Source organism: Streptomyces sp. NPDC051738 (assembly GCF_044453205.1).
Lineage (GTDB): Bacteria > Actinomycetota > Actinomycetes > Streptomycetales > Streptomycetaceae > Streptomyces.
The window spans coordinates 1-57,671 of record NZ_JBITCM010000008.1 but is presented as its reverse complement, the minus strand read 5'-3'; the positions used below and the strand labels follow the sequence as shown (position 1 = coordinate 57,671).

Here is a 57,671-nt window from a genome sequence, read left to right as displayed (position 1 = left end):
GTGTCGCGGGGGATGTCGCGGGAGGGCATCCTGCCCGGCGGCCTCAAGGTCCGCCGCCGTGCCGCGGTCTCCGCCCGCCAACTCCGCGCGGAGGGCGACCCGTTGGCCCACGCGATGGAGTGGATCACGCTCTACGCGATGGCCGTGAACGAGGAGAACGCCGCCGGCGGTCGGGTCGTCACCGCCCCCACGAACGGCGCGGCGGGCATCATCCCCGCCGTCCTGCACTACTACATCAACTTCGTGCCGGGCGCCGACGAGGACGGCGTGGTCCGCTTCCTGCTCGCCGCCGGCGCCATCGGCATGCTCTTCAAGGAGAACGCCTCCATCTCCGGCGCCGAGGTCGGCTGCCAGGGCGAGGTCGGCTCCGCCTGCTCCATGGCCGCCGGCGCGCTGGCCGAGGTCCTCGGCGGCAGTCCCGAACAGGTCGAGAACGCCGCCGAGATCGGCATGGAACACAACCTCGGCCTCACCTGCGACCCGGTCGGCGGCCTGGTCCAGATCCCCTGCATCGAGCGCAACGGCATGGCCGCGGTGAAGGCGGTCACGGCGGCGAAGATGGCGATGCGCGGGGACGGTTCGCACAAGGTGTCCCTGGACAAGGTCATCAAGACCATGAAGGACACGGGCGCGGACATGAGCGTGAAGTACAAGGAGACGGCGCGGGGCGGGCTGGCGGTCAACATCATCGAGTGCTGAGCGGCACACCGTCCGAGCTGGACGGTCCGGTTCCGTCAGTAGAAGGAGTAGGCGAGCCAGTCCTCCTCCAGCGGTTCCTCGTCGAGGGACTCCAGGAAGCACACGACCGTACGGTCTCCCGATTCCCAGCTTTCGGGATCGGGCACGACCTTGTCCCACATGAGGGCGTCCTCCTCCTCGACCGTCCAGTTCTCCGCGACGTCCGAGTAGGCCTCGTAGCACAGCGTCTCGGCTTCCTCATCGACCCAGTCTCCGCCCGGGTACTCGTAGCTGTCCTCAAGTTCCGTGACGGCCAAGGTCTGCATGTCGTGTTGGCCATCACAAGGAACGATCAGCACAAAGGCGTTGCTCTCCGTCGCGTCGACACAGTCTCCGACGGATAGGTCGTCGACGTATGTCTCCTCGGGCTCGGTCTCTGGCTCGGTCTCAGGTTCAGGCTCGGGCTCGCTCGGACTGGTGTCGTCCGGAGGGGTCGGCTCGTCGACCGTCGTCTCGATGCCAATCCCGCTGACGTCGCCGGTGGGCCCGTCGTCGTCGCTCTGGGTGAACAGCGCGGCGCCCGTCGAGATGCCCGCCACGGCGACCAGCAGGGCAGCGGCCCGTAGCCACGCATGTCTGCGCCGGGGCGGTTGGACGGGCTCCGAGAAGTCGCCGGGCGAGGCGGTGGACGGTGTGTACGGCAGCTGTTCGCCGGGCCAGGGCCGGTAGGGCGGCTCCGGATCCGGCGGTTCCCCCTGACCGGGGACGTCGGGCGATCCCATGCAGCCATCGTGCACAGCGGGCGGGTCCCGTCCACCTCAAATGCCCAATAAATCATGACTAATTATTTAGTACTCCCCTATCAAGATTCTTTTTCTATATGCCTTTCTTCAGGTATTCCGCACCCCTACGGTGGTGCCGCATCCGCTCGGGGGCGGAACGTACACCGGCCGTGTCGACGACCGGTGCGGGCCGGGAGGTGAGCTGTGTCTTTGGGGGAATTGGCGCGCTGCGCAGCGGACGCGTCGGATTTGACGGCGCTGCTGACACGGCATCAGCCCGACGGGCCGGAAGCCGAACCCGCCGTCCGCGAAGCGCACCGCCGCGCGCTGGAGGCGCTGCGCAGGGCCGAGGAGAGCGCCCGGGCACCGTTCAGCATCGGCCTGGTCGGTGAGATGAGTGCCGGCAAGTCCCTGCTCCTCGGGCTGCTGTTGGGGCTGCCCGAACTCCTCCCGGTGGGCGAGGAGGCGGTGACCGGGAACGTCACCCTGATCCACGCCAGGGCGGCGTCCTCGGAGACGGGCGAGTCGTACGAGTCCGCCGTCCGCGTGGAGTACTTCAGCCAGGCGCAGACGCTCGACTACCTGCGCCACCTCAGGAACGAGCTGGCGGACCAGGCCCAGAGCGGTCTGCCCGCACAAGTCGTGGACCAGTTACGGCAGTTGCCGATCCGCGAGCCCGACTGCGGTGAGCTGCTGCGCTTCCGGGACACGTATCTGACCGGCACTCTGGCCCAGTCGCTAGCGGGAGTGCTCCAGGAACTCGCCTCCCTGGACCAGGCGTTGAGGCGGATGCACGAATCCGGTCTCCCGCTGCTGGGGCAGAGCGCGGAACTCGACGAGGAGCTCGCGCGCGCCGCAGTCGTCCTGCCGGGAGCGGACACGGAGCGCGGGGCCGATCCCCGCGGCCGGCACCGTCCGCGGGACGGCGCACCCGCAGGCCCCGGCCTCGGAGCGTCGCTCACCACGGGCCTGCTGCGCGCCACGCTCCCCCTGATCCGCAGGGTCGTCCGGGAGGTACGGGTGGCCCCGTCCGTCTGGGACCTCGGTGAGTTTCCCGGAGCGGAGCTGCGTTTCCTCGACTTTCCGGGGCTCAACAGCGACTTCAGTGCCGTGCGGGACCAGTACGTGTGCGGTGCGGAACTGCACTCGGTCCACAGCCTGCTGATGCTGCTCAACGCCGGCGGCGGCGCCAAGGACACACCGCAGCGCATCTTCCGGATGTGGCGTGCGGCGCAGCGAGCGGACTCCATGGAGGACACCGTCATCGCGCTGATCAGCCGGTTCCACGATCTGCGCGTCGCCGATCCGGTGCTCGAGTCCTACGCGCGTGACACCCAACCGCTCACCAGGGAGGAGCTGCTGCGCGGCATGCCGGTCCTGCGGGACCTGCTCGCGAGCGCCGAGCGCCTGGTGACCCCACCTCATCCGACTCCGACTTCCATGGGGCCGGCCGACCGTGTCCTGCTCACCTCGGCCATGCGGGCGCTGAGCGCCGACGGCCGGCACGAACGGGTGAGCAAGGTGTTCCGCGACAAGTGCGATCTCGACTTCCAGCTGCCGAAAGCAGACGTACGCGCGGCGATCTGGCGCGAGATCGGGCGGCGGCTCAGCACCGACGCCCTGAGCGGCGGCCTGGACCGGATGCTCGCGGACTTCGCGGACGACGGGGGCCTGGCCCGGCTGCGCCGGCGTCTGGGCGACCATGTGGCCCGGCACGGTGCCGCACTGCGCCTGGACCAGTTCACCGAACGCCGCGAGGACGTCGTCGAGGCGCTGCGTGAGCTGCAGACGGCCCTGGAGGCGTCGGGCGGCCGCAGTCGGGTGGACCACCGCTCCGACACGGCGGTGAGCCAGCGCCTCACCGTGCTGTCGGCCGTGTGGACGGACGTGCGGGACCGCTCCGCCGTCGAACTCCTCGACGCCCACCGGTTGTACTCGCGGCGGACCAGGGGCGGTCCCGGTCCGAGTCTCTTCACGGAGCTGGAGCGGGACACCGCCGAGCGTGTCTACACCTGGCCGTCCTGGAACCGGCTGTTGGACACGGTGCATGAGGAGCGGGTGGACGCGCGTCGGCTCCGGGGCGACCACCGGGTGCCCGTGCGGACGGACGAGTTCTTCCCGGAGTTCCGGGACGCGTGCCGCGAGGTCGAGGCGGCCGGTTCGGCACGGCTGCTGGCGGCGGTGGAGACCTGGCTGCTCGGGTATCAGCAGCGGGTCGTGGAAGCCGCGCGCGAACTGGCGACGGTGGTCACGCCCGACGCCTACGAGCTGCTGCGCTCCTCGGCCGAGGGTGAGCGGCTCGCCGCCCGTCTCCCCCGCGCCGCGTCCCTGCAATGGCTGCGCGACGAGGCGGAGAAGGCGCTGCGCGACACGGACCCGGGGGAACCGCAGGTGGACGACGATCAGGTGCGCCAGCGCTTCCCGCTGCGTACCGGGCACATCCTGCCCTGGCATCCGGACAACCTCGCCGGTTCCGGCGCGGACGCCTCTTCGGGGCACCAGACCACCATCGCGCGCCACCGGCGGGAGATGACGGCGATGGTTCTCCATCAGGCCCTGGCGGGGCTCGCCCGTCGACAGCGGCTGGTGGCCGCCCATCTGTGGAGCCAGGCCGACGCCTTCATCCACGACCTGCGCGCGCCCGCGCTGACCGGTGCGCTGGTCACCGCTGTCGCCGGGGGCAAGGAGAGCGAACGCGGACTCGCGGGCCTCGCCGAGCAACTGAGCCTGCGCGCCGCGAACTCGGCCTACTCCTGGAAGCCCGCCGACTGGGATACGGCGGCCAACCCCTGGGATTCCGGCGGGCCGTTCGGTGGACAGCCCTTCGGCCAAGGGCCCTATGACGGGGGAACCGCGCCATGAGCCTGCAGACGCTGCTTCTGGGTACGGACCGGGCCGGCGCCGTCGAGCTGCGTCCCGACGCGCAGGGTTGGTACACGCTGCCCACGGTCCGGCTGGTGCCCATGGATGCGGGCACCGGTCCCGTGTGGGTGGAGTACTTCACCTGCCGGGCCGAGGGGCTGCCGCCGTCCGCGCGGGACTGGGCCGCGCGCATGGCCGACGCCTGGCAGGGCGCCGATCCACGCGGCCGCCGTATCGAGGGGACGTACGACATACGGCCGGCCCCCGTCCCGCATCCGGGCTTCGTGGACGCGCACGGGAACACGACGCTGCGGCTGGTGGTCGACGTGGAGTACTTCCACATCGATCCGCTGACCGGCCGCGAGGTACGCGGCATCCCCTTCCGCAGCGGCGCCCACTGCGCCGTGTCCTTCCTCTCCCCCGCCGCGCCGCCGCCCGACGTGCCGACGGCCGCGCAGCCGACGCCGACCCTCGCCACGGCCGTCCCCGGGGCCCCGCTCCCCGCCGCCGGGCCGGCCGCCGCGGCCGTACGGTCGCGAAGCCGCGTTCCCGACAGGGACGACGAGTACCTGGGGCACGCGGCGATCGACTACGGCACCTGCAACTCCACGGTGACCTTGTACGACGGTCAGTTCAAGGTGCGCGAGCCGTTCTCCCCGGCCCGGGTGGCGCGGCTGCGCGCGGGAGTCCTGAAGCATGTGCTGGGCGAGCCGTATCCGGACCTCGTCAGGGGCGAGTGGGAGTCCGTGCTGGCCCTGGCCCAGGCCGGCATGAGCGACGGCGGGACGGCCGACCCCCGGTCCCCGGCCGAGCTCGTCGGGGCGGAGGCCGGGACCGCAGGGCTGTTCCGGCTGTGCCTGCTCCTGGAGCAGCGGCTCCCGGACTGCTCCCAACTGCTGCGCGCCGAGCTCGCGACGCGCCTGCACCGCTGCTACGACGCCGCGTTCGACGTACCGCCCCTGGAACAGATGCGGCTGTTCCCGGTGGAGCTGGGCGACGGTACGGCGGAGGTGTCCAGCCGGCTGGAGGTGCTGTCCACCGACCCGCTCACCGTGCGCCTCGGAGAGCCCGAGCGGTTGCCCGCCGCCATGACGCCGGCGGGCGGCGTCGCACAGGAGCCGCCGGCCTTCGTGCGCGGACTCAAGCTGCAGCTCGGCAGGGAACGCGTCCTGGACGAAGTGCCCGGGCGTCCGCCGCCCACCTCGGACATGCTCATCCGGTCCGCGTTGGAATACCTGGTCGACCGCGCCGACCGCTACATCTCCCGGCAGGACCCCGGCCGCCTCGGCTCGGGCCGGCTCAACGACCTGGTCGTGACCTACCCGACGGTCGCGACCCCGGACGTGCGGCGCGCCCTGAAGTCGCTGGTGTCGGAGGGGCTCGGGGTCAGCCGGGTGTCGATGCACTTCGACGAGGCCGTGGCCGCCGTCATGTTCTTCGTGATGCGGGACTTCGGCGGCGATCCGGGCCTCGGTGTGGAAGCGTTCCGGGCCCGCTCGCGCCGACTGGGGTCGGGGAGCGCCTGGACGCAGAACATCCTCGCCATCGACATCGGCGGCGGGACCCTGGACATCGCCCTGCTGACGCTCACCCTGCGGGACACGACGCCCGTCGAGGTGCTGAGGCACCCCGACGCGGACCGGCTCGGCCGGCACTACACGCTGACGCCGACCGTGCAGGGGTCGAGCGGCCACACCCGGCTCGGCGGCGAGCTGCTGACCCTCTCGGTGTTCCACTGGCTCAAGTCGGAGCTGGCGGACCGGCTGATCGCCGCGCACCCGGAGCGGTTCCGGTCGGATCTCCAGGAGGCCAAGTCCGTCTATCTCGACGATGCCGGTCACTATCTTCCGGGGAGCCTGGCCCGGGACACCCACTCGGCACAGTCCGAACGGCGTTCCCAGGCCCGCAGGCTTGCCGAGGCCGTGGTGCCGACCTGCTGGCGGACGGCACCCGCCAGCGAACTCCGCAGGATGCGCTGGACCTTCGAGCAGCTGTGGAGCCTGTCCGAACAGGCGAAGATCCATCTGGGCGGCTCCGAGTCCACCTCGGCGAGCGGTCCGTCGCCGTACCGCTTCGGCGAACAGGAGCTCTCCGGTCTGCTGGACAGTCTCGGCCGGGGCGGCGACCCGCGCACCGGCGTCGAGTTCGAACTGGACGCCGCCGGGTTCCGGCGCCTCGTCGAGGACCATATGGAAGGCGTCGCCGCCCTCGCCGACGGCCTGCTCGGCGAGCGGCTGCTCAAGGACGAGCCGCTCGACCGCGTGATCCTGACCGGCAAGTCCAGCGCCATGCCGCTGGTGCGCGAGGTGCTGATACGGCGGCTCGGGAAGGGCCGCGAGCTGGACTGGGACCCGGCGAACATCGAGGTGGAGCGGGAGTACGCCAAGACGGCGACCTCGATCGGTGCCGCCTGGGCCGAGCAGGTGCGCCAGACCTCCTTCACCTCTCAGGGGGCCGTGGACGCCCTGGAGGACGGACGCACCATCGTCCAGATCGACGTCGACAACCTGCACTTCTCGCTCCCGTGCCGCTTCGAGCTGTCCCTGCTGGAAGGGGTCGGGGACCGAACCCTGTTCGGGGCCAACACGATGCTGCACCACCGGGTCCACAGCGCGGGCGAGCCCCCGGTGCTGGCGGTGCGCAGCGCGAAGGCGCAGCCCATCCAGGACGTCATCCGGGTCGTCAGGGTGCGCCAGGGCGCGAACGACATCACCTGGGGGCAGTTCAAGTGCCCCGAGCCCGGTCCGCCGAGGGCCGGTGACCCGGCCGGTGGGTTCCCGGCCCGGATCTGGCCGGACAGGATCAGGGCGCGGTACGAGATCACCGTCGACCTGGACGTGTACGCGTACTTCTCCCAGGGAGCCCCGCACTACACGGTCGACCCCCGGGTGCCGTCGATCGACGTGTGGAAGAGGCTGGCCAAGGCCGGGCTGTTGAAACGCGGTGACCGGCCGGAAACGGTGCCGATGGCGATCAGCGTCAACTACACGATCGCCGGTTCCGCCCAAGCGGGCCGAGGGCAGCCGGTGTTCGCCGCCGACAGCGCGTTCACCGAGGTGTTCCACGACTCCGACGCGCCGGCCGCGCCCGCCCGGCGGGGGCTGCTGGGAGTGGGACCGCTGCCCGAGTCGCCGGCCTCCGGGGAGTGGGAGTTCGGTGTCACGATCCAGGAGAAGGACTCCGTACGCACGATGACCCTCGGACGGCTGCCCCGGCCCGAGACCGAGGCCAAGTCCCGCGCGCTGTTCGTCGCCTCGCTGGACGAACACGGAGCCCTGCGGGTGCACCTGGGCGGCGTGCCGTTCTGGAAGGCCCGGGACCGGGAGCACGTGGAGAACGAACCCGGGCGGGTGCTACGGCATCTGATGACCGTCCCGGACAAGGGCCGGGCCGATCAGGACGATCCCTTCGGAGGCCTGCAGTGACAGCGCGACCGCAACCGGAGTCCGAGGTACGGCTTCCGGTTCCGTGGGAGGACCTGCTGCGCACCGAGGACTCCCTGCTCGCCTCCGTCGCGGCCGCGGGCCTCGACGGCCTGCGCGGCACCCTGCACGCGGCACTCACCGCCGCGCCGACGGACCGGGGGGCGGGCGCCTGCACGACACTCCTGGAGGCACTGGACCGCCTGCTCGCCGAGACCGGGCACGCGGAGTCCGTCCATGCGGGATTCAGTGAGGCCGGGACGCCAGGGGTCGGGGGCTCGCGGTATGGGGCCCCGAGGGGGGAGGGGCCGGCATACGGGGCCCGGCAGGCCGAGATCCCACATCTCGGGTCCCCTGCCGGGACGCCGCATGGCGAGGTCCCGCAGCACGGGGCCCCGCAGACAGTGGCGCCGCTATTCGGGACCCCTCCGGCAGGCATCCCACCAGCCGGATCCCCCGCCGGGACGCCACAGGCAGCGGTCCCGCAGTACGGAACCCCGCAGACAGAAGCCCCGCCATACGGAACCCCAAAGCCAGAGGCCCCACGGTACGACTCCCCGCACGCAGGGATCCCACAAGCCGGCTCCCCTCCAGCCGAGTACCCACCGGCCGGATCACCACAGACCCCGTCACCACAGACCGGCGGCGACCCGACCCGCCCGACCGCCCCGCACGTTCCGCCCCGCCCGGCCGCTCCCCCACGGGCCGCGGCCCCGGCGATCCTGGCGCTGGCGGCCGAGTTGGCCGGGTCTCCGGAGGTCGACGACTTCGCACCCGGTGCGGTGCCGCCCGCGCCGGGTGGGCCGGGTGGCACGGACGGGGTCCGCCGTTGGTATCACCTCACGTTGCTCAGGCTGCCCGACCGGCACGCCGACGTCTGGCGCACCCGCGCGGCGGAGGCCGACCCGGTGGCGCGGGAGTCGTGGGAGACCCTGCGCGGATGGGCCGACGAGGTCCTGCTGCCCCCGTCCGGAGACGGACGGCCCGGTCTGCGTACCGAGCGCGACAAGGTGACCGAGCCGTCCGACCTCGCCAAGCTCGTCCTCGCGCTGCACCGGCACGACGAGGCCCTGTGCCTTCTCCTCGACCGGCTGTGGACCGGCGGTTCCACACGGTTGGCGGACCCTCACGTGTCCCAGGCCTACCGGACCGAGCTGGCCAAGCGCCTGCAGGCGCTGGAGCGCAGCACACGGGACAGCACCGAGCAGCTGCGGGCGTCGGTCGCCGTGGACGAGGCGCTGTGCTCGGTCACCCATCTGCCACCGAGCGCTCCGGGCAGCTGGTGGAACCGGCTGGCCGAGGAATCGCACACGGCGGCGCTCGATCTGTGCCGTCACCTGCTCGCGGCGGGCCGGAACGTGGAGGCCGTGCTGCCGGCCCGGCCGTACCGCCAGGCCCGCCACCACACCCGGGCCACCGACGACATACGGCTCGGCGTCGGCGGACGCCCGGGCGACACGCTCGCCTGTCTGCGGCTCTGGCTGCGGGTCGACGACCAGGTGTTCCCGGGCCGGGTCGTCCACCGGGGCCAGGAATGACGTCCCCCGCCCCGTGGCCGGCCAAGCCCCAGTACGCGTCGGCGGTGCGCAGGCCCACCGAGGTCTTCAGCGACCCGCGGCTCTCCGGCTGCGAGATCCTGTTCGGGGCCACCGGAATGCCGCTCGCGTCCACCGGGCGCAACGCCATCGTCTTCGCGGCCCGGACGCGACAGGACGAACGCGTGGCCATCCGGTGCATGTCCCGTGAACCGGCCTCGGGCGGCGAGCGGTACCGCGCGCTGACCGCCCACCGGCACGCCCAGCCCGTCGATCACGGCACCCCCCTGGTGGAGGCCGAGTGGATCGAGCAGGGGATCAGGCTGTCGGGGCGGTGGTGGCCGCTGGTCCTGATGCCCTGGATCGAGGGCAAGTTGCTGGACGAGGCGGTGTCGGACCTGTGCGGCGATCGCACGGCACTGCACCATCTCATCGGCAACTGGCGGGTGGTCATGGGCCAGTTGGCCTCGTCGCGGATCTGCCACGGCGATCTGCAGCACGGCAACATCATCGTGGGCGACGATCTGCGCCTGGTCCTGGTCGACCTGGACGCCGTCTGGGTGCCGTTCGCCGCACAGCTCACCCCCGGTGAGTTCGGGCACCGCAACTACCAGCACCCGCACCGGGACATCAGTCACTGGGGTCCCGGCGCCGACGCCTTTCCGGCCCTTGTCATCCTGCTGTCGCTGCGGGCCGTCGCCGCGGACCCCTCGTTGTGGGAGACCCGGCAGGACGGGGAGCATCTACTGTTCAGCCGCGACGATCTGCTGGCACCCGGGCGCACGAAGATCTGGAAGAGCCTGGCGCGTTCCCCCGACGCCGCGGTGCGGGGGCTGGCCGAGCGGCTCGCCGGGTTCTGCGCCGGTCCGCCGCAAGCGGTGCCGCCGCTGGAGGACGTGCTGCGCGCGTGCGCGGCGGGCGGCCCTCCGCACCCGTCGTACGCCACGTCATGACACCGCGACCGGGGCACCGGCGACGGCCCGGGCGGTGGCGACCGCACGGCACCGGACGAGGGAGACATCGTCTTCCTTCATGGCCCGCGAGGCGCGCAACTCCTTCACCCTGACGCCGAATTCGTCCTGCGGCGCATGTTCGAGGAACGTCCAGACCGTGGCGCCGTGTTCGGCGGCCGCCTCCAGCGCCCACTGGGCGAGCGCGTCGGTCATCAGCAGCAGCACGTCGTCCGGCCCGCAGGCGCCCTCGGTGCACCGCAGCACCGGAGCCAGCGACTCCAGCGCCTCGGCCCGGGTCGGCACGAGATCCGGATGGGTGTCGAACTGGTCGGGCCGGTCCAGCGGGAACAGGACGGTCGGGCGCCCGTCGCGCAGGTGGAACAGGCACGAGTCGCCCACGGCGAACGCCCGGTACTCCAGCAGGGGCCGGGCTCCCGCATGGGACGGGCTCACGTCCCGGGTGTCCACGCCGAGAAAGGTCGCCGCCGAGCCGCGCGCCAGGGCGCCGCGGATATAGACGGGGACCTCGGCGGCCTGCGCGGTCTGCTCCGCCCACAGCCCGCGCGATTCCCGCAGCCAGCCGTCGAGCAGCCGCGGCTCGCTCCCCCACGGACCGTCGAGCGCGGTGACGAGGAAGGCGCGGGCCAGCAGCGCCGCCCAGCGCCCCGAAGCGAAGGCTCGGGACGCACCGTCGCAGACCACGGCCCGGTGCGCGTTCCACGCGTGGGCGTCCTCGCACTCCGCGGCGCTCCCCTTGGGCACGACGAGGGCCTCGCAGCGCAGCACGGCACGCCCCGGAGACGGGCCCATCTCACTCAATGCTCGCCGATCAGAGAGGTGGTGCTGGTCCCGATGCGCAGGAAGTCCATCAGGGCGGTCGCACCCCCGTTGAACACGAACCCCCGCGCTCCGGGTGCGATGCGGCCCTCGTACCCCGATGCCTGGACGAGCGTGCCGGGCAGGGCGCTCGACATCTCGAAGAGAAGTTCCGCCTGTGGCACGCCCGTCGGCGCGAGCACCGGGAAGGACATGGGTGTGCCCTGCGCCTCCGACAGGTGCAGATTAAACAGAAGGGTGCGGCCGTCGCCGGTCTCCAGCCGGGTGACGCGGCGCGCCGGACCGCGCGGGTCGCCGTCCGTGGCCTGGCCGTCCGTGATGTTGAGGACGATCGGCGGGAAGGAGGAGCGGTGCTCCTTCACCCAGCCGCGCAGCACCTTGTACGCCATGCCCAGCGCCTCGCACATCGGAGTCCAGCCGAAGTTGAGGGGCTGGATCCACTCCGGGACCGTGGTCTGCTCGTGCTCCACACTCCCGTCAGCGCGGCGCATCGTCCGGGAGTGCTCGACGGGACGTCCGGTGCCCGCGTAGGCGTGGACGGGGACTAGGGCGCGGCGGCGTGAGGTGCCGGGCAGCAGGGGCCGAACTCCGTTGCCGGAGTAGCCGATCACCCCGACGTCGAAGTAGTGCCGGGGCAGTTCCTGGAAGTCCTTGGTGCACTCCAGTACGACGGCGTAGAGCAGTTCGTTGATCATCGCGGCCAGGGCGGCGGCCTTCGGCGCGGGGCTGCCGGATATCGGGGCGCCCATCGAATAGGACTGGTCGAGAAGGAACAGGAAGCAGCCCGGACTGCTTCTGCTGATCTCTTGTTCGTACACCGTGGCCTCCCCCTGCGGTGACGGTCGCCGGCTTTCCCTCTGCTTTCCCTCTGTTCCTCGTCACTGCGGCGGGCGGCCGAAGAAGCCGCGGGTGCTGCCACCCGCGGCACCGCCCAGGCGCCCCAGCAGGGTGCCGGCGGTTCCCTCGGCCGAGTCGCGGGACGTCCGTCCGCGCCCGACTCCGCCGATGCCCTCGGCGAGATGGGCCTTCACGGACGCCGACTCACCGCGCAGCGGGTAGTCGCCCTCGTGGACGATCCGGCCGTAGGCGCCATCTCGCACCCAGCGGTCGAGTTCCGCGGCCCGGACCACCAGCAAGGGGTGATCGGAGGAGGGCATCATCCACTTGACGATGCGGTTGCGCAGCCCCGTGGCGTCCTGGAACTCGGCGGCCTGTTCCAGGAAGGCGCTGGGGTTCATCTCCTCGGTCTGCCTGCCGCCCGCGAGCTTCATCAGCGTGCGAATGGCGACCTCCAGATCCTGTCCCACCAGCAGGCCGGCCCGGTCCCCGGACAGCTCGGACTTGCGTCCCCAGTCCTGCAGACCCAGTTCGATCCCCTTCAGCACCAGGGGTCCACCGGGAACACCGTGCAGGCCACCCGCGCCGATCGCGGCCAGGAACCAGGCCACGCTCTCGTAAAGGGCGTGCCCGGAGATCGCGTGTCCCAGCTCGTGCCCGACGACGAAGCGGATCTCGTCGTCGTTCATCGAGTCGATCAGGTCGGCGCCGAGCACGATGAACGGCTTGTCGAAGCCGATGGTCACGGCGTTGAAGCCAATGCTCCGGTTGACGTAGAGGCTCGGTGGTTCGACGACGTCCAGGATGTGCGCGGCCTCGCCCATCACCTCGTTCAGCCGGCGGAACTGGGTGTCGCCGACCTTCACCGCGCACGCGAGGTGGTGCATCCGCATCGCGGCCTCGCCCGGGGCGCCCATCACCTTCCTGAGTACGAGGTCGAAGCCCTTGGCCTTGCGCACCGTGGACAACGCCGCCTGCGCGAAGGGGTGTTCGTAGGCTTCGGAGGATATTCCCGGGAAGCGCACCCGGTGCGGGGATGTGGTCACGGTTCCTGGCTTCCTGACAGCGGCAGCAGTACGCAGATCCCGCCGCTGTGCGGTTGATCGCATTCGGGACAGGGCACCGGCAGTTGCGCGACCGCCATGGTGGTGCCCGCTGCCGTACGCCAGACAGGCTTCAGCAGGAGGTTCCATTCACCGACCGGCGCCGACCGGTCGTCGGACGACGCAGCGGGTACGGGGTCCAGGTTCAGCAGGGCGAGCCGCGGGGTCCGGTCCAGGCCCGGTCCACGTCCCAGGAGCCCGCCCCTCGTGGCCCGCAGCACGCCGCGCCACAGGCGTCCGGTGAGCCGGTGCCTCGGCGGTTCGACCCAGAGGCTTCCGGCCGCCCGGCCGTGCCGGGTGAGCAGCGCCTCCCGGGTGCCGTCGGCGTCCGGGGCACTCCAGGTCACGTGCAGGTCGAGGTGGCTGAAGGCGTCGGGAGCCCGGCCGTCTTTCCCGGCGTCCGGTGCGGCGGAGCAGACGGGCGAGAACATGACCAGTGAGGAGGCGGACGTCGGCCGAGGTACATCGGTTCGCTCTCCCTCTGACGGTGTCCCCCGCTGGTTCACCTCTCGTGGGGCGTGCGTCCGCGTCGGCGTCGGCCGCACCGGACCAGGACGACCACCGCCCCCGCCCCCAGGGCTGCCCACACCAGCCGACTGTCCACCCGGGCGGCCGGTGACCGCCCTGAGGCTTTTCCCCGGATGGCCACCGGCGTACTGCCGAACCTCTCCTCGGGAGCGTCGGCGAGCACCACGAGGTGTTCGTCAGCGGCGGGTTTCGGCAACGCCTCGGGATCGTCCAGGCTGTTGAGGAGCAGTGCACGTCCGATGACCGTCCCGGCCAGCAGGGCATCCGTGTGGGCGACGAACGCGTCCCGTGCCTCCGCCCCGCCGAGCCCCGCCACCCACGAGCCGGTGGGCGCGGAGGGTGCCGGGGTGCTCGGGCGGGCGGGACGCGGCGGGCTCTCGACGGTGTCCGCATGGCCGCGTACGGCGGTGTCGACGAGGTCCTCAACTCCCCTCCCCGGACCAGCCGTTCCGGCGAACAGGGCGGCCACCGCGGACTCGTCCAAGACCCGATCGAGCGCACCCAGGATGCCCTTCTCGGCGGGCGCGGCGGTCTCACCACCCCGGCCCTGACCATGGACGTGCTCCGCGACGAGCCGGGTCGCCCAGTCCGTCTCCCGCCCCGGGCCGCAGTCGCCGTCCAGGGCGAGGGAGAGCCGGATCGGGGTACCGGTGACGTCCTCGCGTGAGGTGGCCATGCCGCCGAGGTACGCGCGCCAGGACACCCCGTCGGCCTCCACGAACAGCAGCGGATAGTCGAAGTCGGCGTACTCGCCGTACCCCTCCCACCAGCGGCCTTCCGGAAGCCGGGGGAAGTAGGTGTAGTCGTCCTGCCGCCGCCACCCCCGTGTCAGTACATGTGCGCGCACCGTCGTTTCCTCTCACGCCCGGCGGATGATGATCGGTGGGGGGCGGGTTCACAGCTCGCGAATCCGGGGGCCCATGGGGCGCAACGCCAGGTCGGCGAGGAGCTGTTCGAAGTGTTCCTCCTGGCGGGCGGCACGCCCGGCCTGAGCCTCGGCGAACAGCGCTCTCTCCCGCAGCTCCGCCCGCTCGCCGCTGATCACGCTGCGCCACCGCTGGCGCAGGGTGAGCGGGCGGCCCCGCTCCTGCGCGATCTCCGCGCGGCGCCGCTCCCACTGCCGGGTCTTCTCCTGCTGTCCGGCGTGCCGGACCGCGGCGAGATGCTGGCAGACGGCGATCAGGATGTCCTCGGCGCCCTTCACCGAGATCTCGCCCGGGGGACGCACCGCGAACTCGGCGCTGAGCTGGAACCCCTGGCCGTCCGGCACCCAGGACTCCGCGCCTGTCAGTTCGACACAGCCCAGGGTGTCGAGCGGGCAGTAGAGGATCTGGGCGTGCGGTGCGTTCGCCCTGACGACGTCCAGGGCCCGGCCGTAGACCTTCTCCACCTTCTTGAACAGGTGCCCGGATTCGTCTCTCGAACCGCCGTTGTCATTGAAATAGCTCTCGCACTTCATGGGCACCAGCAGAAGAAGTGCGCGGTTTTCCGGTTCCGCTCCGCGCGCCGTGGCCCAAGATTCGGCCACTTGTTCCACCTGGGCGATTTTCAGCAGTTCCGGAACCATCCGCTCATGTTCCGGGTCGGCAGCAGACATCACGACGGTGGAGTCCACCGGAACCAGCAGAACCGTGCTTCGGCTGATGAACTCCCGGCACTCCTGCCACTTTTCCTCGGGGCGCGGCGCGTTCTGCTCCGGACTCAGCCATCCACCGGGAAAGTCCAGCACGTTCAGATACACCGCGATGCCGGCAATCCCGGTTTCCAGAGCCAGTTTGTAGTACGTCATCCGCTCGGTGCTGCGCAGCGCCTGCCTGCGGAACGACCCGGACCGGACCGCCCCGCGCAGCTCATTGAGCCTGCGGTCGACAGCACCGGCCGTGTGCTGGTCATGGACCCGCAGCACCGCCGTCCGGCCGGCCAGGATACGCGGCGCGTCCTCGATCAACGACACGATCAAGGAGGTCTTTCCGACCCGGCTGGGGCCTACCACACCTATTCCGAACCAGAGTTGTTCCTGTGACTGCTGCTGAAATCCACCCGTTGCCATGATCTCCCCCGACAGCGTCCGGCCGACGATCCATAATGCGGCGATCCGGAAACGGCAGGAAGTCAGCATGGCACGCGGCGCGGCGCACGGACATGCCCTTTCCGAAATTGCGGTCTGCATGCTCGTCAAACCCCTGCTCGGGTCAGACGCCCGGCCGTACCATCAAGCACACATTCGCTCCCCGGGGGGCAGCGACGGCACATCGGTTCGGGGGAAGCGCACATGGGAGAGGTACACGAGGCGCTCGATTTCAACATCGCTCTCCACGCCGTGGGAAAAGCGCAGATGGCCCACATGAAGACCACGATCGGCAGCTGCCGCGTGGAAAAACCGCTCCTCACGGCACAGCCCCGGGCGAACACTCTGCTGGAGCGGGTCGCCGAGAGCGTCACCCTGTCGACGGACCTGCCGGGCCCCGCGACGGCACTGGTCCGGGAGCTCGGCACGCTGATGTTCCACTCCCTCTTCGACGAGACGGCCCGTGCACTGCTGCTGCGCTGCCGGTCGCAGGCCCAGCACGACCGCCGGACCCTGCGGATCAGCCTCAACGCCCACTCCGGCGGTCTCGACCGACTGCCCTGGGAGTTCCTCTACGACGCCGTAGCCGGCGAACACCTCGCCGTGGACCACGCCTTCGTACGCGAACTCGATCTGCCCACCACCCGGGGCCCGTTGCCCGTCGAGACACCGCTGCGGGTGCTGGGCATGGTCGCCCGCCCCTCCGACCTCGAAGGGCTCTCGGTCGAGCAGGAGCGCTCGGAACTGCACCGGTCCTTGCGGGACCTGATGCGCGTCGGAGTGGTCGAGCTCGCGTGGGTGCCGGGCCAGAGCTGGCGCGATCTGCGCGAGGCCCTGCGGCGGGTGCGGCCCCATGTGCTGCACTTCATCGGGCACGGCGGACTCGATCCGCTGACGGGCAACGCCACCCTGGCCTTCACCGACCCGAGCACCGGCGAGCGCCACGAGATGTCGGCGCCCGACGTCTCCCCGCTGATGAGCGGCGGCACCCTCCGACTGGTCGTCCTCAACGCGTGCGGGACCGACTACGCACCCGTGGCGGATCCGTACTCCAGCCCCGCCGCCTCGATCCTGCGCAAGGGCGTGCCGGCGGTGGCCGCCATGCAGTTCCCGATCAGCGACCGGGCCGCCCTTGAGTTCAGCCGGGAGTTCTACGCCTGTCTGGCGCAGAACGACGCGGTCCACGTGGGCGTCCAGAAGGCCCGGCTGGCCATGCGCACCGAGCTGAAGGGGTCGCTGGAGTGGGGGACACCGGTGCTGTATCTGGGGTCCGGAATCGAGCGGATCTTCGATGTGCACACCCCCTTGGCCACCGTGTCCACGACGCCGACGGCGCAGCCTCGTCCGAGCCCGGGCGACTGCCCCGGAGTGTGCCTGGAGCGGCCGAGCGTGCCCCGGCTGTGTCTCGTCCAGGAGCTGGAGTACCGCTCCGCGGTGCACTCGATCAGCTTCAGTCCCGGCGGTGAGTTCTGCGCCGTCGGGCCGGAGGGCGACAACGTCCAGATCGTCGACGTCGAAAAGGGCCGAACGGTACACAACCTGCATCTCGGCCTGTTCAACCACGGCCCCCGCACCGTCCGTTTCAGCCCGGACGGCACTCTCTTCGCGGCGGCCACCAGACACCGCATGCTCATCTGGCAGACCGCGACCGGGAAGAGGATCGCCGCCGTCGGCTTCGGGCGTGAGCTCGTCACCGGCCCGCGCCGGCTGTGCTTCAGCCCCGACAGTGCCCGCATCGCCACGGCCGGCTGGACGGGAGCCGCCATCTGGCGCGCCGAGGACGGACGGATCCTGCACCGGCTGCCGGTCCACCACACCGTGACCGCCCTCGACTTCAGCCCGGACGGCACACACTTGGTGACGGCCGACACGCAGGGCCGCCTCCTGCTGTGGGACACCCACGGCCGGTACACCCCCGACCGCACCTTCACCCACGCCGAGGCACCCAGGGCCGTGACGTTCAGCCGCCCCGACGGGCGGCACCTGGTCACCGCCGGAACCGACCAGGTCGCCTGCCTGTGGGAGCTGCCGCACGGCACACCCGTCCGCCGCATCCCGCACCGCAGCGCGCTGAACACCATCGCCGTCAGTCCGGACGGCCGGTTGCTGGCCACAGGAGGCGACGACGACAAGGTCTGCCTGTGGTCGCTGCAGAGCAGGAGGGTTAACGGGCGGCCCCGGGTCGAGCACCACCGCGGCGCCGTCACCGAGGTCGCCTTCAGCGACGACGGACGGCTGCTGGCCGCGGCGGCGACCGACGGACACGTGAAGATCTGGCGTCTTGAAGAGGAGCAGCAGGATGACTGAACCGAGCACCGACACGTCGGCCACCGCCCATGTCTACTTCGCCCCCGGGACAGCCGCGGAGCAACAGGCGGCACTGTACGAAGGACTGGCCGGACTGGGCGTACGGGCCGAGGGCGCGGTGGTCGGCAACCACCGCAACGGCGCGCTGACCTGGATGATCCTCGTCGTGCTGCCACTCAGCGGCTTTCTCCAGGAATGCGGCAAGAGCCTCGCCCAGGACGCCTACCGTGCGGTCAAGGGCGTCATCGGCGCAGCGCTGCGCCGAGGCGAGGACACGGCCGCCGAGCCGGCGCCCGGGGACCGGGAACCGGTCCTGATGCTGGAAGACACCGAGTCGGCCGTACGGTTCGCCTTCACACCGGATCTGCCGGACACCGCCTACCGACAGCTCTTCGACCTCGACCTCTCGTCAAGCACGGGCCGGACGTTGCGCTTCGTCGCGGAACGCAACCGCTGGGAGTAGCGCCGCGGGCGCTTGCCACCGAGGAGAGAGACGGTGGCCCTCACGAGTTCGGGGCCACCGCCCCGGACACCCCGACCAGAAGCCGCTCGACCTGCGCGCCCCACCGCGAGGCGATCACCAGGTCGCGCGCCGGGTCCACCCACAGCAGGTGGTTGCCTCCGTTGCCGCGGGCGCAGCGGCCCGTGCGCGGGGCGTGCGGCCATACGGTGCCGTCGTCGTTGAGCCACCAGGACAGGCCGTACTCGGGCTTGACGCGGCAGGGCGTCCACAGCTCCTCGATCCAGCGCCGGGACACGACCTGACGACCGCCCCACCGCCCACCCCGCAGACAGAGCCGGCCCAGGCGGGCCAGATCCAGGGCGCTGATCCACAGGCCGCCGCCCCAGTGCGCGCCTCCGGAGACCACCGGCACCGCGGCGCCGTCGATCTCGACGACCGAGTTCGCGTAGCCGTGCCAGGACCAGCCGTCTAAGGCGCCGATCGGCGTCATGACGCGCTCGCGCAGCACGTCCGGCAGAGGGCGGCCGAACAGGACCGTGAGCGCCAGCGCCGTCAGGTTCACCCGCACGTCGTTGTAGGCCCAGCCGGCACCGGGCGGGCCCCCGGCCGACTCCGTGCCCTCACGGGTGCTCTGGGCGTCCACCCAGGTCGGCTTGGACCACAACTCGCCCTCCCACTGGCTGGTCTGGTCCAGCAGATGGCGCCATGCGATGGCGCGCCGTGCGTGGGAGGTGCGGAACTCCGGCAGGTCCACGGACACCGACACCGGCTCGTCCAGACGCAGCCGCCCGTCGTCGAACGCGACGCCCGCCACCAGCGACAGCACGCTCTTCGTGGCGCTGTACGCCATCTCCGCGCGCGTCGGGTCACCCCACGAGGCGAGCACCGCACCACGACGCACCACGACGCCGGCGGCCCCCTGCCCGTCGAGGAGCGGGCCGATGACCTCGCGGTGCGAGGCGTCCGACACCTGGTCGGCGAGATACGACGCCATGTCGTCGACACCCGCCACCGGCCGCCCCGCCTGCGCCCGCACGGCCCGCACGAGTGCCGCCTCGTCCACCCCCTCCCAGGGGTCGACGGTCCGTTCCCCGCCCTCCAGGACCGCTCCGTCGTGCCGCGATGTCACGGATTCCACGCCAAACCTCCACTAGTCAGCGGCACCGATCGCCGAGCGTCGACGGCAGTTTCCGTCGAACATGGTGGGGCATACAACAACAACTCCAACTCCTCTCACCCCACTGACACTTGAGGGAGTCCTTCCGCATGATCCGCGGCATCGATGTCAGCGCGTACCAGTCCTCGTCCTACGACACGGACGGCCTCTCCTTCGTCTTCATCAAGGCGACGGAGGGCCGCTCCTACATCAACCCCAAACTCACCGCCCAGACCAAACGGGCCCGCGACGCCGGCCTGGTCGTCGGCTTCTACCACTTCCTGTGGCCCGGCAACCTCTCGGCCCAGGCCGAGTACTTCGTCAGCAAGGCCCCCGAGAAGGCGGGCGACATCCTCGCGGTCGACTGGGAGACGACGAGCGAGGGAACGCACGCGAGCAACGCCGAGAAGGATCTCTTCATCCGGAAGGTGAAGGAGAAGCGGCCGAACAATCCGGTCATTCTGTACTGCAACCGGAACTACTGGCTCAATGTGGACACCACGTCCTACGCCGGCGACGGCCTCTGGATCGCCGACTACGTCACGGCGGGCAAGCCCCGCATCCAGGCGAAGTGGCGCTTCCACCAGTACACGGACAACCCGCTGGACAAGAACGTGGCCGACTTCTCCAGCAAGGCCGCGCTGCGGGAGTGGGCCGCGAACGCGTAGGTTCGCACGCCGGTGCGGCTCAGAGCCGTACGACGATCTTGCCCGTGTGCGTGTTGGACTCCATCAGGCGGTGTGCGTCGCGGATCGTGTCCAGGCCTTCGAAGACCTCGGCGATCACCGGGCGGAAACCGCCGTCAGTGAGGCCGGCGTTGAGGAAGGCCGTGGAGCGGCGGCGGCCGTCGGGTGTCGTGGTGAGGGTGAAGTTGGCGTACGTGTGGATGGTGAAGGGCCAGGTCCGGGGGATCTCGGCGGGCCGGGGGTCCAGCCAGCCGTAGACGACGAGGGTGCCGCCCTGCGCGAGCGCGTCGCCGAGATGGCGGAAGGCCGGGCCGCCGATCGCGTCGAAGACGACCTGGGCGCCGCGGCCGTCGGTGAGGCGTCGGGTCTCCTCGGCCACCGTCCGCATGCCGTCGCTCGCCTCTCCCGACACGATGACCTCGGCCGCTCCCGCATCCAGCAGGAGCCGCCGTTTCGCCTCCGTGCGCGTTGTCGCGAGGGGGATCGCACCGATACGGCGGGCGACCTGGATCGCCGCCGTGCCGACCCCGCTGGACGCGCCGGTGATCAGGACGTGGTCGCCGGGCCTGAGTCCGGCGGTCTCCAGCAGGGCGCCGTACGCCGTCGTGTACGTCAGCCAGGCCGCCGCCCCCGTCACCGCGTCCACCGACGCGGGGCGCTTCAGGACGGCGGTCTCGGGCAGTACGACCCGCTCGGCGTACACGCCCTGCGCACTCATCTCGATGCCCGGCCCGGTCAGCACCGGGTCGCCGACGGCGAGTTCGGTGACGCCGTCGCCGACGGCCTCGACGACTCCTGAGGCCTCGTAGCCGAGGCGGGAGGCGGGCAGGGCGGGCGGGTAGTAGTAAGTCCCGGCGCGGAACAGGGCTTCGGCGCGGTTGAGGCCCAACGCCTCGACCCGGACGGTGACTTGCCCGGGGCCCGGTGCGGGGACGGGCACGTCCTCGATCGCCAGTACCTCGGGTCCGCCGATTTCATGAAAGAGCACGGTGCGTGCGGTGGTGGGTGACATGGGGACGACGCTATGGGCGTGGCCCGAGACGATCCATGTCTGGCGGTCTCGGTTTCCTGTCCGTACGTCTCCCCTGCCGCCCCACCGGCTACCGTGCGGACATGGACGTACTCAGCGACGCCATCGCCGCCATGCGCACCGGCCGCCCGCACTCCGGGCGCCAGGACCTCTACGCGCCCTGGGGGATGCGCTTCCCGGCCTCGGACGGGACGGGGTTCCATGTGGTGCTCCAGGGGTCGGCATGGCTGATCCCCGCGGCGGGCGAGCCGGTGGCGATGGGGCCCGGCGACGTGGTGTTCCTGGCGCAGGGCCGGGAGTACGGGCTGGCCGGCGCTCTCGACGACGTACCGCCGACGGAACTACGGCCGCTGCCCGACGGCACGTGGCCCGAGACGACGTCCGCCGCGCCCGTGCGGTCGGGCCCGCGCACGGTGCTGCTGTGCGGCGCGTACATGCTGGACCGCTCCCGCGCGCACCCGCTCCTGTCCGAGCTGCCCGACGTCGTCCATCTCCCCACCCGCGTCGGCGCCCACCGCTCCCTGCGGACGGCGGTGGAACTGCTGGGCGCGGAGCTGGAGGAGCCGCAACCGGGCTCGGACACGATCGTCACCTCGCTCCTGGACACCCTGCTGCTGTACATCCTGCGCGCCTGGTGGCTGGGCGAGCGACAGGACTCCGGGCACCCCACGGGCTGGGCCGCCGCCCTGGCCGACCCGGCCGTCGCGGCGGCGCTGCGCTGCGTCCACGGTGACCCGGCCCATCCCTGGACGGTCGAGGAACTCGGCGCCCGCGCGGGCCTCTCCCGCGCCGCCTTCGCCCGCCGTTTCGCGGCGCTGGTGGGTGAGCCTCCGCTGACGTATCTGACCTGGTGGCGCATGACGACGGCGGGCCACCTGTTGCGTACCGACGACACTCCCCTGCGCACGATCGCCCAACGCACCGGCTACACCTCGGAGTTCGCTTTCGCCAAGGCCTTCAAGCGGGAGTACGGGGTGGCGCCGGGGCAGTACCGCAGGCAGGCTTCCTGAACACCGGACGGCGTACGGATCGTATGGATCGCACGGATCGGATCCGGACATGACGAAGGGGCGCCCGTCCGCCGCTCGGCGGGCCGGGCGCCCCTCCCCGCCACGTCACTTGCTCAGGAAGGCCCAGAACTCGTCGAACGACAGGAGCTTGTCGCCGTTCAGGTCGCGGCTCTTGATGATCGCCTCGGCGACCGCCTCGGTGACGTTCCAGTCGCCGCCCTGGGCCAGGGCGGCCTTGAACTCGGCGGCGGTGATGGTGCCGTCACCGTCCGCATCGATGCGCTCGAACTGCCTGCGTGCTTCCTCGATGTCGATGTGCGCCACCGATCCGCCCCTCTTCGTCGTACCTTGATGTCTTACTGACGGGGTCAGATTAACCGGCTGTACGAACGCACAGCGCGGCGACCACCCGGGCGAGGCCTCCCGGTGGGTGGAGACTCGACGAGTGCGAGGGTGGCGGCGGTGGCGGAGAGCTTGCGGGAGATCCTGGGCGCGGCGGCGCGGGGGGTCTTTCCGCCCGCCGACGGCCGTACGACCGTCGTGCCGCAGCCCTCTCCCCGGCACGCGGGCGTCCTCTCCTTCACCGCGCACTCCGTCGTCTTCACGGACGAGGACCCCGACTGGGTCCACGACACCCTGCGCGACGTCGACTGCGACGCGCTCACCGCGACGATGAACCCGCGGTTCCTGGCGGCCTTCGCGGAGCGGACGGGACGGTGGACCGAGACCGTCGACGCGATGCTGGTCGGCGCCCCGCTGCCGGGTGAGCCGCCGCTCGCGCTGAAGGAGGTCGAGGACGCCGGACATCCCCGGATCGTCTACGCCCGCGGGCGGCGCGACGACGTGCGCGCGTGGGTGGCGGAGGGTGGGGTGCTGGTGATGGGGCGCGGGATCGCCGGGCGGCTGGAGGTCTCGGTCGAGGTGGACGAGAACGTACGGCAGCGGGGGCTGGGGCGGCTGCTGGTGACCGCCGCGCGGCATCTGGTCACGGAGCCCCTGTGGGCGCAGGTCGCGCCGGGGAACGCCCGCAGCGTGCGGGCGTTCCAGGCGGCCGGTTACCGGCAGGTGGGCGCGGAGCTGCTGCTGCACGCCCGGTAGGCGTCAGTGCCGGGCATTCAGCGCCGGGCGCTCAGTGCCAGGCCCTCACTCAATGCCAGGCCTCGAAGTGCGGGTTGCTCTGGCAGCCGCTCATGATCTCGACCTTGGTCGTCTTGTTCACCGGGCAGACGCCGACGATGTACTTCCGGTCGATACCGCCGGGGAAGGCGACCTCGACCTGGTCGGCCCACTTGTGGGTGTCGCCGATGGTCTGGTTGACGTCGATGCCGCCGGGGGCGTCGATGTAGTAGTTCCAGCCCGACTTCCACCAGTTCTTGTACAGGTCGTGGTCGTACGTCGTGGACACGTACGGGGAGGGCTGGTTGACGAGGACGTACTGCTCCAGGTCGTACTGGCCGTTCACCGCGTCCTTGGGCTTGAAGCCCTCCTGGAAGACGATCTCCGGGCCGCGCCCGTCGGCCCGGTAGAGGGTGCCGCAGGTGGTGCGCCAGGCCGGGGCGGGGGTGATGCGGTCGACGTCGACGCGGCGGTCGACGGCGGCCTTGACCTTGTCGTCGTACTGGACGGGGCAGGCGGCCGGGGCGAGAGCGGGGGCCGCGGCCGGTGCGAGGACGGGGGCGGCCGCCTTGGCCACGGTCGCGGCTGCCGAGGCGGGGAGTTCGGCGACCGAGGTGCGGGTGGTCTCGGGAGCCGTGGCGGCCGTCGTCGCGAGGACGGCCGAGAGGGACAGGACGGCGGCAGCGGCCCGCCGCCGCAGGCGAGTTGTGATCATGGGAGTACCATCCCGGGCCCGCAGCGGTGGGGCGTGGAGCGTCACTCGTACGGCGGCGTGTCCGCTGACCGCCGGTCAACTGTCGGGCGGCTAGCGGAAGATGCCGGTGTGGCCCAGGGAGTAGCGGCCGGGCTGCGGGTAGACGGCAAGGCCGTGCGGGCCGCTGCCGACCGGGATGCGGGCGAGCTGCTTGCCGGTGCGGGTGTCGATGGCGTACACCTCGGCGTCGTAGCGGCCGGAGAGCCAGAGGACCTTGCCGTCGGCGGAGATGCCGCCCATGTCGGGGCTGCCGCCGTCCGGGAGGCGCCACTTCTTGGTGAGCTTGTTCTTCTTGAAGTCGAAGACGGAGACGCTGCCTTCGCCGCGGTTGGAGACGTACATCTCGCGTGAGTCGCGGCTGACGTAGAGGCCGTGGCAGCCCTTGCCGGTGCGCAGGAGGGTGGGCTCGGTGAACTTGTCGCCGTCCAGGACCCACATGCCGTCGGCGATCATGTCGGCGATGTAGAACCTCTTGCCGTCCGGGGAGATCTTCACGTCCTGGGGCATCGCGCCGTCGAAGGGGAGCTTCTGCCGGCCGACGACCTTCATCTTCTGGGTGTCGACCTTGAGCAGTTCGCCGCTGAACTCGCAGGAGACGATGAAGTACCGGCCGTCGAGGGAGAAGTCGGCGTGGTTGACGCCGTAGCAGGTGACCGGCTCGGTCTTGATCCGCTTCATGGTGTGGGGGTCGCGGAAGACGAGTTCGCGGTCGAGGGAGGCCATGACGACGGCGTGCTTGCCGTTGGGGGTGAAGTAGAGGTTGTAGGGGTCGTGGACCTCGACCGCCTTGCCCGCCTTGCCGGTCTTGGGGTCGATGGGGGTGAGGGTGTGGCCGCGGTTGTTGTTGACCCAGAGGGTCTTCATGTCCCAGGACGGGACGACGTGCTGGGGCTGGCGGCCGACGCGGATGGTCTCGATGATCTCGTACGTCTTCGGGTCGATGACGGAGACGGTGTCCGACTCGCTGTTGGGGACGTACACGCGGGACGGGAAGTCCTTGACGACCGGGGAGAGCTTGTTCGGGCGGTTGGCGGCGTAGATGTCCTTCGGGTCGAGGACGGGGGGCATGCCGGGGAGGCCGTCGATGGGCTTTGTCTTCTTCTGTGGGGCGGGGATGGCGGCCTGGGTGCCGGGTGATTCGGTGGCGGTGGGGGTTCTGTCCTTGGTGGGTTCTGTGCCGCAGGCGGCGAGGGTGAGGAGGCCGAGGCCGGCGAGGAGGGTGCGGTGAATGAAGTTCATCGGCGGTTCTTCCTTGCGGCGGGGGCGGTTGGGTCCGGGTGGGAGTCGGTCCAAGTCGGTCCAGGTCGATCTAGGTCACTGGACTATTTAATGAGGAATGCGTCGAAAAACGCATGATTCACCCGATGGGCCGTTCTTCCGGGTCGTCGTCCACCAGCGGTTTTCGCCCCCGCCGCCCCTACCCGTCCCGTCCCTGGGGGCTGCCGCCCCCAGACCCCCGCATCGGCCCCGAAAGGGCCTCGCCCTCAAACGCCGGACGGGCTGATATTGCCTGGGCCGGCGCCGAGACGGGGCCGTCGCTCGATGAGACGGACCCTGCGGGTGGGTGGGGCTCGGGGCGGCGGGAGCTCGACCTCACACGCCAGGCAGGCGGAACGCCGTGGCTGGTGCCGAGAAGTTGCCGTCACTCGACACAGCCAGCCCCAGCGGGGAGGTAGGGGACCGGGACGGCGCGAACTCGACGTCACCCACCGGACGGGCTCAAATGCCTAGGCCGGCGCGCAGAGGTTGCCGTCACTCAACGAAGACGCCCCCTGCGGGCGGGCGCAGGCTCGGGACGAGCGGACCCCGCCCTCACACGCCGGGCCGGCCGAAATACCGGGAACGGCGTCGAAAGGTGGCCGTCTCAGCGGTCGGCCACCCTCATTTCGAACCACGTCGTCTTGCCGCGCGGCAGCAGGTCCACGCCCCAGCGGTCGGCGAGTTTGTCCACCAGGAACAGGCCCCGGCCGCTGACGTCCATCTCCTGGACCGGCATCAGACACGGCAGGCCGCGCGAGGGGTCGCGGACCTCGATGCGGATCCAGCCTCGGCGGCGGCGCATGCGGAGGCCGAAGACGCGGGCGCCGGTGTGGCGGACGGCGTTGCCGACCAGTTCCGAGACGAGCAGGACCGCGTCCTCCGTCATTTTCGGGGTCAGGCCCCACTGGCGTAGGACCACCACCTGCGCCAGCCGTCGCGCCGTGGCCGCGGACTCGGGGCGGGACGGGAGCGGAACCTCCGCCTCCGTGGGATTGCCGAACAGTTCGAGCGCCTTCGAGGCAGCTTCGTCCTCGACCCCCGGCGACCAGCGCGCCGCAGTCGCACGGCCGTGTCCCCGCGGCTGTTCGATACCCTCCAGCCCCGCCATGCCCCCATCATGGCCGCCGACAGCGCCCTCCGGGGCCGTTCCCGCGGAATACACCCCCCGGAACTCATCATTCCGCACGGCCCCATCGGCATATGACGGTGGCAGTTCGGGGGCGCCTACAGCCCGTCCGACCTGCGATGACGGGTCTCCTGGAGGCAATCGACGGGCTCCCTCGACAAGACAGGCTTAAGGTTGCCTTAAGGCTGCCATAAACCGCCCCATCGAGGGACCCCGAATCAGACATCCCGTCAATTGCAAGTGATTCGGCCGAGTTTCAGACCGGGATGCCTACAGGAACTTCGCCTTGCCCGGGCCCTCCTCCACGAAGCTCCGCATCCCCCGCTCCCGGTCCTCCGTCGCGAACAGGCCCGCGAACCAGCCCCGTTCCACCGCGAGGCCCGTCTCGATGTCCGTCTCCAGGCCCGTGTCGATCGATTCCTTCGCCGCCCGCAGCGCGATCGCCGGGCCCTGCGCCAGCTTCGCCGCCCACGCGTGCGCCTCGGTGTAGACCTGGTCCGCCGCCACGACGCGGTCCACCAGGCCCAACTCCCGTGCCTCGTCCGCCTTCACCATACGGCCGGTGAAGATGAGGTCCTTCGCCTTCGACGGGCCGATCAGGCGGGACAGCCGCTGGGTGCCGCCCGCGCCCGGGATCAGGCCGAGCAGGATCTCCGGCTGGCCCAGCTTGGCGTTGTCCGCGGCGATCCGGTAGTCCGCGCACAGGGCCAACTCGCAGCCACCGCCGAGCGCGTAGCCCGTCACCGCCGCCACCACCGGCTTCGGGATCCGGGCCACCGCCGTGAACGACTCCTGCAGGGCCCGCGCGCGCAGGACCATCGCCGCGTGGTCCATGGCCTGCATCTCCTTGATGTCCGCGCCGGCCGCGAACACCTTCTCCCCGCCGTAGATCACCACGGCCCGTACGTCGTCACGCCGGCCCGCCTCCTCGGCGAGTTCCTTGAGCCTGTCCTGCGTGGCGACGTCCAGCGCGTTCATGGGCGGACGGTCGAGGCGCAGGGTACCGACACCTTCGGCGACTTCGAGATTCACGGTCATGCGAGCAGGTTAACGGGGACTAACGGCTGCGGTCCGGGTGCCGTGAGTCACATCCGGCCGGGGGTCTGGGGGTTGCCCCCCAGGCGGGCACAGCACGGGGACTAACGGCGGCGGCCCCGGTGCCGTCAATCACACCAGGGCCGCCACCGTCCGAAGGACCTACGCCTTCCACTTCTCCCACGACATGTTCCAGCCGTTCAGCCCGTTGCCCGGAGCCACGGTCGCGTCGTTGGAGTTCTTCACGACCACCACGTCGCCGATCATCGAGTGGTTGTAGAACCACGCGGCCGGTGTGCCGCCGTCGTACGCGCCCTTGACGTCGCGCAGGCCGACGCAGCCGTGGCTGACGTTGGTGTTGCCGAAGGCGCCGCCGGCCCAGTAGTTGCCGTGGATGAAGGTGCCGGAGTCGGTCAGGCGGATGGCGTGCGGGACGTCCTTGATGTCGTACTCGCCCTCGTAGCCGACCGTGTCGCCGTTCATACGGGTCTGGACGAACTTCTCGGTCATGACCATCTGGCCGTTCCAGGTCTCGTACCCGGGTGCGCCGGTCGTGACGGGGATGGTCTTGACGACCTTGCCGTCCTGCGTGACCTTCATCTTCTTGGTCTTCACGTCGACGACGGAGACCTGGTTGCGGCCGATGGTGAAGGAGACGGTCTTGGTCTGCTCGCCGTAGACGCCGGGGCGGCCCTCGACGCCGTCGAGGTTGAGGTCGACGGTGACCTTGGTGCCTTCCTTCCAGTACTTCCGGGGCCGGAAGTCGAGGCGGTCGTTGCCGAACCAGTGGCCCGCGACCTCGACGGCCGGCTCGGTCTTGATGCTGATCGCCTTCTCGACGTCCTCGGGGTTGGTGATGCCCCGGGTGAAGCGCAGCGAGAACGGCATTCCGACGCCGACCTTGGAGCCGTCCTCGGGGGTGAAGTTGCCGAGGAAGGTGTTCTTGGGGGTCAGGGTGGTGAAGTCGGCCTCCTTGGTCGCCTCCAGCCCCTCGGTGTCCTTGGCGACCGCGTGCACCGTGTACTTCGTGGCGGCGGCGAGGTGCGTGGACGGGGTCCACGTGGCGCCGTCGCCGGATATCTTCCCGGCTATCGCCCCGCCCTTGGCGTCCTTGACCTCGACGTCCGTCAGCTTGCCCTTGGCCGCGGTGACCTTCAACGCGCCGCTGGTCTCGACGGACTTCGCCCCGTCGCCCGGCGCTATGGTCACGACGGCCCGGGACTTCTCGGCCTCCGCGGTGCTGGAGTCCTTGCCCTTCCCGTCCCCGGCCCCCGATTGCGATCCACCGCCCCCACCGCACGCGGTGACGGCGAGCAGCAGCACACCTGCCAGTGCCGCCATCCCCTTGCGCCTGGGGCCACGCCCCCCGCGCGCGTCAACCGACGCCCCCGATATCGGCCGCACGTTCAAGTCCTTCTCCCCTCCCCGGGCCCAAGGCCCTCGCGGGCCTGGTCCGCCCGCTCCCCTGCGCGTCTGCGGGTCTGCCGCGCGCATCGGCGCATATTAACCACAAGGTCACGGGCGTAGACGCCGCGCGTTTGTCACCGTTCCGTTCCAACATCGACTGATAGCCGGTTGGTCGAGCAACTCACCCTCCTGTCCTGTTACTTCACCGCACTCCCTGCCTTCCACTCCTTCCAGCCCATATTCCACCCTCCGAGGCCATTGTCGGGAGCGACCTTTTTGTCGTTGCTGCGGACGACCTCGACGACGTCCCCGATCAGGCTGCGGTCGAAGAACCAGCCCGCGGGCGTCTCGGAGCTGCCGCCCTTCACGTCCCTGAGCCCCACGCACCCGTGGCTGACATTGGTCCGTCCGAAGGTGGTGGTGTCCGCCCAGTAGTTGCCGTGCAGGAAGGTGCCGGAGGCGGTGAGGCGCATGGCGTGCGGGACGTCCGGGATGTCGTACTCGCCCTTGCCGTTCTTCTTCTTGAAGCCGACCGTGGCGCCGTTCATCCGGGTGAGTTCGAGCATCTCGGTGACGACCATCTTGCCGTTGTAGGTGGTCATCTTCGGGGCGCCCGCCGTGATCGGCACGGTCGCGAGCAGTTCGCCGTCGCGCCGAACCTCCATGGTGTGTTTGGCCGCGTCGACGACGGAGACCTGGTGGCGGCCCACGGTGAACGAGAACGTCTTGTGCTGGAGCCCGTACACCCCGGGTGCTCCCTCCACGTCGCGCAGACGCAGCGCGACGGTGACCTGGGTGCCGGGTTTCCAGTGGTGCTGGGGGCGGAAGTCGAGGCGGGTTCCGCCGAACCAGTGCGGGCTGATCTCCACGGCCGGCTCGGCGGTGACCTGGATGGCGCGTTCGACGGCGGCTCGGTGCTCGATCTCCCGGTTGAACTCCAGGGAGACGATCATTCCGGTGCCGACGGTGGAGCGGTTCTCCGGGGTGACGTAGCCGATGAACCGTTCGTCGGGGACGTACGTGGTGAAGGTCGTGTGCCGTGCGCTGCGGCGCCCGTGGTCGTCGACGGCCACCGCGTCGATCGTGTACCGGGCGGCCAGCGCGAGCCCGGGATCGTCGGGCTCCCAGCGCCGGCCGTCCTCGGCGATGCGCCCAGGCACCGGGGTCTCCTGCGCGTCCTGGGACTTGACGACCTTCACCGACTCCAGCTGCCCGCTGGGCACGCGGACGACCAGCTTGTCGTCGGGGCGTACGCCCTTGGTGCGGTCCACCGGCTGGACCCGGATGACGTCCTCGGGGGCGGGCGGTTTGCCGTCCATCCGGTCGCCGTCCGAAGTACAGCCGGCCGCCCCGGCCAGCAGGCCGGCCCATGTCAGTACGGCGGCCAACACGGCCCCTGCGCGCCGTGCGCGCCCTTGTACGTGCCTCACGGAGACCCCAACGACCGTGGGGGTCCTGGGGAAACGTGAGTGCGAGCCATGCGGTGGGCAGAACATGTGGGAGGACTATGCGACGGGGAGCCGCGGCCAGGGACGACCGTGTGCTCTCCTTCCACATCGTGTGGTCCCTGAGCCGTGGGAGGCCGTAGGTGTCGAGCGCAGCCGAGCAGGAGGCGGTGGCCGCCGCGGTCGCCGCTGAGGAGGGGCGCCCGGCCGCCGTCGTGAACGGCGCGCGGCGCAAGGCCCCCGCGGTGCCCGTGTGGCCGGGCTCGCCCGTGCCGCTCGGCGCCCGTTTCCGGGTCGGCCCGGACGGGGTGGCGGGCACCAACTTCGCGCTGTGGGCGGGGGGCGCGGAAGCCGTCGAGCTGTGTCTCTTCGATGAGCAGGGGAAGGAGACGCGGGCCAAGCTCACCGAACTGACGCACGAGATCTGGCACGGGTTCGTGCCGGGGGTCATGCCGGGTCAGCGCTACGGCTATCGGGTGCACGGCCGCTGGGACCCGTGGACCGGCGGCCGCTGGAACCCGGCGAAGCTGCTGCTCGACCCGTACGCGCGCGCGGTGGACGGCGACTTCAGCCTGCCGCCCGAGGTGTACGGGCACGTCCGCGACTGGCCCCAGCAGCATGTCGCCGACACCGTCCGCGACGACCGGGACTCGGCGCCGTACGTCCCGAAGGGTGTGGTCGTCCACGACGACGTCCCCGAGGACGAGTGGATGGACGACCGGCGGCCGAAGACGCCGTGGGCCGATTCGGTGATCTACGAGGTGCATGTACGGGGGTTCACGAAGTTGCACCCCGGGATTCCGGAGGAGCTGCGGGGGACGTACGCCGGTCTCGCGCATCCGGCGGCGATCGAGCATCTGGTCAAGCTGGGCGTGACCGCCGTCGAGCTGCTCCCCGTCCACCAGTTCGCGCACGAGGACCATCTGCTGCGCAAGGGCCTGCGCAACTACTGGGGCTACAACTCCATCGGCTACTTCGCCCCGCACGCCGCGTACGCCGCCTCCGGTACGACCGGTCAGCAGGTCGGCGAGTTCAAGCGGATGGTGCACGCGCTGCACGCGGCCGGGATCGAGGTCATCCTCGACGTCGTCTACAACCACACGGCGGAGGCGGGCGAGCTGGGCCCGACGCTGTCGCTGAAGGGCATCGACAACCGGGGGTACTACCGGTTGCAGTCGGACGCGCGGCGGTACGCCGACTACACGGGCTGTGGGAACACCCTGCACGTCGTCCAGCCGCACGTGCTGCGGCTCATCACCGACTCGCTGCGGTACTGGGTGACGGAGATGGGGGTGGACGGCTTCCGCTTCGACCTGGCGGCGGCGCTGGCCCGCTCCATGCATGACGTCGACATGCTCTCGCCGTTCCTCGCCGTCATCGCGCAGGATCCGGTGCTGCGGCGGGTGAAGCTGATCGCCGAGCCGTGGGACGTGGGGTCGGGCGGGTATCAGGTGGGCGCCTTTCCGCCGCTGTGGACGGAGTGGAACGACCGGTACCGCAATGCCGTACGGGACTTCTGGCGGGGCGCGCTGCCGGACGTACGGGACCTGGGGTACCGGCTGTCGGGGTCCAGCGACCTGTACGCGTGGGGCGGGCGGCGGCCGTACGCGTCGGTGAACTTCGTGACCGCGCACGACGGTTTCACGCTGCGGGACCTGGTGTCCTACGAGCGCAAGCACAACGAGGCGAACGGCGAGGGCAACCGGGACGGCTCCGGCGACAACCGGGCCTGGAACTGCGGCGCCGAGGGCGAGACGGACGACGAGCGCGTACGGGCGCTTCGGCGGCGGCAGTTGCGGAACCTGCTGACGACGCTGTTGCTGTCGACGGGTGTGCCGATGCTGGTCGCGGGCGACGAGCTGGGGCGGACGCAGCGGGGAAACAACAACGCCTACTGCCAGGACAACGAGATCAGCTGGCTGGACTGGGGGCTGCTGGAGGAGCCGGGCTGGAAGGCGCTGTTCGACCTGACGTCCCGGCTGATCGAGCTGCGGCACCGGCATCCCGTGCTGCGCCGGCGGGCGTTCTTCTCGGGGCGGGCGCACTCGGCGGACGGGCTGCGGGACCTGGCCTGGTTCACCGCGCGGGGCACGGAGATGACGGAACGGGACTGGTACGCGCCCGCCGCCACGCTGGGCATGTACCTGTCCGGGCGGGACATCCCGGGCCGGGACGAACGCGGGGCACCGATACTCGACGACAGCTTCCTGGCCGTGCTGCACGCCGGGGACCGGCCGGTGAGCTTCGTGCTGCCGGGGCCGCCGTGGGCGGAGCGGTACGAGGTGGTCGTCGACACCTCGCGGGAGGAGCAGGGTCAGGCGCCGGGGGTGGAGCACCGGGCGGGGGCGGCGATCACGGTGCCGGCGCGGGCGGTGTTGCTGCTGCGGGTGCTCGACTGAGGGCGGTTCACTGAGGGCGGTTTACTGAGGGGGCGTTGCAGTCCCGTGAACTCCGTGCCGGATGCCTGGTCACAGGGCCCGGCCCGCTGATCGACTGACGCGCATGCCTGAGATATCCCGCCGTGCCTTCGGTGGTCTCGTCGGCGGTGGCGCCGTGACCGCCGTCGCCGGTACGGCCACCGCCGCCGAAGCCGCCGTCGCCGTGGAAGCCGCCCCCGCCGAGCGCCCCTTCAGGGCCCGCCCCGCCGCGTCCGGCAAGCGCCCCAATTTCCTCGTCATCCTCGGCGACGACCTCGGCTGGGCCGACCTGTCCTCGTACGGCGCCCCGCACATCAGGACCCCGAACCTGGACCGGCTGGCCCGGCAGGGGGTGCGGTTCACGAACGCGTACTCCGGCTCGGCGACCTGCTCGCCGACCCGGTTCAGCCTGTACACCGGGCGCTATCCGGGCCGTACCCCGGGCGGCCTCGCCGAGCCCATCGCCAACAAGGCGCAGGGGCTGGACCCGAACCACCCCACACTCGCCTCGCTGCTGAAGAAGGCGGGCTACGCCACCGCGCTCATCGGCAAGTGGCACTGCGGCTGGCTGCCCGACCACAGCCCCACCAAGTCGGGCTGGGACGAGTTCTTCGGCAACTTCGGCGGCGTCCTGGAGTACTACTCCAAGCTCGGCCAGCTCGGCACCTACGACCTCTACGAGGGCGACGCCGAGTACAAGGACCTGCGGTACTACACGACCGTGCTGACCGAGCGGGCCGTCGAGTACGTGAGCCGGGACCACGACGCGCCCTGGCTGCTCAACCTCAACTTCACCACCCCGCACTGGCCCTGGCTCGCGGAGGGCGACGAGGAGACCGGCGCCGAGATCGAGGCGAAGATCCGGGCCGCCAAGTCCCAGGCCGAGGTGAGCCGGGCGCTCAACCACTACGACGGCGGCTCGGTCGAGAAGTACGCGCAGATGGTGGAGAGTCTGGACGCGGCCGTCGGCGAGGTGCTGGACGCCCTGCGCCGGTCGGGGCAGGAGCGGAACACCGTCGTGCTGTTCGCCAGCGACAACGGCGGGGAGCGCTACTCCTACAACTGGCCGCTCAGTGGCGAGAAGTTCGTGCTGCTGGAGGGCGGCATCCGGGTGCCGTCGACCCTGCGCTGGCCCGCCCGCATCGACGGCCGGCAGGTCAGCGACGAGCCGGTCTTCTCCCCCGACTGGACGGCGACGCTGCTGGAACTGGGCGGTGCGCGGCCCGACCCGGCGTATCCGCTGGACGGCACCAGCCTCGCGGACTACCTGCTGCGCGGCGAGGAGCTGCCGGAGCGGGACCTGTTCTGGCGGGTGCGGGCCAACCGGGCCCTCAGGCGCGGCGACTGGAAGTACTACCGGGACGAGAAGGGCACCGACCACCTCTACGACCTCGGCGCCGACCAGCGTGAGCAGGCGGACCTTGCGCCCGACCGGCCGGAGCTGCTCGCGGAGCTCAGGACGTCCTGGGAGCGGATCGCCTCCGGTCTCCTGCCCTACCCGGGCTAGCCCTCTACACGGGCTAACCGAGGATCCCCCGCTCGTACGCCGTGGCCACCGCCGCAGCCCGGTCGTTGACGCCCAGCTTGGCGTACAGGTGGGTGAGGTGGGTCTTCACGGTGGCCTCGCTGATGAAGAGTTCGCGGGCGATCTCGCGGTTGGAGGTGCCCTTGGCGACGAGGGCCAGGACCTCTCGCTCGCGGGCGGAGAGGGGCTCGTTGCCGGGGGCCTTCGGGGTGCGGACGGCGGAGACCAGGCGGGAGGCGACGGCCGGGGAGAGGACCGTACGGCCCTCGGCGGCGGCCCGGACCGCGGTGAACAGCTCGTCGCGCGGGGCGTCCTTGAGGAGGTAGCCCGTCGCTCCCGCCTCGATGGCGGGGAGGGTGTCGGAGTCGGTGTCGTAGGTGGTCAGCACGAGGACCTTGGCGCGGGCGCCGGTGCGGGTGAGGTGGGCGATGGCCGCGACCCCGCCGCCGCCCGGCATGCGCAGGTCCATCAGGATCACGTCGGGGTCGAGGGCGGCGGCCCGCTCCAGGGCCTCCTCGCCGTTCGCCGCCTCGCCGAGCACGGCGAAGCCGGGCGCGGACTCGAACATGCCGCGCAGACCGTCCCGTACGACGGGATGGTCGTCGACGATCAACAGTGAGATGGACCCCTCGTCACCCATGGCGCACCAACGGTACGCGAGCCGACAGGGCCGTGCCGCGTCCCGGCTCGGACTCGACGGTGAGGCAGCCGGCGATGCGCTCGGCGCGGGCGCGCATGCCCGCGAGGCCGAAGCCGCCGGTGCGGCTGCGCTCGGGGACGGCGAGCAGGTCGAAGCCGCTGCCGTCGTCGCGGATGTCGAGGATCACCTCGTCGCCGAGGAAGGAGAGGGTGACGCCCACGCGGGTCGCGCGGGCGTGGCGGGAGGCGTTGGAGAGGGCCTCCTGGGCGATCCTCAGCAGCGTCGCGGAGACCTCGTCGTGGAGGTGCTCGGTGGTGCCGGTGACCGTGAACTCGGCGCGTACGCCGGTCCGTTCGGTCCATTCGGCGACCGTGCTCTTCAGGGCCTGGGGCAGCCCGTCGTGCTCCAGGGCCACGGGGGCGAGGTTGTGCACCGAGCGGCGGGCCTCGCCGAGGCTGTGGCGGGCCAGGGACGCGGCGCGGTCGAGGTGGATGCGGGCGGTGGGCAGGTCGGGGGCGTTCGCGACGACCTGGAGCTGGGCGATGATGCCGGTCAGGCCCTGGGCGAGGGTGTCGTGGATCTCGGCGGCGAGCCGCCGGCGCTCGTCGGCGACGCCCGCTTCCCTTGCCTGGACGAGGAGTTGGGCATGCAGGGCGGCGTTCTCGTCGAGCGCCTGCTGGAGCGCGGTGTTGGTGCGTTCGAGTTCGGCGATGGTCTCGGCGCGGGCGCGGGAGCGTTCCTCCTGTTGCGAGGTGAGGTGGCCGACCACCGTGAGCATCACGTTGTTGATCACCAGGAGCCCGGCGAACACCGCCCACTGCACCGGCTCGTGGAACGGCAGCCCGCCGGCCTGCGCACCCGAGACGGCGATCGAGCAGGCGAACGGGCCGATCCACCGCAGGTACCGGCCGGGCATCAGCTCCTCGGAGTCGAAGTAGCCGGTGACGGCGTAGAAGGCGAAGAACGGGTTCAGCCAGGTGAGCGCGAACCCGAGCGCCCAGCGCACGGCGTAGTACACCGTGCCGACGGCGGACGGGCCCGGGCGGCCGCGGCTCACCCGGCCCCACCCCAGCTGGAGTCCGAACCCCGCGGCGACCAGCGCCGCGACCGCGATCCGTTCCGCTGGGCTCGGCGTCAGTTCGGCGGTGGCGACCGCCAGCAGCGCGGCGACCGCGAGCAGTCCGTACGGACCCTTGCTCCGGATCAGCGCCCAGCGCCGCTCGATGTCGGTGTCCACCGCGGTCATGCCACCAGTCTGCACGGCCGACCGCCTACTCCCAGCGGAACCAGCGCGCGGCACCGGCCGTCAGCAGCACGACCCAGGCGGCGACGACGCCCAGGTGGGCCCAGCCCGGCCAGTCTCCGGCGGCGGCCTGGTTCAGCGCCTCCGAGGCCGCCCCGAAGGGCGTGTAACCGACGGCCTCGGCCAGCACGTCGGGCATGGTCTGCACCGGCATCCACACACCCGCGCAGAACATCGCCGGGAAGAACACCGCGGACCCGATGGCGCCGGCGATCTTCGTCGTCCGGGACAGCGCGGAGATCAGCGCGCCGAGCGAGAGCGCGGCCAGGACGGTCAGGAGGAGGGCGAGCAGGTAGCCGAAGGGCTGCTCGGGCAGCCGTACGTCGAAGGCGAGCCGGCCCACCACGAGGGCGAGCAGCGCGGACGTCAGGGCGGCGGCACCGTAGACCGCCATCTGGGCGGTCAGCAGGGCGGACGGGCGGACCGGAGTGGTGGACATCCGGCGCAGGATGCCGCGTTCGCGGTAGCCGGTGAGGGTCTGCGGCATCGCCTGGAGGCCGCTGACGATCAGACCGAGCAGCACCGCCACCGGGACGTACACGTCGATCGTCCGCAGCCCGCCGAGGTCGCTCTCGTGCTCGTGGAAGGCCGGGATGGAGCCGAGGATCACCAGCAGCAGGGTCGGGAACAGCAGGATCCAGAAGAGACTGCCGGGTTCGCGGCCGATCAGGCGGGTCTCGGTCCTCAGTACGGCGGTGTTCATGCCGCCTCCTCCTTGGTCAGGTCGAGGAACGCGTCGTCGAGGGTGGCGTCGCTGACGCGGAGCTGGTGGGCGGTGACGTGGCTGCGGGCGAGGAGGGTGATGACCGCGTTGACCGTCTCGTCGGTGCCGGAGAGGGTGATACGGCCGTCCTTGTGCGCCACGGAGGCGAGCGCGGGCAGCGCGTTCAGGTCACGGTCGTCCAGCGGGGCGGACGGGGTGAAGCTGATGACGGTGCCGCCCGCCGAGCGGCGGATCAGCCCGGCCGGGGTGTCCAGGGCGGCCATCCGCCCCTTGTCGATCACCGCGATCCGGTCGCACAGGCGCTGCGCCTCCTCCATGAAGTGCGTGACGAGCAGGACGGTGACGCCGTTCGCCCGGACGTCCTCCACGAGTTCCCAGGTGTCGCGGCGGGCGCGCGGGTCCAGGCCGGTGGTCAGCTCGTCCAGGACCACGATCCTGGGGTTGCCGATCAGGGCGAGCGCGATGAACAGGCGCTGCTTCTGGCCGCCGGACAGCTTGCCGAACCGGGTGGTCAGCTTGGCGGTCAGGCCGAGCCGCTCGGCCAGGGGCCGCCAGTCGGCGGGCTTCTCGTAGAGGGCGGCGTACAGCTCCAGGGCCTCGCGGACGGTGAGCTTGTCCTGGAGTTCGCTCTCCTGGAGTTGGGCGCCCAGGACGCGGGCCACGCGCGCGTGGTCGGCGACGGGGTCGAGGCCGGTGACGCGGACGCGGCCCGCGTCGGGGACGCGCAGGCCCTCGACGCACTCGACGGTGGTGGTCTTGCCGGCGCCGTTCGGGCCGAGGATGCCGAAGATCTCGCCCTCCGCGACGGTGAAGGAGACGCCGTCGACGACGGTCCGGCCGCCGTAGGACTTGCTCAGGTCGGTGACTTCTATGACGGACATGGCATCAGGGTCGCGGCCGGGCCGGGGCCGGCGCATCGGCCGTCGCGCTCGAAGCGGCATCGACCGATCGGTTGATGGCGCCCTACGACCGGACCGACGACCGCGCCCTCGCGGTTGTACGACCCCTCGAACACGCAGGTCGTAGGACCAGCGGCCGATCGCGGACCGGCCAAAACTCGGTGGGCAGTGTCAGTGGCGATCCGTAGGCTCGCGAGTGATGGTGACGACACGTGCAACCGCCGAGGACAGCCCCGACCGATCCGACCGTTCCGCCGTACGCACGTTGCTGCGACTGTGGCCGTATGTACGGCCCGTGCGGGTGCGGTTGTTCACCGCCGCCTTCGTGGCGATCGTCGCCTCCTGTCTGTCGCTGGTCATTCCGCTCGTCCTGAAATGGATGGTGGACGGACCCGTCACCGACCGGGATCCGGCCGGGGTGTGGCTCGGGGCGCTGTGTCTGCTGCTGCTCGGGTTCGCGGAGGCGCTGCTGTTCGGGCTGCGGCGGTGGCTGGTGGCGCGCCCGCTGGCGGGGGTCGAGGCGGCGATGCGGGCGGATCTGTACCGGCATCTGCAGCGGCTGCCGGTGGCGTTCCACGACCGGTGGGCGTCGGGGCAGTTGCTGTCGCGGGGCACGACCGATCTGATGCTGCTGCGCATGTTCCTCGCCTTTCCGCTGACGTTCCTGCTGGTCAACGGCGTGACCATCCTCGTCGGCGTGATCATCATGCTGCTCCAGGACTGGACGCTGGGGCTGGTGATCCTCATCCCGGCCGTGCCCGTGATGGTCACCTGCGTGGTCTTCGAGAAGCGGTACGCCACCGTGGCGCGCCGGGCGCAGGACCAGGTGGGCGACCTGACGACGGTCGTCGAGGAGAGCGTGCTCGGGATCCGGATCATCAAGGGGTTCGGCCGGCACCGCAGCCAGGCACGGGCGTTCAAGGAGCTGTCCGGGACGCTGCGCGGCACGGAACTGCGCAAGGCCCGCCTGCTGGCGACGATCTGGGGCGTCATCGTGACGCTGCCGGAGCTGGCCATCGGGGCGGCGCTGGTGCTGGGTGCGGTGCAGGTGGCGGACGGGGAGCTGTCGGCGGGCACGCTGGTGGCGTTCCTGTCGACGGCACTGGCGCTGCGGTGGCCCGTGGACTCGATCGGCTTCCTGCTGGCGATGAGCCAGGAGGCGGCGACGGCTACGGAGCGGTACTTCGAGGTCATGGACGCCGAGTCGGAAGGGCAGGAGATCTCGACGGCGAAGGCGGATCGTACGGACCTCGGACTCCGGTTCCACGACGTGCGGTTCCGCTACCCCGACGCCCCCGGCGACTCCCCTCCCGTCCTCGACCACATAGACCTCCACATACGCCCCGGTGAATCCATGGCCCTCGTCGGCGCGACGGGCAGCGGCAAGACGACCCTCACCGCCCTCGTCCCCCGGCTCCACGAGGTGACGTCCGGCCGCATCACTCTCGACGGCCAGGACATCTCCGCGATGCCCAGGAGAACGCTGCGCGAACTCGTCGCTGTCGCCTTCGAAGAGCCCACCCTCTTCTCGGCCAGCGTCGCCGACAACGTCCTCATGGGAACCGAAGACGGCGCCGGAGAGCCCGAGTTGGAGCGGGCGCTCGCCGTCGCGCAGGCGGACTTCGCGCACGCCCTGCCCCATGGCACCGGGACGCAGGTCGGCGAGCAGGGCCTGAGTCTCTCCGGCGGGCAGCGGCAGCGGCTGGCGCTCGCGCGTGCCGTCGTCGGCAGGCCCCGGTTCCTCGTGCTGGACGACCCCCTGTCCGCCCTCGACGTGCACACCGAGGCCGCGGTGGAGGCCGCCCTGCGGGACGTGTTGGCGGAGACCACCGCCCTGATCGTCGCCCACCGCCCGTCCACCGTGCTGCTCGCGGACCGGGTCGCCCTGCTCTCCGGCGGCCGTATCACCGCGGTCGGCACGCATCACGAACTGCTGCGCACGAACGCCGAGTACGCCCACCTGATGGCCGGGACCGAGGAGGCCGACCGATGACGGCGACCACCACCGCACCGGGCAAGGAACAACCGGCGGAGGAACCCGAATCCGCCAGGCCGGACGACCCCTTCGACCACGACGTCCTGCCCACTCCCCAGGGCGCCACCGCCGCCCTCCTGCGCTCGCTGCTCACCCCGATGAAGGCCCGCGTCGCCCTCACCACGCTCCTGCTGCTGCTCCAGCAGGCGGCCGTGCAGGCGGGCCCGCTGCTGGTGGCGTACGCCATCGACACGGCCGTGCCGGCGTTCCGGCGCGACGACCTCGGGCCGCTGGTCGCCGTCGCCGTCGGCTATCTGCTGTGCGCGCTCGCCTCCGGCGCGCTGCAGTACGCGTTCATCCTGGCCTCCGCCCGCGTCAACCAGGACGTGCTGCTCGACCTGCGCGGCCGTATCTTCCGCCATGCCCAGGCCCTGAGCGTCGACTTCCACGAGCGCTACACCTCGGGACGGCTCATCTCCCGCTCCACCACGGACGTGGAGTCCCTGCGCGAACTGCTCGACGAGGGCCTGCAGGAACTCGTCACCGTCATCCTGTCCTTCGTCTACATCTCGGCGATGCTGCTGTGGCTGGACCTCGGGCTTGGCGCGGTCGCCGTGGCCTCGCTCGTGCCGCTGTATCTCCTGGTGCGGCGGTACCGGCGGCGCGCGGGGCGTGTGTACACCGTGCGCTCCACCGCGATCGCCGCCGTGATCGTCAAGTTCGTCGAGACGATGAACGGCATCCGCCCGGTGCGCGCCTTCCGCCGCGAGGCCGCCAACGACGCCGACTTCCGGGTCCTCAACACCCGGCACGAGCGGACGAACGGCGACGCGCTGCTGGAGATGGCCCGTTACGTCGTCGGCTCACGGCTCGTCGCCAACACGGCCGTCGCGGGGATCGTACTGTGGGGCGCCTACCGGGTCGCGGGCGGGACGCTGGCCCTCGGCGTGCTGGCGGCCGCCGTGCTCTACCTGCGCCGCCTGTACGACCCGATCGACCGGCTCGGCATGTTCCTCAACTCGTACCAGTCGGCGGCCGCCTCCCTGGAGAAGATCGCCGGGCTGCTGGCCCAGACACCGTCCGTGCCCGAGCCGCACACGCCCCGCCGGCTCCCCGAACCGGAGTCGGAGCACCCCGGCCGCGAGGTCGTCTTCGACGGCGTCCGGTTCGGCTACCGCACCGGCGGCGAGGTGCTGCCCCGCTTCGACCTGACGATCCCGGTCGGCCAGACGATCGCGGTCGTCGGCTCGACGGGCGCGGGCAAGTCGACGCTGGCCAAGCTGCTCGCCCGCTTCTACGACCCTTCCGACGGCAAGGTCCTCCTCGACGGCGTCGACCTGCGCGAGCTGCCCGTGCCCGAACTGCGGCGCGGGGTGGTCATGGTGACGCAGGAGGCGTTCCTGTTCTCCGGCACGGTCGCCGAGAACATCGCCATCGGCCGGCCCGATGCCACACGCGAGGAGATCGAGCAGGCCGCGAAGGCCATCGGCGCGCACGACTTCATCGGCTCGCTGCCCGACGGCTACGACACCGACGTACGCAAGCGCGGCGGCCGTATCTCCGCCGGCCAGCGCCAACTGGTCGCGTTCGCCCGGGCGTTGCTCGCCGACCCGGCCGTGCTGATCCTCGACGAGGCGACCAGCTCCCTCGACATCCCCGGCGAACGGGCGGTGCAGCGCGCGATGTCGACGGTCCTGCACGGCCGTACGGCCGTCGTGATCGCCCATCGCCTCTCCACGGTCGAGATCGCCGACCGGGTACTGGTCATGGAGCACGGCCGGATCGTCGAGGACGGCACACCGGCCGAACTCATCGCCGGGACGGGCAGGTTCGCGGATCTGCACCGGGCGTGGCGGGACAGTCTGGCGTAGTGGCACGGGAGATGCGGCGGAACGGGGAACGATGATCGACGCGTACGAGGATCCGGGGACACCCGACTGTCGTGGCGGATGGCGGTATCTGTGGTGGCTGGTCATGCGTCAGCGCACGCGGTCCATCATGGGGGCGCTGATCTCCAGCGTATGGATGGTGCTGCTGGCGGCGACCCCGTACCTGATGTCCCGTGCCGTCGACGACGGGCTGGCGGCCGGTGACTACGGCGCGTTGGCGGGGTGGACGGGTGCGCTGTTCGCGGTGGGGGCGTTCAACGCCTGGCTGAGCATCATGCGGCACCGCACGATGACGCGGGTGCGGATGGACAGCAACTTCCGCACGGTCAAGGTGCTGATCGGGCACGCGGTACGCCTGGGCGCCACGCTGCCGCGCCGGATCGGGGCGGGGGAGGTCGTCACGATCGGCGTGGGCGACGTCCAGACCATCAGCCAGTCCCTGACCGTCGTCGGCCCGGGCGTCGGCGCCGTCGTCGCCTATCTGGTGGTCGCCGGTCTGCTCGTGTCGGTGTCGGTGCCGATCGCGGTCGTGGTGCTGCTCGGAATGCCGCTGGTCGGTGTGCTCGTCGGTCCGCTGCTGGGTCGGTTGCAGGGTACGGAGACGGAGTACCGCGAGCGGCAGGGCGTCCTGACCGCACGGATCGCCGACCTCGCGGGCGGCCTGCGCGTCCTCAACGGCCTCGGCGGCAAGGGCCTGGTCGCCGACGCCTTCCACCGCGACTCGCAGCGGCTGCGGGCGCAGGGGTACCGGGTCGGGGCGGTGACCAGCTGGGTGCAGGCACTCGGCGTGGGGCTGCCCACGCTGTTCCTGGCCGTGGTGACCTGGCTGGCGGCACGGCTGGCCGCCCAGGGGGCCATCACCGTGGGCGAGTTGGTGTCGGTGTACGGCTATGTCGCGGTGCTGGTGGGGCCGGTGGCGTTCTTCATCGAGTGCGGTTACCAGGTCAGCCGTGGGGTGGTGGCGGCGCGGCGGGTCGTACGGTTCCTGCGGCTGGAGCCGATGGCGGACACCGGCACCCGGGACGCGCCGGCCGAACCGGCGGTGCTGCACGACCCCGAGTCCGGGGTGCGGGTGCCGCCCGGCCGGCTCACCGCACTGGCCGCCGCGCTGCCGGCCGACGCCACGACCGTCGTCGACCGCCTCGGCCGCTACGTCCCGTCGGCGGCGACCTGGGGCGAAGTACCCCTGAACGAGATCGCGCTACCACAGCTCCGGGCGCGCATCCTGGTCGCCGACCACGAGGCCGACCTGTTCGCGGGCACCCTGCGCGACCTGGTGGCCGGACACACGGACCGAGACGACTCAGCGATCACTCAGGCGGTGCACACGGCGGTCGCCGAGGACATCGTCCGCGGCCTCCCCGACGCCCTCGACACCCCGATCGACGCCCAGGGCCGCAACCTCTCCGGCGGCCAACGCCAACGCGTCCGCCTGACCCGCGCCCTCCTGGCGGACCCGGAGGTGCTCTTGGCTGTGGAGCCCACGTCGGCCCTGGACGCCCACACGGAGGCAAGGGTCGCAGAACGCCTGCACACGACGAGACACGGCCGTACGACGCTGGTGACGACGACGTCCCCGTTGGTCCTGGACCAGGCCGACACGGTCCACTACCTGGTCGACGGCAAGGTGGCAGCAACAGGCACCCACCGAGAACTGCTGAACGGAGAGCCGGGATACAGAGCCCTGGTGGCCCGGGACGAAGACGCCGAGGAGCTAGCCAGGTGACGAAAGCCAAACCCCCCTCAGGGGCGCGGGGAACTGCGCGACAAGCCACAAAGCCCCCGCACCCGGCGAACAACCCCAAGTCCCGAGCTCATAGCCGCACAACCCTCCCCATAGCCGAGCCCAAAGACGTACGCCAAGCCACCACCCGCCTGATCCGAGCCGACGCCCGCGCCTTCACAGCCGTACTCGCCCTGAACTCCCTCGCAGCGATCGCCGGCTTGGCCAGCCCCTGGCTGGTAGGCCGCATCATCGACGAAGTCAGACGCGGCGCAGACGTAACGACCGTCGACAAACTCGCCCTCACCATCCTGATAGCGGCCACAGCCCAGCTGTTGCTGGCCCGCTGGGCCCGCTACGTAGGCCACCGCTTCGGCGAACGCACCCTCGCCCGCGTCCGCGAGGAGTTCGTGAACCGCACGCTCGCCCTGCCCGCGTCGGTCGTGGAACGCGCCGGCACCGGAGACCTGACGGCGCGCGGCACCGCCGACGTGGCCACCGTCGGCACCACCCTGCGCGACGCCGGGCCCGAGCTGCTCATCAACTCCGTCCAGGTCCTGTTCCTGCTGGGCGCGGTCTTCGTGCTCGACCCCCTGCTCGGTGCCTGCGGCCTGCTCGGCCTGGCCGGCCTCTGGCCGGTGCTGCGCTGGTATCTGCGCCGCGCCCGCACCGGCTACCTCGCCGAGGGCGCGGCCACCTCGGACGTCGCGGAGATCCTCGCGGCGACGGCGTCCGGCGCCCGCACGGTGGAGGCGCTGCGGCTGCAGCGGCGGCGGGTGACAGCGAGCCGGGACGCGCTGGAGGAGTCCCGCCGGACCCGGCTGCACACCCTCTTCCTGCGCTCGGTGTTCTTCCCGTCGGTCGAGATCGCCTATCTCGTCCCCGTGGCGACGGTCCTGCTCGTCGGCGGCGCGCTGCACGCGCAGGGCACGATCAGCCTGGGCACGGTGGTCGCGGCGGCGCTGTATCAGCAGCAGATGGTCGGTCCGCTCGACGAGATCCTGATGCGCGTCGAGCAACTGCAGAGCAGCGGCGCCTCGTTCGCCCGTGTGGAGGGCCTGGCCCGGGCCCCGCAGGCGACGGACGCCGACTCCCCCACCCCCGCGGACGACCGGATCGACGTGACCGGCGTGCGCTACGCGTACGACCGCGGCGGCGAGGTCCTCGGCGGTGTCGACCTGACCGTGCGGCCGGGGGAACGACTGGCCGTGGTCGGCCCGTCCGGCGCCGGGAAGACCACCCTGAGCAGGCTGCTGGCGGGTGTGGACGCCCCGACCGCCGGCTCGGTGACGGTCGGCGGTGTCCCGGTCGTCGCGCTCGGCCCGGAGGAACTGCGCCGCCAGGTCGTCCTGGTCACCCAGGAGCACCACGTCTTCCTGGGCACGGTCCGCGACAACCTCCGGATCGCCGAACCGTCCGCCACGGACGAGGAGCTGTGGGCCGCGCTGACCGCGGTCGGCGCCGACGGCTGGGTACGGCGGCTGCCCGACGGTCTCGACACGGCGCTGGGCGACGGGGGCTGCCGTACGGACGGCTCGCAGGCCCAGCAGCTCGCCCTCGCCCGGGTCGTCCTGGCCGACCCGCACACCCTGATCCTCGACGAGGCGACGGCGCTGCTCGACCCGACGACCGCCCGCCACACCGAGCGCGCCCTGGCCGCCGTACTGGAGGGCCGTACGGTCATCGCCATCGCCCACCGCCTGCACACCGCGCACGACGCCGACCGCGTGGCCGTGATGGAGAACGGCCTCCTCACCGAGCTGGGCACCCACGACGAGCTGGTCGCGGCGGACGGGGCGTACGCGGCGCTGTGGCGGTCGTGGCACGGGGAGCGGCCTGCCTAGGCCCCCTGTTCCTAGGGCCTGTCCGCCGGACCGGCCCCGGTCCGGAACGGCGTGGGCCTGATCAGGCGATCTATGCTCGGTTCCAGCACTGTCCGCTTCTCCTGGGGAAGTCCGTTGAACTTCTGGTCGATCTACCAGCACGGCTTCGCGCGCGTCGCCGCGTGCACCGGCCACACCGTCATCGCCGACCCGCACGCCAACGCCGAAACGGTCCTGCGGCAGGCGCGCGCGTGTGCGCAGGAGGGCGTGGCCGTCGCCGTCTTCCCCGAGCTGGGTCTGACCGGCTACTCCATCGAGGACCTGCTGCTCCAGGACACGGTGCTCGACGAGGTCGAGGAGGCGCTCCGGGCGGTGGTGGCCGGGTCGGCGGACCTGCTTCCGGTGCTGGTCGTCGGCGCCCCGCTGCGGCACCGCCACCGGATCTACAACTGCGCGGTGATCGTGCACCGGGGCCGGATCCTGGGCGTGTCCCCGAAGTCGTACCCGCCGAACTACCGGGAGTTCTACGAGCGGCGCCAGATCGCGTCCGGCGAGGACGAGCGCGGTGGGACGATCCGTGTCGGCGGCGAGGAGGTGCCGTTCGGCGTCGACCTGCTCTTCGAGGCGGCGGACGTCCCCGGACTGGTGCTGCACGCGGAGATCTGCGAGGACATGTGGGTGCCGGTGCCCCCGAGCGCGGAGGCGGCGCTGGCCGGCGCGACCGTGCTCGCCAACCTCTCGGGCAGCCCGATCACGGTCGGCCGGGCCGAGGACCGTCGGCTGCTGTGCCGGGCGGCGTCCTCGCGCTGTCTGGCGGCGTACGTCTACTCGGCGGCCGGTCTGGGGGAGTCGACGACCGACCTGTCCTGGGACGGGCAGACCATGATCTACGAGAACGGCGCCCTGCTCGCCGAGTCGGACCGCTTCCCGCTCGACGACCAGTACTCGGTGGCCGACGTCGACCTCGACCTGCTGCGGCAGGAGCGGGCCCGGATGGGCACGTTCGACGACAACCGGCGCGCGCATGCCGGGCGCACCGGGGACTTCCGGAGAGTCAGGTTCGAGCTCGACCCACCGGTCACCGACCTCGGCCTCAAGCGCCGGGTCGAGCGGTTCCCGTTCGTGCCGGCCGACGCCGAGCGCCTCGCCCTGGACTGCTACGAGGCGTACAACATCCAGGTCGCGGGCCTCCAGCAGCGGCTTGCCTCGATCGGCGGCCCGAAGGTGGTCATCGGGGTGTCCGGCGGTCTGGACTCCACGCACGCCCTGATCGTCGCCGCCCGTGCGATGGACCGCGCCGGGCGCCCGCGCAGCGACATCCTGGCCTTCACCCTGCCCGGCTTCGCCACCAGCGACCACACCAAGGACAACGCCCACAAGCTGATGAACTCGCTCGGCGTGACGGCGGCCGAGCTGGACATCACGCCGACCGCGCGGCTGATGCTCAAGGAGATGGGCCACCCGTTCGCGTCCGGCGAGCCGGTGTACGACGTCACCTTCGAGAACGTGCAGGCGGGCCTGCGCACCGACTACCTGTTCCGCCTGGCCAACCAGCGCGGCGGCATCGTGCTCGGCACCGGTGACCTGTCGGAGCTGGCGCTCGGCTGGTCCACGTACGGCGTGGGCGACCAGATGAGCCACTACAACGTCAACGGCGGGGTGCCGAAGACGCTGATCCAGCATCTGATCCGCTGGGTCATCGGCAGCGAGCAGTTCGACAAGGAGACCGGCCGGACGCTGGCCGCGATCCTCGACACGGAGATCAGCCCGGAGCTGGTGCCGGGCGAGGAGATGCAGTCGACCGAGTCCAAGATCGGGCCGTACGCGCTGCACGACTTCACGCTCTTCCACGTCCTGCGGTACGGCTTCCGGCCGTCGAAGATCGCCTTCCTGGCCTGGCACGCCTGGCACGACGAGCACGCGGGCGCCTGGCCGCCGGGCTTCCCCGAGGCCAAGCGGGTCGCGTACGACCTGGCGGAGATCCGGCGCTGGCTGGAGGTCTTCTGCCGCCGCTTCTTCGCGTTCGCACAGTTCAAGCGCTCGGCGATGCCGAACGGCCCGAAGGTCTCGGCGGGCGGCTCGCTCTCCCCGCGCGGCGACTGGCGAGCGCCGTCCGACGGCACGGCCCATGCCTGGCTGCGGGATCTCGCGCGCTTCGACGAGTGAGTTGTCTGGTCCGTTTATCGAACGTGAACTCCCGGACAACGAACGATTTCCGGCCAACTTCATGACGCGGTCCTGACAGAAACCGCAGTCACCTGCCACTCTTCCCACGGCCGCGTCACAGCAACCCCACAACACCGTCACATGACGGTGCCCGCGGCTGAACTCCCGCACGCGCACGCCAAGTTCCCGCACGCGCACGTCGTTCTGCGTACCACCCGTGTCGCCCGGACGGCCCACCCGCCGGCCCGGTCTCCCCTGGCCGCGTGATCCGCGGCCGCGCAGAAGGAGTCAGTGTTGAGAGACAGTTCCTCCCACAGACGCACCCCCCACGCCACGCGCCGTCACACCACGCACCGCCGGGCCGCCGCCGTGGCCCTCGTCGGCGTCTCCGCCCTGATCGCCGCGGCCGTCCAGTCGGGCGCCGCCACCGCAGCCCCGGCGAAGGCACCGTCGGCCGCGGGCAAGGTCATCCCGGGCGCCGAGTCCGTCAAGCTGTCCCCCGCCCAGCGCGCCGCGCTGATACGCGAGGCCGACGCCACGAAGGCGGACACCGCGAAGGACCTGAGCCTCGGCGCCAAGGAGAAGCTGGTCGTCCGTGACGTCCTCAAGGACGGCGACGGCACGGTCCACACCCGCTACGAGCGGACCTACGACGGTCTGCCCGTCCTCGGCGGCGACCTGGTCGTCGAGACCACGAAGGCCGGTGCGACCGAGGCCGTCGTCAAGGCGACCCGCGCCGCCATCAAGCCGGCGACGACGAAGGCCGCCGTGTCCACCGCCAAGGCCGAGAAGCAGGCGCTGGCCGCCGCGAAGGCGGAGAAGGCCAAGAGCCCGGACGTCAACAAGGCGCCGCGCAAGGTGATCTGGGCCGCGAACGGCAAGCCGACCGTGGCGTACGAGACGGTCGTCGGCGGCTTCCAGCACGACGGCACCCCGCAGGAACTGCACGTCATCACGGACGCCACCACCGGCGAGAAGCTGTACGAGTGGGAGGCGATCGAGACCGGCACCGGCAACACGGTGTACAGCGGTACGGTCACCCTCGGCACCACGCAGTCCGGGTCGACGTACAACCTCACCGACGGCGCGCGCGGCAGCCACAAGACGTACAACCTCAACCGCGGCACCTCCGGCACCGGCACCCTCTTCTCCGGCTCGGACGACGTGTGGGGCAACGGCAGCCCGTCCAACCTGGAGTCCGCGGGCGCCGACGCGCACTACGGTGCCGCGCTGACGTGGGACTACTACAAGAACGTGCACGGGCGTTCGGGTATCCGCGGCGACGGCGTCGGCGCCTACTCCCGGGTCCACTACGGCAACAACTACGTCAACGCGTTCTGGTCCGACAGCTGCTTCTGCATGACGTACGGCGACGGCTCGGGCAACGCCAACCCGCTGACGTCGATCGACGTGGCCGCGCACGAGATGACCCACGGGCTCACCTCCAACACCGCGGGCCTCAACTACTCGGGCGAGTCCGGCGGTCTGAACGAGGCCACCTCCGACATCTTCGGCTCGACCGTCGAGTTCTTCGCGAACAACTCCTCCGACGTCGGTGACTACCTCATCGGCGAGGAGATCAACATCAACGGCGACGGCACCCCGCTGCGCTACATGGACAAGCCGAGCCAGGACGGCTCCTCGAAGGACGCCTGGTACTCGGGCATCGGCTCGATCGACGTGCACTACTCGTCGGGCCCCGCGAACCACTTCTTCTACCTGCTGAGCGAGGGCAGCGGCACCAAGACCATCAACGGTGTCACCTACAACTCGCCCACCTCGGACGGCCTTCCGGTCACCGGCATCGGCCGGGACAAGGCTGAGAAGATCTGGTTCCGCGCGCTGACCACCAAGTTCACGTCCACCACCAACTACGCGGGCGCCCGCACCGGCACCCTCGCGGCGGCGGGTGAGCTGTACGGCACCACGAGCCCCGAGTACAAGGCGGTGCAGGACGCCTGGGCGGGTGTCAACGTGGGCACGCGCCCCGACGGGGGCGGCGGTGGCGGTACGTCCTTCGAGAGCGGAACGGACGTGTCGATTCCGGACAACGGGGCCGCGGTGACGTCCCCGGTCACGGTCACCGGCCGGACCGGCAACGCGCCGTCCAACCTCTCGGTCGCCGTGGACATCGTCCATACCTACGTCGGTGACCTCAAGGTGGACCTGCTCGCCCCCGACGGCACGGCGTACACGCTGAAGGCGTACGGCACCGGCGGCAGTTCGGACAACCTCAACACCACGTACACGGTGAACGCCTCCTCCGAGGTCGCCAACGGCGTCTGGCAGCTGCGGGTCCAGGACAACGCGGCCGTCGACACCGGCTACATCAACAGCTGGAAGCTCACCTTCCCGTAGGCCCGTTGACGGTCCGACCAGGACAGGGCGCCGTCTCGGTGGGTTCAACTCCCGCCGGGACGGCGCCCGTTTACATTTCTGAAACGTTTACCGGACAGTCAAATTTTGGCCAACATCACGGCCCACTCCTGACATGTACGCGTCTCTGATGTCACGCTTCCCTCACCCGCCGCACCAGCACCAACGCTTTTCCCCCCACAAAGGAGCTCGTGTGACCCCCCTCTACGCGCGTCGCAAGCGCACCACTCTGGCCGTCGCCACCGCCGTGGCGGCCGGAGCCCTGCTCACCACCGGCCTGGCCGCCGGCAGTTCCGCCGCCGAGGTCCAGGCGCAGAGCGGCAGAAAGGCCGCCCCGCTCGCCGTCCCGGTCGCACTGGCCCCCGCCGCGCGCAGCGCCCTCATCAAGGACCAGCAGGCCGAGGCGGCCGAGACCGCCGACGCGATAAGCCTCGGCGCCCAGGAGAAGCTGGTCGTCAAGGACGTCGTGAAGGACGCCGACGGCACCGTCCACACCCGCTACGAGCGCACCTACGCGGGCCTGCCCGTCCTCGGCGGCGACCTCGTCGTCCACGAGTCGGCGTCCGGCGCGAACAAGGGCGTCACCAAGGCGACGAAGGCCACCATCAAGGTCGCCTCGCTCAAGCCCGCCATCACCGCGGCCAAGGCCGAGACCCAGGCCGTGAAGCTGGCCAAGGCGGCCGGCTCGGAGAAGACCGAGGCGGACGACGCGCCCCGCAAGGTGGTCTGGGCCGCGAACGGCAAGCCGACCCTCGCCTACGAGACGATCGTCGGCGGCCTCCAGGAGGACGGCACCCCGAACGAGCTGCACGTCATCACCGACGCGGCCACCGGCAAGAAGCTCTACGAGTACCAGGGCATCGAGAACGGCACCGGCAAGAGCGGCTACTCGGGCACGGTCACCCTCGGCACGTCCCTGTCGGGCTCGACGTACCAGCTGAACGACACCTCGCGCGGCAGCCACAAGACGTACAACCTGGCCCGTCGCACCTCCGGCACCGGCACCCTGTTCACGGACGCCGACGACACGTGGGGCACCGGCACCTTCGGCAGCTCCTCCACCGACCAGACGGCCGCCGTCGACGCCGCCTACGGCGCCCAGGAGACCTGGGACTTCTACAAGGACTCCTTCGGCCGCAGCGGCATCAAGAACGACGGCAAGGCGGCGTACTCCCGCGTCCACTACGGCAACGCCTACGTCAACGCCTTCTGGGACGACAGCTGCTTCTGCATGACGTACGGCGACGGCGAGGGCAACGTCAAGCCGCTCACCTCGCTGGACGTGGCCGGCCACGAGATGACCCACGGCGTCACGTCGAACACGGCGGGCCTGAACTACTCGGGCGAGTCGGGCGGCCTGAACGAGGCCACGTCCGACATCTTCGGCACGGCGGTCGAGTTCTACGCCAACAACTCCTCCGACGTCGGTGACTACCTCATCGGCGAGGAGATCGACATCAACGGCGACGGCAGCCCGCTGCGCTACATGGACAAGCCGAGCCAGGACGGCAACTCGGCCGACTACTGGTCGTCGAGCCTGGGCGGCCTGGACGTGCACTACTCCTCGGGCCCGGCGAACCACTTCTTCTACATCCTCTCCGAGGGCAGCGGTTCGAAGACGATCAACGGGGTGAGCTACAACTCCCCGACGTCCAACGGCTCGACGGTCACCGGCATCGGCCGCGCCAAGGCCGCCCAGATCTGGTACAAGGCGCTGACCGAGTACATGACGTCGACGACGAACTACAAGGCCGCCCGTACGGCGACCCTGAGCGCGGCGTCCGCCCTGTACGGCGGCACCTCCAGCACCGAGTACAAGGCGGTGGCGGCCGCGTGGTCGGCGGTCAACGTCAGCTGACCACAGGCCTGTTGAGGCAGGACTGACCCAGAACTGACCGCGGCGGCACCCGGGACGAAGGCATCCCCGGGTGCCGCCGTACGCTTGGGACCCATGTCTTTGGGGCCTTTCACGTACGACGACGTAGGCGCGACCCGGGAGACCGGCTTCTGCCCGCCCGGCTTCCACCCCCTGCATGTGCGCAGCCGCATCGGCGAGGGCGAGGAGGTCTTCCGCAGAGCCGCGGAAGCGGTCATGACCTGGGAGATGCACCGCGCGATGGGCGTCGGCATCGACGCCGCGTCCGACCGCGCGGCCCCCGACGTCGACGTCACGGTCACGCTCGCCGGCGTCATAAAGGCGCCGTGCCGGGTGGTGTGGACGGTGGAGGAGTACCGCCGGATCGGCTGGGCGTACGGCACGCTTTCCGGCCATCCGGAGTGCGGCGAGGAGGTGTTCATGGTGGAGCGCACGGGGGACGGCACGGTGTGGCTGACCGTGCGGGCCTTCAGCCGGGGGGCGAAGTGGTACGCGCGGGCGGGGGGACCGGCGACACGCGGACTGCAGCATGCGTACGCGCGGCGGTGCGGGGCGGTACTGCGGCGGCTGTGCGCGCCGGTCGAGGAGTTCTGAGCGGGAGATACCGCGCCGTCCCGAACAGTTCATGCGGGCGCTCGGCCGGGACGTCCCGACCGAGCGCCAGGCAGCGGGTCACCGCATCAGCACACCCGCCGCCTCCCCCATCTCCTCCGAAGGCACCGCCACGAGCCCCAACTCCGCGCTCGACGCGAGCAGCCGATGCGCCGGCAGAATCCGCACCGTGTACCCGTACGGCCCCGTCCGGTCCAGGGCGAGCGGCCCCTCGTACAGCCACCGTCCCTCCGCGTCCGGGCTCCCCACCGTCTTCAACGGCACCGTCGACGCGTCCGCGATGCGGTCCTCCGGGTCGACGCGGCCCGAGACCGCCTGGACCTCCACGTCGTCCGGCCCCAGGTCACCCAGGCCCACCCGCACCCGGAGGGCGAGCGTCGAGCCGAGTTCGGCGGTGGGTGTCGCCGCCGACGTCTCGACGTGGTCGACCGTGACGCCGTGCCAGGCCGAGCGCACCCGCGCCTTCCATCCCGCCAGCTCACGCGCCGCGTCCGGCGTCATCGCGCGGTGCGCGTGCGCGGCCGGGGTGTAGAGGCGCTCCACGTATTCGCGGACCATCCTGCCCGCCAGGACCTTCGGCCCGAGCAGCGTCAAGGTCTGGCGGACCATCTCGATCCAGCGGTCCGGCAGGCCGGCCTGGCCGCGTTCGTAGAAGCGGGGCGTCACCCGCTGCTCCAGCAGGTCGTACAGCGCCGCCGCCTCTATGTCGTCGCGGTGGTCCGGGTCGGTGCCGGTGCCGTCCGCGGTGGGGATCGACCAGCCGAAGTCGGGCTGGAACCACTCGTCCCACCAGCCGTCCAGGACGGAGAGGTTGAGACAGCCGTTGAGCGCGGCCTTCATGCCGGAGGTGCCGCAGGCCTCCAGCGGGCGCAGGGGGTTGTTGAGCCAGATGTCGCAGCCCGGGTAGAGCTTCTGGGCCATCGCCATGCCGTAGTCGGGGAGGAACACGATCCGGTGGCGTACGCGCGGGTCGTCCGCGAACCTGACCAGTTCCTGGACCAGGCGTTTTCCACCGTCGTCCGCCGGGTGCGCCTTGCCCGCCACCACGATCTGCAGGGGCCGCTCCGGGTGCAGGAGGAGGTCCATCAGGCGGTCGGGGTCGCGGAGCATCAGCGTGAGGCGTTTGTACGACGGGACGCGGCGCGCGAATCCGATCGTCAGGACGTCCGGGTCGAGGACGCCGTCGATCCAGCCCAACTCGGCCGTCCCGGCGCCGCGTTGCCGCCAGGAGGTGCGCAGCCGCTGCCGTACCTCCATCACCAGCTGCTCGCGCAGGTTCCGGCGCAGCTCCCAGATGTCCTGGTCGGGGATCTCCCCGACCGCGTCCCAGCGGTCCGAGCCGCCCACGGTCAGCGCGTCCTCGGCGCGCCGGTCGCCGATCTGGCGGGCGCCCAGGCGGAAGACCTCGGGGGCGACCCAGGTCGGGGCGTGGACACCGTTGGTGACGGAGGTGATCGGCACCTCGTCGGGGTCGAATCCCGGCCACAGACCCGAGAACATCTCGCGGCTGACGTTGCCGTGCAGGAGGGAGACGCCGTTGGCGCGTTGGCCCAGGCGCAGGCCCATCACGGCCATGTTGAAGAGGTTCGGTTCGCCGCCGGGGTAGGTCTCCATGCCGAGCTGGAGGATGTGCTCGACATCGATGCCGGGGAGTTCGGCGTCGGGGCCGAAGTGGCGGGCGACCAGCTCGCGGTCGAAGCGGTCGATGCCGGCCGGCACGGGGGTGTGGGTGGTGAAGACCGTGCCGGCCCGGACGGCCTCCAGCGCGGAGCCGAAGTCCAGCCCCTCCGCGGCCAGTTCGGCGATGCGCTCCAGGCCGAGGAAGCCGGCATGCCCCTCGTTGGTGTGGAAGACCTCGGGGTCCGGATGGCCGGTCAGCCGACAGTACGTCCGGACCGCCCGCACCCCTCCTATGCCCAGCAGCATCTCCTGCAGCAGCCGGTGCTCGCTGCCGCCGCCGTAGAGCCGGTCGGTCACGCCGCGTTCGCCGAGGTCGTTCTCCTCGACGTCCGAGTCGAGCATCAGCAGCGGCACCCGGCCGACCTGGGCGAGCCAGACGCGGGCGTGCAGCGACTTGCCGCCGGGCAGGGCGAGGGAGACCTGGGCGGGGGTGTCGTCGGGCTCCTTCAGGAGCGTCAGCGGCAGCTCGTTGGGGTCCAGGACCGGGTAGTGCTCCTGCTGCCAGCCGTCCCGGGACAGGCTCTGCCGGAAGTAGCCGTGCCGGTACAGCAGCCCGACACCGATGAGCGGGACACCGAGGTCGCTGGCCGCCTTGAGGTGGTCGCCGGCCAGGATGCCGAGGCCGCCGGAGTACTGGGGCAGGGCGGCCGTGATGCCGAACTCGGGTGAGAAGTAGGCGATGGCGGAGGGGAGTTCGGCGGACTGCCCCTGGTACCAGCGCTCGCCGCTGACGTAGTCGCCCAGGTCACCGGCGACCGCGGTCAGCCGGCGCAGGAACGGACGGTCCTCGGCGAGCTCGGCGAGCCGCCCGGGCGGGACGCTGCCCAGCAGCCGTACGGGGTCCTGGCCCGAGGCGGCCCAGCGCTCGGGGTCGACGGACTGGAAGAGATCGCGGGTCTCCGCGTGCCAGGACCAGCGCAGATTGCGCGCGAGGTCGCTCAGGGGCCGGAGGGGTTCGGGGAGGACAGGACGGACGGTGAATCGACGGATCGCCTTCACGGTTCCACCTCGGGCAGCGCGTGGCAGGGGGCCCACGGCGGTGTGGGTCCCGTCATCGCCACCGACGGTATCGGTATGCGGGGCTTCGTAACCACGGTGCGTTTTTGTGGCGGTCAGGCGCAGGGAACGGAGCGGAGACGTCCGAAAAACGCCGCAACCTTTACACATCCCCCATAGCCGATATGGCCGATTCCGCCCCCGTAGGCATCCTTGTGGCGACTTCTCACCTCACGAGAGGGTGACATCGGCGCACCGGTCCACGCCGGGTGCACCCGGCGATCCCGGGCCGCCGTGCGCCGAGTTGAGGAGGGGAACTCACACCATGGCACGGACGCGCATACGGCGTCTGCGCGGGGCGTGTGGCCTGACCGCGGTGATCTGCGTCGCCGCGCTTTCGGCCACCAGCATGCCCGCGCACGCCGCACCGGAGGGGCAGATACTCGGCGCCGGAGAACCCGGCGCCGTCAGTGGCAGTTACGTGGTGACACTCAAGGGGGAAACGAAGGCTCCGTCGACGGCCGGAAAGAGCCTCGCCGAGAAGTACGGGGCGAAAATAAGCCACACCTACGGCACGGTCCTCAACGGCTACGCCATCCGGACCGACGAGAGACAGGCCAAGCGGCTCGCGGCGGACTCAAGGGTCGCCTCGGTCGTCCAGGACACCCGCGTGACCCTGGACCACAACCAGAAGAACCCGCCGTCCTGGGGACTCGACCGCATCGATCAGGCCAACCTTCCGCTGGACAACAGCTACACCTGGCCGGAGTCCGCGGGCTCCGGGGTGACGGTCTATGTGATCGACACCGGCATCCGTATCTCGCACAAGGACTTCGGCGGCCGGGCGAGCCACGGCTGGGACTTCGTCGGCGACGACAAGACCGCGGGCGACGGCAACGGCCACGGCACCCATGTCGCCGGCACCATCGCGGGCGGCAAGTACGGCGTCGCCAAGAACGCCAAGGTCGTCTCCGTACGGGTCCTCGACAACGCCGGCGCCGGCACCACCGCCGATGTCATCGCGGGCATCGACTGGGTGACCAGGCACGCCAAGAAGCCGGCGGTCGCCAACGTCAGCCTCGGCGGCTACCGCAACACCCAGCTGGACGCCGCCGTACGCAACTCCATCGCGTCCGGCGTCACCTACACGGTCGCGGCGGGCAACGACGGGTTGCCGGCGGGGCTCTACTCCCCCGCGGCGGTGAAGGAGGCCATCACGGTCGGCGCCACCGACAAGAAGGACGCGCGGGCGAGCTTCTCCAACTTCGGCTCGGCTCTTGACGTGTTCGCCCCGGGCGTCGGGATCACCTCGGCGTCGTACGCGAGCAACACGGGCAAGGCGACCTACTCGGGTACGTCGATGGCGTCGCCGCACGTGGCGGGCGTGGCCGCGCTCTATCTGGCCGACCATCGCAAGGCGTCGCCCGCACAGGTGTCCAAGGCGCTGGTGGCCCAGGCCGTGTCCGGCAAGGTTTCCGGGCGTGGGCTCGGTTCGCCGAACAAACTCCTGCGGGTACCGGGCTCCTAGCCGTCTGTTCACGGCCAAGTCCGGGCGCCGGCCCCGTTCCTGAGGAACGGGGCCGGTCTTGTGTGTAGACATACGCGTGAGTAGTTAACAAAGTGCCGGATTGCCCACCCGAATAGGGTGGGAAGGCTCCAGCGGTACACCCCACCCGTGCGCCCCCGGGCGTACCCCCGGAAACACCCCGCAACTCCACGCAACACCCCCGCAGGACCCACCTCCCCACAGCCATCCGCCCACCCACGTTGACGCGGACAGGAGCGGTCATGCCCGCCATGCACCACCAGTCGTCCTCACCCCCGACGTCCCGCACCGAAGCACCTCCAGCCCCCCGCGCCGTCACCGCCGACACCGGACCGCCCGCCCCGGAGCGACCCTCCGCGCGCGACACGGCCGGCGGCGTCGGGCGCATACCCGTCCTCGACGTCCACCCGATCGTCCAGCACGGGCGCAGGCCCGCGAAGGCGGTGACCGGCGAGACCTTCGAGATCTCGGCGACCGTGTTCCGCGAGGGCCACGACGCCGTCGCCGCCAACGTCGTCCTGACCGACCCCGACGGCCGCCCGGGCCCCTGGACGCCGATGCGCGAACTGGCCCCCGGCACCGACCGCTGGGGTGCCACCGTCACCGCCGGCGAGCCCGGCGACTGGACCTACCGGGTCGAGGCCTGGGGCGATCCGGTCGCCACCTGGCGGCATCACGCCCAGATCAAGATCCCGGCCGGGATGGACACGGACCTCGTGGTGGAGGAGGGCGCGCGGCTGTACGAGCGTGCGGCGGCCGGAGTGCCCGAGGGTCAGGGACGGCAGGTGGTCCTCGCCGCCGCCGAGGCGCTGCGGGACGAGAGCCGCCCGGCCGCCTGGCGGTTGGCCGCCGCGTCGACGCCCGAGGTGGATGCGGTGTTGGGGCGGTACCCGCTGCGGGACCTGGTCACCGCGTCGGCCCCGCTGCCCCTGCTGGTCGAGCGCGAGCGGGCCCTGTTCGGCTCCTGGTACGAGTTCTTCCCCCGCTCCGAAGGCACCCCCGAGCGCCCCCACGGCACCTTCACCACCGCCGCCCGCCGCCTGCCCGCGATCGCCGCGATGGGCTTCGACGTCGTCTACCTCCCGCCGATCCACCCCATCG

Annotated in this window: 43 protein-coding genes (1 of these 43 running past the window's edge); 22 read left to right on the top strand and 21 right to left on the bottom strand. The window is 71.1% G+C overall.

Features of this window, described 5'->3' with window-relative positions; genetic code table 11:
- Nucleotides 1-699, top strand: partial view of an L-serine ammonia-lyase gene (locus ACIA8X_RS20040; protein ID WP_393450964.1) — the 3' portion only. 669 nt of this gene lie to the left of the window's left edge; only the last 699 of its 1,368 coding nucleotides appear in the window; its start codon lies off the left edge, out of view; it ends in the stop codon at nt 697-699.
- Between the two features lie 35 nt (nt 700-734).
- Here the strand turns inward: ACIA8X_RS20040 and ACIA8X_RS20035 are convergent, their stop codons facing one another.
- The gene (locus tag ACIA8X_RS20035; protein WP_399458793.1) at nt 735-1,460 is read right to left on the bottom strand and encodes a septum formation family protein; all 726 of its coding nucleotides are present in this window, start codon (nt 1,458-1,460) and stop codon (nt 735-737) included.
- 249 nt (nt 1,461-1,709) lie between these two features.
- Here ACIA8X_RS20035 and ACIA8X_RS20030 point away from each other — a divergent pair, with 249 nt between their 5' ends.
- The 4 genes from ACIA8X_RS20030 to ACIA8X_RS20015 are packed head-to-tail and all read left to right on the top strand — an operon-like array spanning nt 1,710 to nt 10,232.
- The gene (locus tag ACIA8X_RS20030; protein ID WP_393450970.1) at nt 1,710-4,322 is read left to right on the top strand and encodes a dynamin family protein; all 2,613 of its coding nucleotides are present in this window, start codon (nt 1,710-1,712) and stop codon (nt 4,320-4,322) included.
- Nucleotides 4,319-7,747, top strand: coding sequence for a hypothetical protein (locus ACIA8X_RS20025; RefSeq protein WP_399458792.1), 3,429 nt, complete (start codon nt 4,319-4,321; stop codon nt 7,745-7,747). Before ACIA8X_RS20030 ends, ACIA8X_RS20025 begins: the two co-directional genes overlap by 4 nt.
- Complete coding sequence (locus ACIA8X_RS20020) at nt 7,744-9,282, top strand: hypothetical protein (RefSeq protein ID WP_399458791.1); 1,539 nt, start codon at nt 7,744-7,746, stop codon at nt 9,280-9,282. The genes ACIA8X_RS20025 and ACIA8X_RS20020 overlap by 4 nt, the downstream gene beginning before the upstream one ends.
- Nucleotides 9,279-10,232, top strand: coding sequence for a hypothetical protein (locus tag ACIA8X_RS20015; RefSeq protein ID WP_393450979.1), 954 nt, complete (start codon nt 9,279-9,281; stop codon nt 10,230-10,232). Before ACIA8X_RS20020 ends, ACIA8X_RS20015 begins: the two co-directional genes overlap by 4 nt.
- Here the strand turns inward: ACIA8X_RS20015 and ACIA8X_RS20010 are convergent.
- From ACIA8X_RS20010 to ACIA8X_RS19985, 6 genes are all read right to left on the bottom strand, one after another.
- Nucleotides 10,227-11,042, bottom strand: a complete 816-nt coding sequence (locus ACIA8X_RS20010; RefSeq protein WP_399458790.1) for a hypothetical protein — start codon at nt 11,040-11,042, stop codon at nt 10,227-10,229. The two genes, ACIA8X_RS20015 and ACIA8X_RS20010, sit on opposite strands and share 6 nt — an antisense overlap.
- Before the next feature lie 5 nt (nt 11,043-11,047).
- On the bottom strand, nt 11,048-11,887 hold the full coding sequence (locus ACIA8X_RS20005; RefSeq protein ID WP_393450985.1) for a VWA domain-containing protein: 840 nt from the start codon (nt 11,885-11,887) through the stop codon (nt 11,048-11,050).
- Between the two features lie 60 nt (nt 11,888-11,947).
- The gene (locus ACIA8X_RS20000) at nt 11,948-12,952 is read right to left on the bottom strand and encodes a M48 family metallopeptidase (protein WP_393450988.1); all 1,005 of its coding nucleotides are present in this window, start codon (nt 12,950-12,952) and stop codon (nt 11,948-11,950) included.
- Nucleotides 12,949-13,440 (bottom strand): hypothetical protein, encoded by a 492-nt coding sequence (locus tag ACIA8X_RS19995; protein ID WP_393450991.1) that lies wholly within the window; start codon nt 13,438-13,440, stop codon nt 12,949-12,951. Before ACIA8X_RS19995 ends, ACIA8X_RS20000 begins: the two co-directional genes overlap by 4 nt.
- A 71-nt stretch (nt 13,441-13,511) precedes the next feature.
- On the bottom strand, nt 13,512-14,384 hold the full coding sequence (locus tag ACIA8X_RS19990; RefSeq protein ID WP_393450994.1) for a hypothetical protein: 873 nt from the start codon (nt 14,382-14,384) through the stop codon (nt 13,512-13,514).
- 48 nt (nt 14,385-14,432) lie between these two features.
- Complete coding sequence (locus tag ACIA8X_RS19985; protein WP_399458789.1) at nt 14,433-15,707, bottom strand: hypothetical protein; 1,275 nt, start codon at nt 15,705-15,707, stop codon at nt 14,433-14,435.
- A gap of 102 nt (nt 15,708-15,809) precedes the next feature.
- On the opposite strand from ACIA8X_RS19985, the gene ACIA8X_RS19980 reads away from it, so the two are divergent.
- Nucleotides 15,810-17,912: a CHAT domain-containing protein gene (locus tag ACIA8X_RS19980; protein WP_399458788.1), complete on the top strand. Its 2,103-nt coding sequence runs from the start codon at nt 15,810-15,812 to the stop codon at nt 17,910-17,912.
- Nucleotides 17,905-18,375, top strand: coding sequence for a hypothetical protein (locus tag ACIA8X_RS19975; protein WP_399458787.1), 471 nt, complete (start codon nt 17,905-17,907; stop codon nt 18,373-18,375). The genes ACIA8X_RS19980 and ACIA8X_RS19975 overlap by 8 nt, the downstream gene beginning before the upstream one ends.
- A gap of 40 nt (nt 18,376-18,415) precedes the next feature.
- On the opposite strand, the gene ACIA8X_RS19970 is transcribed toward ACIA8X_RS19975, so the two are convergent.
- The gene (locus ACIA8X_RS19970; RefSeq protein ID WP_399458786.1) at nt 18,416-19,513 is read right to left on the bottom strand and encodes a serine hydrolase domain-containing protein; all 1,098 of its coding nucleotides are present in this window, start codon (nt 19,511-19,513) and stop codon (nt 18,416-18,418) included.
- Between the two features lie 128 nt (nt 19,514-19,641).
- On the opposite strand from ACIA8X_RS19970, the gene ACIA8X_RS19965 reads away from it, so the two are divergent.
- Nucleotides 19,642-20,199, top strand: a complete 558-nt coding sequence (locus ACIA8X_RS19965; RefSeq protein WP_393451009.1) for a glycoside hydrolase family 25 protein — start codon at nt 19,642-19,644, stop codon at nt 20,197-20,199.
- A 19-nt stretch (nt 20,200-20,218) separates the two neighbouring features.
- Here the strand turns inward: ACIA8X_RS19965 and ACIA8X_RS19960 are convergent, their stop codons facing one another.
- Complete coding sequence (locus tag ACIA8X_RS19960; RefSeq protein ID WP_399458785.1) at nt 20,219-21,229, bottom strand: zinc-dependent alcohol dehydrogenase family protein; 1,011 nt, start codon at nt 21,227-21,229, stop codon at nt 20,219-20,221.
- Between the two features lie 101 nt (nt 21,230-21,330).
- Between ACIA8X_RS19960 and ACIA8X_RS19955 the strand changes: the two genes are divergently transcribed.
- Complete coding sequence (locus ACIA8X_RS19955; RefSeq protein ID WP_393451015.1) at nt 21,331-22,257, top strand: AraC family transcriptional regulator; 927 nt, start codon at nt 21,331-21,333, stop codon at nt 22,255-22,257.
- A 105-nt stretch (nt 22,258-22,362) separates the two neighbouring features.
- Here the strand turns inward: ACIA8X_RS19955 and ACIA8X_RS19950 are convergent, their stop codons facing one another.
- Nucleotides 22,363-22,581, bottom strand: coding sequence for an EF-hand domain-containing protein (locus tag ACIA8X_RS19950; protein WP_093911903.1), 219 nt, complete (start codon nt 22,579-22,581; stop codon nt 22,363-22,365).
- Between the two features lie 138 nt (nt 22,582-22,719).
- Here ACIA8X_RS19950 and ACIA8X_RS19945 point away from each other — a divergent pair, with 138 nt between their 5' ends.
- Nucleotides 22,720-23,355, top strand: a complete 636-nt coding sequence (locus ACIA8X_RS19945) for a GNAT family N-acetyltransferase (protein WP_393451018.1) — start codon at nt 22,720-22,722, stop codon at nt 23,353-23,355.
- A 49-nt stretch (nt 23,356-23,404) separates the two neighbouring features.
- Here ACIA8X_RS19945 and ACIA8X_RS19940 read toward each other — a convergent pair whose 3' ends face one another.
- From ACIA8X_RS19940 to ACIA8X_RS19915, 6 genes are all read right to left on the bottom strand, one after another.
- Nucleotides 23,405-24,088 carry an ADP-ribosyltransferase gene (locus ACIA8X_RS19940; RefSeq protein WP_393451021.1) on the bottom strand — a complete coding sequence of 228 codons (684 nt, stop codon included), beginning with the start codon at nt 24,086-24,088 and terminating at the stop codon, nt 23,405-23,407.
- 90 nt (nt 24,089-24,178) lie between these two features.
- Nucleotides 24,179-25,366, bottom strand: a complete 1,188-nt coding sequence (locus tag ACIA8X_RS19935; protein ID WP_399458784.1) for a YncE family protein — start codon at nt 25,364-25,366, stop codon at nt 24,179-24,181.
- Between the two features lie 625 nt (nt 25,367-25,991).
- Complete coding sequence (locus ACIA8X_RS19930; RefSeq protein WP_393451027.1) at nt 25,992-26,495, bottom strand: ATP-binding protein; 504 nt, start codon at nt 26,493-26,495, stop codon at nt 25,992-25,994.
- Nucleotides 26,496-26,783: 288 nt separating this feature from the next.
- Complete coding sequence (locus ACIA8X_RS19925) at nt 26,784-27,551, bottom strand: enoyl-CoA hydratase/isomerase family protein (protein WP_393451030.1); 768 nt, start codon at nt 27,549-27,551, stop codon at nt 26,784-26,786.
- A gap of 159 nt (nt 27,552-27,710) precedes the next feature.
- Nucleotides 27,711-28,958, bottom strand: a complete 1,248-nt coding sequence (locus ACIA8X_RS19920) for an Ig-like domain-containing protein (protein WP_399458783.1) — start codon at nt 28,956-28,958, stop codon at nt 27,711-27,713.
- A 194-nt stretch (nt 28,959-29,152) separates the two neighbouring features.
- The gene (locus tag ACIA8X_RS19915) at nt 29,153-30,385 is read right to left on the bottom strand and encodes an Ig-like domain-containing protein (RefSeq protein WP_399458782.1); all 1,233 of its coding nucleotides are present in this window, start codon (nt 30,383-30,385) and stop codon (nt 29,153-29,155) included.
- A 158-nt stretch (nt 30,386-30,543) separates the two neighbouring features.
- Here ACIA8X_RS19915 and glgX point away from each other — a divergent pair, with 158 nt between their 5' ends.
- A complete protein-coding gene (gene glgX / locus ACIA8X_RS19910) occupies nt 30,544-32,799 on the top strand; it encodes a glycogen debranching protein GlgX (RefSeq protein WP_393451039.1) in 2,256 nt (751 codons plus the stop codon).
- Nucleotides 32,800-32,902: 103 nt separating this feature from the next.
- A complete protein-coding gene (locus ACIA8X_RS19905) occupies nt 32,903-34,324 on the top strand; it encodes a sulfatase (RefSeq protein WP_399458781.1) in 1,422 nt (473 codons plus the stop codon).
- Between the two features lie 13 nt (nt 34,325-34,337).
- Here the strand turns inward: ACIA8X_RS19905 and ACIA8X_RS19900 are convergent, their stop codons facing one another.
- The 4 genes from ACIA8X_RS19900 to ACIA8X_RS19885 are packed head-to-tail and all read right to left on the bottom strand — an operon-like array spanning nt 34,338 to nt 37,890.
- Nucleotides 34,338-34,982, bottom strand: a complete 645-nt coding sequence (locus ACIA8X_RS19900; RefSeq protein ID WP_399458780.1) for a response regulator — start codon at nt 34,980-34,982, stop codon at nt 34,338-34,340.
- Nucleotides 34,975-36,228, bottom strand: a complete 1,254-nt coding sequence (locus ACIA8X_RS19895; protein ID WP_399458779.1) for a sensor histidine kinase — start codon at nt 36,226-36,228, stop codon at nt 34,975-34,977. The genes ACIA8X_RS19900 and ACIA8X_RS19895 overlap by 8 nt, the downstream gene beginning before the upstream one ends.
- A gap of 25 nt (nt 36,229-36,253) precedes the next feature.
- Nucleotides 36,254-36,988, bottom strand: coding sequence for an ABC transporter permease (locus ACIA8X_RS19890; RefSeq protein ID WP_399458778.1), 735 nt, complete (start codon nt 36,986-36,988; stop codon nt 36,254-36,256).
- Nucleotides 36,985-37,890 (bottom strand): ABC transporter ATP-binding protein, encoded by a 906-nt coding sequence (locus ACIA8X_RS19885; protein ID WP_393451054.1) that lies wholly within the window; start codon nt 37,888-37,890, stop codon nt 36,985-36,987. Before ACIA8X_RS19885 ends, ACIA8X_RS19890 begins: the two co-directional genes overlap by 4 nt.
- Before the next feature lie 217 nt (nt 37,891-38,107).
- On the opposite strand from ACIA8X_RS19885, the gene ACIA8X_RS19880 reads away from it, so the two are divergent.
- The 8 genes from ACIA8X_RS19880 to ACIA8X_RS19845 all read left to right on the top strand — a co-directional run bounded on the left by ACIA8X_RS19880 (nt 38,108) and on the right by ACIA8X_RS19845 (nt 52,330).
- A complete protein-coding gene (locus ACIA8X_RS19880; protein WP_393451057.1) occupies nt 38,108-39,901 on the top strand; it encodes an ABC transporter ATP-binding protein in 1,794 nt (597 codons plus the stop codon).
- Nucleotides 39,898-41,754 carry an ABC transporter ATP-binding protein gene (locus ACIA8X_RS19875; RefSeq protein WP_399458777.1) on the top strand — a complete coding sequence of 619 codons (1,857 nt, stop codon included), beginning with the start codon at nt 39,898-39,900 and terminating at the stop codon, nt 41,752-41,754. The genes ACIA8X_RS19880 and ACIA8X_RS19875 overlap by 4 nt, the downstream gene beginning before the upstream one ends.
- 31 nt (nt 41,755-41,785) lie before the next feature.
- Nucleotides 41,786-43,498 (top strand): ABC transporter ATP-binding protein, encoded by a 1,713-nt coding sequence (locus ACIA8X_RS19870; protein ID WP_393451063.1) that lies wholly within the window; start codon nt 41,786-41,788, stop codon nt 43,496-43,498.
- A 110-nt stretch (nt 43,499-43,608) separates the two neighbouring features.
- Nucleotides 43,609-45,339 carry an ABC transporter ATP-binding protein gene (locus ACIA8X_RS19865; RefSeq protein WP_393451123.1) on the top strand — a complete coding sequence of 577 codons (1,731 nt, stop codon included), beginning with the start codon at nt 43,609-43,611 and terminating at the stop codon, nt 45,337-45,339.
- Between the two features lie 114 nt (nt 45,340-45,453).
- Nucleotides 45,454-47,484, top strand: coding sequence for an NAD(+) synthase (locus ACIA8X_RS19860; protein WP_393451066.1), 2,031 nt, complete (start codon nt 45,454-45,456; stop codon nt 47,482-47,484).
- Between the two features lie 294 nt (nt 47,485-47,778).
- A complete protein-coding gene (locus tag ACIA8X_RS19855) occupies nt 47,779-49,842 on the top strand; it encodes a M4 family metallopeptidase (RefSeq protein ID WP_393451069.1) in 2,064 nt (687 codons plus the stop codon).
- A 211-nt stretch (nt 49,843-50,053) separates the two neighbouring features.
- Nucleotides 50,054-51,718 (top strand): M4 family metallopeptidase, encoded by a 1,665-nt coding sequence (locus ACIA8X_RS19850; RefSeq protein WP_393451072.1) that lies wholly within the window; start codon nt 50,054-50,056, stop codon nt 51,716-51,718.
- A 93-nt stretch (nt 51,719-51,811) separates the two neighbouring features.
- The gene (locus ACIA8X_RS19845; protein ID WP_393451075.1) at nt 51,812-52,330 is read left to right on the top strand and encodes a DUF1990 family protein; all 519 of its coding nucleotides are present in this window, start codon (nt 51,812-51,814) and stop codon (nt 52,328-52,330) included.
- 78 nt (nt 52,331-52,408) lie between these two features.
- Here ACIA8X_RS19845 and ACIA8X_RS19840 read toward each other — a convergent pair whose 3' ends face one another.
- Nucleotides 52,409-55,027, bottom strand: a complete 2,619-nt coding sequence (locus tag ACIA8X_RS19840) for a glycosyltransferase family 1 protein (protein WP_399458776.1) — start codon at nt 55,025-55,027, stop codon at nt 52,409-52,411.
- Nucleotides 55,028-55,349: 322 nt separating this feature from the next.
- Between ACIA8X_RS19840 and ACIA8X_RS19835 the strand changes: the two genes are divergently transcribed.
- The gene (locus ACIA8X_RS19835; RefSeq protein WP_399458775.1) at nt 55,350-56,552 is read left to right on the top strand and encodes a S8 family peptidase; all 1,203 of its coding nucleotides are present in this window, start codon (nt 55,350-55,352) and stop codon (nt 56,550-56,552) included.
- Nucleotides 56,553-56,812: 260 nt separating this feature from the next.
- Nucleotides 56,813-57,671: maltotransferase domain-containing protein (locus ACIA8X_RS19830; RefSeq protein WP_399458774.1), on the top strand; the 859-nt coding region annotated here is incomplete at its 3' end.

Excerpts from the sequence above, each read along its gene's own strand:
- ACIA8X_RS19885 (WP_393451054.1), bottom strand. The coding sequence starts at position 37,890 with ATGTCCGTCATAGAAGTCACCGACCTGAGCAAGTCCTACGGCGGCCGG.
- ACIA8X_RS19870 (WP_393451063.1), top strand. The coding sequence starts at position 41,786 with ATGATCGACGCGTACGAGGATCCGGGGACACCCGACTGTCGTGGCGGA.
- ACIA8X_RS19925 (WP_393451030.1), bottom strand. The coding sequence starts at position 27,551 with ATGACCGTGAATCTCGAAGTCGCCGAAGGTGTCGGTACCCTGCGCCTC.
- ACIA8X_RS19980 (WP_399458788.1), top strand. The coding sequence starts at position 15,810 with ATGGGAGAGGTACACGAGGCGCTCGATTTCAACATCGCTCTCCACGCC.
- ACIA8X_RS19935 (WP_399458784.1), bottom strand. The coding sequence starts at position 25,366 with ATGAACTTCATTCACCGCACCCTCCTCGCCGGCCTCGGCCTCCTCACC.
- ACIA8X_RS19955 (WP_393451015.1), top strand. The coding sequence starts at position 21,331 with ATGGACGTACTCAGCGACGCCATCGCCGCCATGCGCACCGGCCGCCCG.
- ACIA8X_RS19900 (WP_399458780.1), bottom strand. The coding sequence starts at position 34,982 with ATGGGTGACGAGGGGTCCATCTCACTGTTGATCGTCGACGACCATCCC.
- ACIA8X_RS19895 (WP_399458779.1), bottom strand. The coding sequence starts at position 36,228 with ATGACCGCGGTGGACACCGACATCGAGCGGCGCTGGGCGCTGATCCGG.
- ACIA8X_RS19995 (WP_393450991.1), bottom strand. The coding sequence starts at position 13,440 with ATGTTCTCGCCCGTCTGCTCCGCCGCACCGGACGCCGGGAAAGACGGC.
- ACIA8X_RS19985 (WP_399458789.1), bottom strand. The coding sequence starts at position 15,707 with ATGCAGACCGCAATTTCGGAAAGGGCATGTCCGTGCGCCGCGCCGCGT.
- ACIA8X_RS19940 (WP_393451021.1), bottom strand. The coding sequence starts at position 24,088 with ATGATCACAACTCGCCTGCGGCGGCGGGCCGCTGCCGCCGTCCTGTCC.
- ACIA8X_RS20035 (WP_399458793.1), bottom strand. The coding sequence starts at position 1,460 with ATGGGATCGCCCGACGTCCCCGGTCAGGGGGAACCGCCGGATCCGGAG.
- ACIA8X_RS20010 (WP_399458790.1), bottom strand. The coding sequence starts at position 11,042 with ATGGGCCCGTCTCCGGGGCGTGCCGTGCTGCGCTGCGAGGCCCTCGTC.
- ACIA8X_RS19975 (WP_399458787.1), top strand. The coding sequence starts at position 17,905 with ATGACTGAACCGAGCACCGACACGTCGGCCACCGCCCATGTCTACTTC.
- ACIA8X_RS20015 (WP_393450979.1), top strand. The coding sequence starts at position 9,279 with ATGACGTCCCCCGCCCCGTGGCCGGCCAAGCCCCAGTACGCGTCGGCG.
- ACIA8X_RS19965 (WP_393451009.1), top strand. The coding sequence starts at position 19,642 with ATGATCCGCGGCATCGATGTCAGCGCGTACCAGTCCTCGTCCTACGAC.
- ACIA8X_RS19905 (WP_399458781.1), top strand. The coding sequence starts at position 32,903 with ATGCCTGAGATATCCCGCCGTGCCTTCGGTGGTCTCGTCGGCGGTGGC.
- ACIA8X_RS19845 (WP_393451075.1), top strand. The coding sequence starts at position 51,812 with ATGTCTTTGGGGCCTTTCACGTACGACGACGTAGGCGCGACCCGGGAG.
- ACIA8X_RS19880 (WP_393451057.1), top strand. The coding sequence starts at position 38,108 with ATGGTGACGACACGTGCAACCGCCGAGGACAGCCCCGACCGATCCGAC.
- ACIA8X_RS19960 (WP_399458785.1), bottom strand. The coding sequence starts at position 21,229 with ATGTCACCCACCACCGCACGCACCGTGCTCTTTCATGAAATCGGCGGA.
- ACIA8X_RS19890 (WP_399458778.1), bottom strand. The coding sequence starts at position 36,988 with ATGAACACCGCCGTACTGAGGACCGAGACCCGCCTGATCGGCCGCGAA.
- ACIA8X_RS19930 (WP_393451027.1), bottom strand. The coding sequence starts at position 26,495 with ATGGCGGGGCTGGAGGGTATCGAACAGCCGCGGGGACACGGCCGTGCG.
- ACIA8X_RS19835 (WP_399458775.1), top strand. The coding sequence starts at position 55,350 with ATGGCACGGACGCGCATACGGCGTCTGCGCGGGGCGTGTGGCCTGACC.
- ACIA8X_RS20025 (WP_399458792.1), top strand. The coding sequence starts at position 4,319 with ATGAGCCTGCAGACGCTGCTTCTGGGTACGGACCGGGCCGGCGCCGTC.
- ACIA8X_RS19875 (WP_399458777.1), top strand. The coding sequence starts at position 39,898 with ATGACGGCGACCACCACCGCACCGGGCAAGGAACAACCGGCGGAGGAA.